The organism is Brevibacterium marinum (assembly GCF_011927955.1).
Lineage (GTDB): Bacteria > Actinomycetota > Actinomycetes > Actinomycetales > Brevibacteriaceae > Brevibacterium > Brevibacterium marinum.
In genome coordinates this window covers 691472-749142 of sequence record NZ_JAATJN010000001.1, presented here as the reverse complement: position 1 = coordinate 749142, position 57671 = coordinate 691472, and the positions used below count along the sequence as shown (strand labels likewise).

At 62.3% G+C, this 57671-nt stretch carries 48 protein-coding genes and 3 tRNA genes (2 of these 51 running past the window's edge); 28 read left to right on the top strand and 23 right to left on the bottom strand.

What is annotated here, in order from left to right:
• The 3 genes from BKA07_RS03260 to BKA07_RS03250 all read right to left on the bottom strand — a co-directional run.
• Nucleotides 1-355, bottom strand: partial view of an AMP-binding protein gene (locus BKA07_RS03260; RefSeq protein ID WP_167949631.1) — the beginning only. 1199 nt of this gene lie to the left of the window's left edge; 355 of the gene's 1554 nt are visible here — the first part of the coding sequence; it begins with the start codon at nt 353-355; its stop codon lies off the left edge, out of view.
• Nucleotides 356-398: 43 nt separating this feature from the next.
• Nucleotides 399-1532 (bottom strand): DUF5938 domain-containing protein, encoded by a 1134-nt coding sequence (locus tag BKA07_RS03255; protein ID WP_167949630.1) that lies wholly within the window; start codon nt 1530-1532, stop codon nt 399-401.
• A gap of 114 nt (nt 1533-1646) precedes the next feature.
• On the bottom strand, nt 1647-2438 hold the full coding sequence (locus BKA07_RS03250) for an SDR family NAD(P)-dependent oxidoreductase (protein ID WP_167949629.1): 792 nt from the start codon (nt 2436-2438) through the stop codon (nt 1647-1649).
• A 119-nt stretch (nt 2439-2557) separates the two neighbouring features.
• Here BKA07_RS03250 and BKA07_RS03245 point away from each other — a divergent pair, with 119 nt between their 5' ends.
• On the top strand, nt 2558-3208 hold the full coding sequence (locus BKA07_RS03245; protein WP_342448977.1) for a TetR/AcrR family transcriptional regulator: 651 nt from the start codon (nt 2558-2560) through the stop codon (nt 3206-3208).
• A 26-nt stretch (nt 3209-3234) separates the two neighbouring features.
• On the opposite strand, the gene BKA07_RS03240 is transcribed toward BKA07_RS03245, so the two are convergent.
• A complete protein-coding gene (locus BKA07_RS03240) occupies nt 3235-4533 on the bottom strand; it encodes a DUF445 domain-containing protein (protein ID WP_167949627.1) in 1299 nt (432 codons plus the stop codon).
• A 216-nt stretch (nt 4534-4749) separates the two neighbouring features.
• On the opposite strand from BKA07_RS03240, the gene BKA07_RS03235 reads away from it, so the two are divergent.
• The 5 genes from BKA07_RS03235 to BKA07_RS03215 all read left to right on the top strand — a co-directional run bounded on the left by BKA07_RS03235 (nt 4750) and on the right by BKA07_RS03215 (nt 8917).
• On the top strand, nt 4750-4968 hold the full coding sequence (locus tag BKA07_RS03235) for a hypervirulence associated TUDOR domain-containing protein (RefSeq protein ID WP_167949626.1): 219 nt from the start codon (nt 4750-4752) through the stop codon (nt 4966-4968).
• Nucleotides 4965-5537: a DUF488 domain-containing protein gene (locus BKA07_RS03230; protein ID WP_342448976.1), complete on the top strand. Its 573-nt coding sequence runs from the start codon at nt 4965-4967 to the stop codon at nt 5535-5537. The genes BKA07_RS03235 and BKA07_RS03230 overlap by 4 nt, the downstream gene beginning before the upstream one ends.
• 362 nt (nt 5538-5899) lie before the next feature.
• Nucleotides 5900-7135 (top strand): acetylornithine deacetylase, encoded by a 1236-nt coding sequence (gene argE / locus BKA07_RS03225; protein WP_167949624.1) that lies wholly within the window; start codon nt 5900-5902, stop codon nt 7133-7135.
• 1 nt (nt 7136) lies between these two features.
• The gene (locus tag BKA07_RS03220) at nt 7137-8438 is read left to right on the top strand and encodes an MFS transporter (RefSeq protein ID WP_167949623.1); all 1302 of its coding nucleotides are present in this window, start codon (nt 7137-7139) and stop codon (nt 8436-8438) included.
• A 38-nt stretch (nt 8439-8476) separates the two neighbouring features.
• A complete protein-coding gene (locus BKA07_RS03215; protein WP_167949622.1) occupies nt 8477-8917 on the top strand; it encodes a hypothetical protein in 441 nt (146 codons plus the stop codon).
• A 179-nt stretch (nt 8918-9096) separates the two neighbouring features.
• On the opposite strand, the gene rplI is transcribed toward BKA07_RS03215, so the two are convergent.
• From rplI to BKA07_RS03175, 8 genes are all read right to left on the bottom strand, one after another.
• Complete coding sequence (rplI, locus tag BKA07_RS03210; protein WP_167949621.1) at nt 9097-9555, bottom strand: 50S ribosomal protein L9; 459 nt, start codon at nt 9553-9555, stop codon at nt 9097-9099.
• Nucleotides 9556-9570: 15 nt separating this feature from the next.
• Nucleotides 9571-9810 carry a 30S ribosomal protein S18 gene (gene rpsR / locus BKA07_RS03205; RefSeq protein WP_009882767.1) on the bottom strand — a complete coding sequence of 80 codons (240 nt, stop codon included), beginning with the start codon at nt 9808-9810 and terminating at the stop codon, nt 9571-9573.
• Nucleotides 9811-9846: 36 nt separating this feature from the next.
• Entirely contained in the window at nt 9847-10470 is a 624-nt protein-coding gene (locus BKA07_RS03200) for a single-stranded DNA-binding protein (protein WP_167949620.1), read from the bottom strand.
• A 31-nt stretch (nt 10471-10501) separates the two neighbouring features.
• Entirely contained in the window at nt 10502-10792 is a 291-nt protein-coding gene (rpsF, locus tag BKA07_RS03195; RefSeq protein ID WP_167949619.1) for a 30S ribosomal protein S6, read from the bottom strand.
• A 137-nt stretch (nt 10793-10929) separates the two neighbouring features.
• A complete protein-coding gene (locus BKA07_RS03190) occupies nt 10930-12351 on the bottom strand; it encodes a hypothetical protein (protein ID WP_167949618.1) in 1422 nt (473 codons plus the stop codon).
• 36 nt (nt 12352-12387) lie between these two features.
• Nucleotides 12388-14697, bottom strand: coding sequence for a transglycosylase domain-containing protein (locus tag BKA07_RS03185; protein WP_209044065.1), 2310 nt, complete (start codon nt 14695-14697; stop codon nt 12388-12390).
• Nucleotides 14698-15206: 509 nt separating this feature from the next.
• Nucleotides 15207-16913: an AMP-binding protein gene (locus tag BKA07_RS03180; protein ID WP_167949617.1), complete on the bottom strand. Its 1707-nt coding sequence runs from the start codon at nt 16911-16913 to the stop codon at nt 15207-15209.
• 110 nt (nt 16914-17023) lie between these two features.
• Nucleotides 17024-18568 (bottom strand): CCA tRNA nucleotidyltransferase, encoded by a 1545-nt coding sequence (locus BKA07_RS03175; RefSeq protein WP_167949616.1) that lies wholly within the window; start codon nt 18566-18568, stop codon nt 17024-17026.
• A gap of 120 nt (nt 18569-18688) precedes the next feature.
• On the opposite strand from BKA07_RS03175, the gene BKA07_RS03170 reads away from it, so the two are divergent.
• The 7 genes from BKA07_RS03170 to BKA07_RS03140 all read left to right on the top strand — a co-directional run bounded on the left by BKA07_RS03170 (nt 18689) and on the right by BKA07_RS03140 (nt 28484).
• A complete protein-coding gene (locus tag BKA07_RS03170; RefSeq protein ID WP_245161819.1) occupies nt 18689-19177 on the top strand; it encodes an NUDIX domain-containing protein in 489 nt (162 codons plus the stop codon).
• Entirely contained in the window at nt 19174-21471 is a 2298-nt protein-coding gene (locus tag BKA07_RS03165; RefSeq protein WP_167949615.1) for a DUF6049 family protein, read from the top strand. Before BKA07_RS03170 ends, BKA07_RS03165 begins: the two co-directional genes overlap by 4 nt.
• A gap of 3 nt (nt 21472-21474) precedes the next feature.
• Entirely contained in the window at nt 21475-23088 is a 1614-nt protein-coding gene (murJ, locus tag BKA07_RS03160; protein WP_167949614.1) for a murein biosynthesis integral membrane protein MurJ, read from the top strand.
• Between the two features lie 24 nt (nt 23089-23112).
• Entirely contained in the window at nt 23113-25572 is a 2460-nt protein-coding gene (locus tag BKA07_RS03155) for a virulence factor MviN (RefSeq protein WP_167949613.1), read from the top strand.
• Between the two features lie 211 nt (nt 25573-25783).
• The gene (gene trxB, locus BKA07_RS03150) at nt 25784-26779 is read left to right on the top strand and encodes a thioredoxin-disulfide reductase (protein WP_167949612.1); all 996 of its coding nucleotides are present in this window, start codon (nt 25784-25786) and stop codon (nt 26777-26779) included.
• A 146-nt stretch (nt 26780-26925) separates the two neighbouring features.
• Nucleotides 26926-27243: a thioredoxin gene (gene trxA / locus BKA07_RS03145; protein ID WP_167949611.1), complete on the top strand. Its 318-nt coding sequence runs from the start codon at nt 26926-26928 to the stop codon at nt 27241-27243.
• A 53-nt stretch (nt 27244-27296) separates the two neighbouring features.
• Nucleotides 27297-28484, top strand: a complete 1188-nt coding sequence (locus BKA07_RS03140; RefSeq protein WP_245161818.1) for an N-acetylmuramoyl-L-alanine amidase — start codon at nt 27297-27299, stop codon at nt 28482-28484.
• A 3331-nt stretch (nt 28485-31815) separates the two neighbouring features.
• On the opposite strand, the gene BKA07_RS19695 is transcribed toward BKA07_RS03140, so the two are convergent.
• Complete coding sequence (locus BKA07_RS19695; protein WP_425339312.1) at nt 31816-32598, bottom strand: ParB/RepB/Spo0J family partition protein; 783 nt, start codon at nt 32596-32598, stop codon at nt 31816-31818.
• 448 nt (nt 32599-33046) lie between these two features.
• On the opposite strand from BKA07_RS19695, the gene BKA07_RS19690 reads away from it, so the two are divergent.
• Entirely contained in the window at nt 33047-33217 is a 171-nt protein-coding gene (locus BKA07_RS19690) for a hypothetical protein (protein ID WP_245161817.1), read from the top strand.
• Nucleotides 33218-33808: 591 nt separating this feature from the next.
• Here BKA07_RS19690 and BKA07_RS03130 read toward each other — a convergent pair.
• The 7 genes from BKA07_RS03130 to rpmH all read right to left on the bottom strand — a co-directional run bounded on the left by BKA07_RS03130 (nt 33809) and on the right by rpmH (nt 37924).
• Entirely contained in the window at nt 33809-34705 is an 897-nt protein-coding gene (locus tag BKA07_RS03130; protein WP_245161816.1) for a ParA family protein, read from the bottom strand.
• Nucleotides 34706-34771: 66 nt separating this feature from the next.
• The gene (gene rsmG / locus BKA07_RS03125; RefSeq protein WP_245161815.1) at nt 34772-35410 is read right to left on the bottom strand and encodes a 16S rRNA (guanine(527)-N(7))-methyltransferase RsmG; all 639 of its coding nucleotides are present in this window, start codon (nt 35408-35410) and stop codon (nt 34772-34774) included.
• Nucleotides 35403-35936 (bottom strand): Jag family protein, encoded by a 534-nt coding sequence (locus tag BKA07_RS03120; RefSeq protein WP_167949609.1) that lies wholly within the window; start codon nt 35934-35936, stop codon nt 35403-35405. Before BKA07_RS03120 ends, rsmG begins: the two co-directional genes overlap by 8 nt.
• Before the next feature lie 8 nt (nt 35937-35944).
• Complete coding sequence (gene yidC, locus BKA07_RS03115; protein WP_167949608.1) at nt 35945-36910, bottom strand: membrane protein insertase YidC; 966 nt, start codon at nt 36908-36910, stop codon at nt 35945-35947.
• 171 nt (nt 36911-37081) lie between these two features.
• Nucleotides 37082-37336 (bottom strand): membrane protein insertion efficiency factor YidD, encoded by a 255-nt coding sequence (gene yidD, locus BKA07_RS03110; protein ID WP_342449132.1) that lies wholly within the window; start codon nt 37334-37336, stop codon nt 37082-37084.
• 82 nt (nt 37337-37418) lie between these two features.
• Complete coding sequence (gene rnpA, locus BKA07_RS18980; protein ID WP_425339347.1) at nt 37419-37715, bottom strand: ribonuclease P protein component; 297 nt, start codon at nt 37713-37715, stop codon at nt 37419-37421.
• Between the two features lie 71 nt (nt 37716-37786).
• Entirely contained in the window at nt 37787-37924 is a 138-nt protein-coding gene (rpmH, locus tag BKA07_RS03100; protein WP_167949606.1) for a 50S ribosomal protein L34, read from the bottom strand.
• Nucleotides 37925-38339: 415 nt separating this feature from the next.
• On the opposite strand from rpmH, the gene dnaA reads away from it, so the two are divergent.
• The 12 genes from dnaA (at nt 38340) to BKA07_RS03040 (ending at nt 52165) form a co-directional block, all read left to right on the top strand.
• Nucleotides 38340-39974 carry a chromosomal replication initiator protein DnaA gene (dnaA, locus tag BKA07_RS03095; protein WP_167949605.1) on the top strand — a complete coding sequence of 545 codons (1635 nt, stop codon included), beginning with the start codon at nt 38340-38342 and terminating at the stop codon, nt 39972-39974.
• Between the two features lie 539 nt (nt 39975-40513).
• Entirely contained in the window at nt 40514-41653 is a 1140-nt protein-coding gene (gene dnaN / locus BKA07_RS03090) for a DNA polymerase III subunit beta (RefSeq protein WP_342448975.1), read from the top strand.
• Nucleotides 41654-42778: a DNA replication/repair protein RecF gene (gene recF / locus BKA07_RS03085; RefSeq protein WP_167949604.1), complete on the top strand. Its 1125-nt coding sequence runs from the start codon at nt 41654-41656 to the stop codon at nt 42776-42778.
• Complete coding sequence (locus BKA07_RS03080; RefSeq protein ID WP_167949603.1) at nt 42775-43287, top strand: DciA family protein; 513 nt, start codon at nt 42775-42777, stop codon at nt 43285-43287. Before recF ends, BKA07_RS03080 begins: the two co-directional genes overlap by 4 nt.
• Before the next feature lie 198 nt (nt 43288-43485).
• Complete coding sequence (gyrB, locus tag BKA07_RS03075) at nt 43486-45483, top strand: DNA topoisomerase (ATP-hydrolyzing) subunit B (protein WP_167949602.1); 1998 nt, start codon at nt 43486-43488, stop codon at nt 45481-45483.
• A gap of 108 nt (nt 45484-45591) precedes the next feature.
• Nucleotides 45592-48150 (top strand): DNA gyrase subunit A, encoded by a 2559-nt coding sequence (gyrA, locus tag BKA07_RS03070; RefSeq protein WP_167949601.1) that lies wholly within the window; start codon nt 45592-45594, stop codon nt 48148-48150.
• 59 nt (nt 48151-48209) lie between these two features.
• Nucleotides 48210-48995: a DUF3566 domain-containing protein gene (locus tag BKA07_RS19160; protein ID WP_245161814.1), complete on the top strand. Its 786-nt coding sequence runs from the start codon at nt 48210-48212 to the stop codon at nt 48993-48995.
• 262 nt (nt 48996-49257) lie between these two features.
• Nucleotides 49258-49331 (top strand) — tRNA-Ile (locus BKA07_RS03060).
• A gap of 149 nt (nt 49332-49480) precedes the next feature.
• Nucleotides 49481-49556 (top strand) — tRNA-Ala (locus BKA07_RS03055).
• A gap of 317 nt (nt 49557-49873) precedes the next feature.
• Complete coding sequence (locus BKA07_RS03050) at nt 49874-51322, top strand: DHA2 family efflux MFS transporter permease subunit (RefSeq protein WP_167952803.1); 1449 nt, start codon at nt 49874-49876, stop codon at nt 51320-51322.
• A gap of 304 nt (nt 51323-51626) precedes the next feature.
• Nucleotides 51627-51992 (top strand): hypothetical protein, encoded by a 366-nt coding sequence (locus tag BKA07_RS03045; RefSeq protein ID WP_167949600.1) that lies wholly within the window; start codon nt 51627-51629, stop codon nt 51990-51992.
• Nucleotides 51993-52092: 100 nt separating this feature from the next.
• Nucleotides 52093-52165: transfer RNA gene (locus tag BKA07_RS03040), tRNA-Ala, on the top strand.
• A gap of 150 nt (nt 52166-52315) precedes the next feature.
• On the opposite strand, the gene BKA07_RS03035 is transcribed toward BKA07_RS03040, so the two are convergent.
• From BKA07_RS03035 to BKA07_RS03025, 3 genes are all read right to left on the bottom strand, one after another.
• Nucleotides 52316-53689: an aldehyde dehydrogenase family protein gene (locus BKA07_RS03035; RefSeq protein WP_167949599.1), complete on the bottom strand. Its 1374-nt coding sequence runs from the start codon at nt 53687-53689 to the stop codon at nt 52316-52318.
• Between the two features lie 180 nt (nt 53690-53869).
• Entirely contained in the window at nt 53870-55309 is a 1440-nt protein-coding gene (locus tag BKA07_RS03030; RefSeq protein ID WP_167949598.1) for an aldehyde dehydrogenase family protein, read from the bottom strand.
• 80 nt (nt 55310-55389) lie between these two features.
• Complete coding sequence (locus tag BKA07_RS03025) at nt 55390-56967, bottom strand: GMC family oxidoreductase N-terminal domain-containing protein (RefSeq protein WP_167949597.1); 1578 nt, start codon at nt 56965-56967, stop codon at nt 55390-55392.
• A 123-nt stretch (nt 56968-57090) separates the two neighbouring features.
• On the opposite strand from BKA07_RS03025, the gene BKA07_RS03020 reads away from it, so the two are divergent.
• The gene (locus BKA07_RS03020) at nt 57091-57636 is read left to right on the top strand and encodes a GbsR/MarR family transcriptional regulator (RefSeq protein WP_167949596.1); all 546 of its coding nucleotides are present in this window, start codon (nt 57091-57093) and stop codon (nt 57634-57636) included.
• Nucleotides 57564-57671, top strand: the 5' portion of a protein-coding gene (locus tag BKA07_RS19880) for a DUF5808 domain-containing protein (protein WP_425339346.1). 72 nt of this gene lie beyond the right edge of the window; 108 of the gene's 180 nt are visible here — the first part of the coding sequence; the start codon lies at nt 57564-57566; its stop codon lies off the right edge, out of view. Before BKA07_RS03020 ends, BKA07_RS19880 begins: the two co-directional genes overlap by 73 nt.

Here is a 57671-nt window from a genome sequence, read left to right as displayed (position 1 = left end):
GATCGGCTCGGATTCGGTCGACCAGCTCCGTGTAGGCATTCGCGAAGATCACGACTTTGCAGTCTGAGAGCTCCAGCAGCTCACGGTTCTCCGAGGCCTCGTTGCGAGGATTGATCGGACACCACACGGCACCGATCCGGCTGATTCCGAAGACGCAGGTGAAAGCCGTCGGATCATTGCCGGAGATGATGGCGACCTTGTCCCCCGGCTGCACCCGCCGGGCGGCGAGCGCCGCTGCTATCTCGGCAGACAGCGACTGCACCTGTTCGTAGCTCAGGGTCGCCCCATCGGTGGTCAGGCATGGAGCCTTCGGGTCGATGGAAGCGCCCTTGTCAAGGAAGTCGGAGAGTCTCATCATCGTTCCTTCTCGTCAGTTCTCGGCAATCAGATCTTCATCCTCAGTTCTGGACCGTGAGCACCGGTTCGGCAACCAGCCCGAATTCCTTCAGCACACCGAGAAGTGCTTCGTGTCCGAGTGCCTGACAGCCTGAGGCGAATCCAACCCGCCGAGGTGCCTGCTGGATCAGGTGATAAGCGAAGTAGGCCTGCAGCAGTCCGGTCTGCTGATAGTTGCTGTTGCCGTGGATGACGCAATGTGCCCGCCCCAGGGGTCCACTGGCGTGGACCGAGTCGAGTGACTTGTTCACCAGCGGGTTCTCCCTGGGCGGCATCTCACTCATGACCTGAGCCGCAGTCTCGGTGAGTACCTTGTCGCGTTCTTCATCGGACATGTCCTTGGTCTGTTCGAGCGCATTGGCCACGATGACCGGAACTCCGCGCATCAGAGCCGTGTTGAACACGCCGCCCTGAGCCTTGACGTTGGCAACGCGCGGGTCGTTCTTGAACCAGACCGGGTGGCTGGTTCCGCCCCAGGGAAGGGACTGTGCCAATTCATGCTGGCCGGGAACGACGAGTGGGACCAGCCCCTCGTTCGGATCGAATTCGCTGTAGGCATTGCGGTCGAGGTAGTAGGCCTTCGAGGTCGCGGCGTTGACGAGGATCGTCTGCGTCGACGCGATCGTCGGGCTTCCGCCCCAGAACACGGCGATGTCCAGGGTGTCGAGCCCCGGCTTCTCGAGGCACAGATTGGCCGCGATCTCTCCGATCGTATACATCTGTGCCAAACCCGGTGAGAGCAGACGATTCTTGTCGGCGAACCGCTGACCGTACTGCTCCTGGCAGGTGATCAGCCAGTCCTGTTCGCCCGCGGTATCGGAATAGTGGGCGCCCGCGGCCAGGGCGGCTTCGACGACCGTGGGACCGTACTTGCTGAACGGACCGACGGTATTGATGACGACCTCGGCGCCGGAGAAGAGCTCCGTGAGTGCTCCGATCTCGTTGTCGACGGCCTTGACCTCATAGTCCGCAGTCTCGATTCCGGGAACATTGGTGTCCATCGACTCCTGCAGGCGCTGCTCATTTCGTCCGGCGGCGATGAATGGGACGCCGTACTGGCGCAGATACTCACAGACGATTCGTCCTGTGTAACCACTCGCCCCGTATACGACGACGGGCTTCTTCTGCTCGGGCATCATTGTCTCCTTTGAGTAAATGGTGGTCAGATATGTGGATCGTGTGCTGACGTGTGCTCTTGTTGGGATGTGGATGAGGGATCGAAGCGGTGGGACTGTCGTCTCGGGCGGACGTCACATACCCATGCCGCCATCGACCTGCAGGGCGGCTCCGTTGACGAATCGCGACTCATCGGAGGCCAGGAACATGAGTGCGTCTGTGATGTCCTTCTCTTCTCCCAGACGCCCCGAAGGGGTCAGATCGACGACCGCGGCAACGGCGGCTTCCGGGCTTTCGAACAATCCGAGTTCCGATACGTCGTTGGCCAGGCCCGCACCCATCGCGTTGGGCACCAGACCGGGGAAGATGCAATTGACCCGAACCCCGTATCCGAGCTTTCCGCTCTCCATAGCGGCGACTCGGGTCAATCGGTCGATCGCTGATTTCGTCGCGGAGTAGACCGAGATCCCGGGGAAGGCGATCGTGGCCGCGACCGATGCCACGTTGATGATCGTTCCTCCGCCTTCAGCGGCTCCGCCGGGCCGCATCGCCCGCAGACCGTGTTTGAGACCGAGGACCGTTCCGAGCACATTGACGTCGAGCATCTTCTTGGCATCAGCAGGGTCGATATCGGCGATCAGACTGGTGATCTCCAGACCGGCGTTGTTGATGACGATGTCCAACCCGCCCAGTGCACCGACCGTCGAGTCGATCGCCGCCTGCCACGAAGCATCGTCGGTCACATCCAGCTCGACGAAATGGTGGCCCTCGCCCAGCTCCGAAGCGACCTCGGCGCCGCGCTCCTGCAGATCAGCGATGGCGACCTTGGCTCCTGCAGCGGCGAGTGCATGGGCGTACGACTCGCCCAGACCCTGAGCTCCACCTGTGACCAACGCTCGACGCCCGGTCAGATCGTGTGTTGACATGTTCGGCTCCTTTGCCAGCGATTCATGGGTGAGATAAGCGTCACATTCATTCTTGACAAGTGTCAAGACCAACTGTCCAGACCATTGAACAAACAAAGCCCTGCGGATACCATCAAGTTGTGGCAACCACTCAGGCACAGCGCAATCCTGCCCGGAGCAGACGGGGAACGGGCAGTTACGACGAGCGTCGGATCAAGCTCGCAGAGTCCGCGTTGAAGACCCTCGGCGAGCTGGGTTATGCCCGAACGAGCCTGCGCGACATCGCCGCGAACTCCGAGTTCAGCCACGGCGTGGTCCATTACTACTTCCGCGACAAGACCGAACTCATCGTCTACTGCGTCCGGCACTACAAGACGCAGTGCATGCACCGTTACGATTCGGTGGTGGAGGCCTCCACCACGGCAGATGAGCTGCTCACCGGATTCGCGGACAAACTGGTGGAGACACTGATGGGAGAGCCGTCGATGCATCGCCTCTGGTACGACCTGCGCTCCCAGAGCATGTTCCAGGAGGAGCTGCGCGAGGATGTGTACGACATCGATCGTGGTCTCGAGGACATGATCTGGCGCGTCGTCTCCCGCTATGCGGACCTCAGTGACAGCCGCCCGATAGTCGAATCGCGTGCCGCCTATTCAATGTTCGACGGCATCTTCGAGGGCACTCTGCGCGATTTCCTCGCCGACCGCTCAGGTGCCGTCGACTGGATCAGAGCACAGGTGACGAATCTGCTCCCGGCGCTGTGCGCCCCCGTGGACTCGACCTCGAATTGATAGCCTGATACTTATGGCCGGGCCCGTCACCCGGGCAGCAGCACGATGATCGTGTGGATGACGAGGCCGACCAGAGCACCGATGACTGTTCCGTTGATGCGGATGTACTGCAGATCCCGGCCGACGTAGAGTTCGATCCTCTCGGCGGCTTCCTTCGCATCCCAGCGTTCGATCGTGTCGGAGATGACGCTGGCGATCTCGGGGCCGAAGCTCTCCGCAAGGTCTCCTGCGGTCCTCGCGATGCGATCATCGATCTTGGCGGCGAACTCCGAGTCGGTCTGGAGACGCTCGGCGAATTCCCCGATGAGTTCGGAGATGCGTCCGCGCACCTCGCCCTCGGGGTCGACGATCGCCTGGCGCAGGAGCTGCTTGAGGCTGCTCCAGATCTCGAGCACGGAGTCGACGACTCCCGGCTGGCTGAGCAGGTCGTTGAGGATGACCTCTGCCTTCTCCGACAACGGTGTGTCCGCGTTGAGGTCGTCGGAGAGGTCGACGAGCCAGGCGTCGAGGGCCTGACGCGCCTTGTGGTATTCGTTGTCGCGCACATCCGCGACCCAGCCGAGGACTTCTCGCTGCAGTCGGTTGGCCAGCTGTTCGTTGACGAAGTCGGGGACCCAGGAGGGTGACCGGTTGTGGACGATCTCATCGATGACCTGAGGATTGTCGCTCAACCATGAGTACGCCTCGGCGACGATGAGGTCGACGAGTTTGTGGTGGGCGCCGTCGAGGACGATCTGGCGCAGCAGCTGTGCCAGCACGGGTGTCTTCCGTGTCGCGACGAGACGCGGAATGATGACGTTCCGGGTCAGCGCGACCACGGAATCGTCATCGATGCGGGCGAGCACGTATTCGAGTCCACCTGCGGCACGGTCGACGACGAGGTCACGACTGGCCGACTTACCCAGCCACCGCCCGGCACGGTGGGACACCTCGGCGGATCGGATCTTCGTCGACACCGCCTCGGCGTGGAGGAAATTCGCGGCGACGAACGCGGACAGGCTCGCGCCCAGGGTGTCCTTTTTGCGCGGGATGATCGCGGTGTGCGGGATCGGCAGGCCCAGCGGGTGGCGGAAGAGCGCGGTGACGGCGAACCAGTCGGCGATCGCACCGATCATCGCGGCCTCCGAGGCGCGGGAGACGAAGCCCCAGATCCCGGTGTTGTCCGTGAAGATGTGCGTCGAGAGGAAGATGAGGGTGGCGAGGATGAGCAGCGACAGTGCCAGCGTCCGCATCTTGCGCAGACCCCGCGCCCGCTCCTGATCCTCCGGCGTCAGTTCGCTCGGACCGCCGAAGCGCGGCACGGATGGTGCTTTCTCGATCGACATCGTTCCCCCTTCGTCACCTGTCACCGACTTTAGCGAAGTCTTCGGTCCGGACAGGCATCGGCAGGCTGTGGTGAGGCTGCGAACCCGTATCGAGCGCAGATTCGTGGAGGGGTTCGGCCGTTGAGCCCTCCGTTGCTCGAAGGACTGCCCTGTCGCCGGAGTCTGCAACGTGCTTGTATGGGAAGGAGGAACATTCGACGATGCGAGGAGGATGACATGGCGGACAATTTCCGCGTCGGCGACCACGTCGGCTGGAATTCGGAGGCCGGCGAGGTCTCGGGCACGATCACGAAGGTCCACACCTCTGACTTCGAATACAAGGGCCACAATCGTCGCGCCTCGAAGGATGAGCCGCAGTACGAGATCAAGAGTGACAAGACCGATCACATCGCCGCACACAAGGGATCTGCGCTCCACCGGATCAGCACCCAGTGAGCGCTTCGCAGTTTTTCACCATCGGACATTCGAACCATTCCCTCGAGGAGTTCATGCACCTCCTGACCGACAATGCCGCCGAGGTGGTCGTGGACGTCCGCAAGCTTCCCGGATCCGATCGGAATCCCCAGTTCAATGCGGATGCTCTCGTCGACGACCTGGCCGAGTCGGGCATCGAGCTCCAGCGTCTCGAAGGGCTGACCGGCCGGCGCCCTGTGAACCATGACATCGACTTCGCGGTCAACGGGTGGTGGAAGAACCGCAGCTTCCACAACTATGCCGATCACACCCTGACCGGGGAGTTCCGCCAGGACTTCGGTCGATTGCTCGAGTGGGGAGCGAAGAAGCGCTGTGTCCTCATGTGCTCCGAGGCCGTGTGGTGGCGCTGCCACCGGCGCATCATCGCCGACAACCTGCTCGCCCGCGAGTTCCCGGTCACGCACATCATGGGCAGGAACCAGACCACTGCCGTCATGCTGAGCGCCGGTGCCGATGTCGCTCAGGACGGGAGCGTCACGTATCCGGCGGTTGTCTCGGACGGATCGACGGGTGCTTCGGAGGATCCGTAGGGGTTCATAGGGATTCGCAGGTAACAGAACGTCGATTTCGCGCGCTCAAACCGACATTCTGCTCCCTGCAACTCGGTGTGGTTCACGGATGCGCCGACCACTGGCCTCGCCCCTGCGGCTGAGAGCCCCTGCTGCTGGCCTCGCCCCTGCGGCTGAGAGTCCCTGCGGCTGAGAGCCCCTGCGGCTGGGAGCCCACAGTGTCGGGCACCGCCGGTCTCGAATGGCGAGAGCAGCTGATCGCACTGACATTTCGGGCGTAGTGTTTCGGGGTCTGGTCACCGCTGTCCCGCACGGAGGGGACCCGACCAGGTTTCCGCCGCAGGCTGACCGGACGGTTCATCCCCGTACAGTCAGGAGCAGCCGTGCCAGCACAACCGGCCGAGGCCACCATCGCCGAGATCAACGATCTCATCACCTTCGACACCACGAGCCGGGGCACGAATCTCCCGCTCATCGACCACGTCGAGGAACGCTTCACCGCTGTCGGCATTCGGCCCCGGCGCATACCCAACGCCGATGGCACCAAGGCGAACCTGCTGGCCACACTGCCTGCCGCCGACGGTTCGACCACAGGAGGAATCGTCCTTTCCGGGCACACCGACGTGGTGCCCGTCGACGGTCAGGACTGGTCGAGCGATCCCTTCGCCCCTCAGATCCGTGACGGCAAGCTCTACGCGCGCGGCAGCGCGGACATGAAGTCCTTCATCGGCGTCATCCTCGCCAAGCTGCCCGAACTCACAGCCGCAAATCTCACAGAGCCCATCCACCTGGCCTTCTCCTATGACGAGGAGATCGGCTGCGTCGGTGCCATCGACCTCGTCGACACCATCACCGAGGCGGGCCTGGCTCCCCGCGGGTGCATCGTCGGTGAGCCCTCGAGCATGCGCGCGATCCGCGGCCACAAGTCGATGAACGTCTTCCGCGTCGATTTCCACGGCATCGCAGCGCACTCCTCGCTGACCCCCGAGGGCGTGAACTCGATCGCCTACGCCGCCGAGTTCGTTGCCTTCGTCCATGCCGTCGCCGCCGAGTTCAGGGAGGAAGGCCCCTTCGACGAGAACTATGTCGTGCCCTTCACGACCGTCACGGCCAACACCATCTCCGGCGGCATCGCCGTCAACACGATTCCCGCCGAGGCGAGCGTGCAGTTCGAGTTCCGGTCCCTGGGCTCCGTCGACCAGAAGGCTCTCATCGCACGGTTCCGCGCCGAGGCCGACCGTCTTGGGATGCAGATGCGTTCCTTCAACGCCTCCGCGGGCGTCGACTTCACCGTCGAGGCCGCTGCTCCCGGATGCGAGACTCCGGCCGATGCCGACATCGTCTCCCTCGCCGCAGGGTGGGGCGCAGTCGCGACCGACGACAAGGTCACCTACGGCACCGAGGCGGGCCTGTTCACCAATGCGGGCATCCCCACCGTCGTCTGCGGGCCCGGAGACATCGCCCAGGCACACGCCCCCGATGAGTTCATCGAGCTCGAACAGATCGCGGCCTGCGAATCGTTCATCGACAACCTCATCACCGACCTCAGCGGGACAGCCGGAACACCCGCTGCACCGTCGGCGTCCACCACGACCTCCACCGCAGAAGACGGCATCTGACATGAGCTCCTCCACACCGAATTCGCCCCCACCACCCGTGATCGAGGCAACTCCGGAACGCCTGATCGCCGCGCGGAAGGCGGTCGTCTCCAGCTCGATCGGTGCAGCACTCGAGTGGTTCGACATCATCGTCTTCGCCTCGTTCGCGGTCGTGATCTCCGAGATCTTCTACCCCGAAGGCGACCCGGTCTTCTCGCTCATCCTCACCTTCGCCACCTTCGCGATCTCCTACCTGGTCCGACCCATCGGCGGCCTCGTCCTCGGCCGGTTCGCCGACCGGCACGGACGGAAGCCCGCACTGACGCTGACCCTGTTCCTCATGATGCTGGGCACCCTGCTCATGGCGACCGCACCCACCTATTCCCAGATCGGGATCTGGGGCTCGCTGATCATCCTCGCCTCCCGACTCCTGCAGGGATTCTCAGCGGGTGGAGAGTTCGGCACCGCTACCACCTTCCTCGTCGAGACGGCCCCGCACCGGAAGATGTACTACGCTTCCTGGCAGATCGCGAGCCAGGGAGCCTCGATGGCTCTCGCCTCGGCGTTCGGCTTCGCGCTCAACACCTACCTGACAGATGAGGCGCTCCACTCCTGGGGTTGGAGAGTCCCCTTCCTCATCGGGCTGCTCGTCGGGCCCGTGGGCCTCTACATCCGCTCGAAGCTCGACGAGACCGAGGAGTTCACTTCCCGTCCGCCCGCGAAGTCGCCTCTGCTCACGCTCTTCGCCCACCATTGGGGCCGCATCCTCGCAGCCTCGGCGTCGGTCGGCGTCGCCACGATCTCCGTGTACATGATCCTGTTCATGCCGACCTTCGCCACGTCCAATCTGGGCATCTCCCCGACGGCGGCCTACCTCGGCGGTGTTCTCGCAGGCCTCATCTGTCTCATCGGTTCCCCGCTGGTCGGCAGACTGGCAGACCGCTTCGGTCCGGTGCGGGTCATGACCTTTGCCGCGGTCGCCGCCCTGGTGCTCGCATGGCCGCTGTTCCAGCTCATCGTCACCCAGCGCAGCGTTGCCGCGTTCATCTTCGTCATCGCCGTCCTCGGCGTGATCATGGCGTTCTACTTCGCCCCGCTGCCGGGCATGCTCTCGACGCTGTTCCCCGCCGAGATCAGGGGCACGGGACTGTCGACAGCCTACAACCTCGGCGTCACGCTGCTCGGCGGCATCGCCCCGCTGGTGCTCACCTGGCTCCTCGACATCACCGGCTCACTCAACTCGCCGAGCGTCTACTACATGGCGATCGCCGTGCTCTCGCTCATCGGCCTCTTCTTCGTGCGTCGGCACTACGGGCAGCGCTGAGCAGCTCCGGACCGCGCCGTTATTGGTATCCTGAGGCCATGTACTGGCCGCTGACTCCACGGGAGAAGGAGGTCGCGCTGGCGCTGATCCGCCACGCTGGAACCTCGCCTGATGAGGAAGACCGTGCCAGGTTCACCGACCGGCAGGAGGAAGCCTGGGAGCCGCGGGCCCCGATCACGCCCCAACAGCGTCTGACGTGGGAGGCACACCTCGCCGAGGCGGTCGTGACCAATCCCTGCGACTGCGGACGCTGCCCGTCGATCGGGATGAAGCCGATGACTCGCGTCGATGATGTCGACAGAGACGACACCGGGGGAGTCGGCGACTACTCGAGCCGAATCATTCTCGACGCGACGGTCGAGGAGTGCATGCTGCTGCTCTTCATCGACGACGACAGCCCCAGCTACCTCGAATTGGCCCCGACGGATGTGGAACACGTGTACTCGGAGTTCCCGCCCCCGGAACGAATCCTGTTCTGAGGAAATCGCTCGGCACCGATCACGTTGCGGAACAGTAGACAGATTGCAACCCGTGTACTGTTCCGCAATCTGATGTGGTTCCCGGTTGCACAGCCCCCGCGCCACAAAACAGAAGCGCCGAGGTGACACTTCGAAAAGTGTCACCTCGGCGCTGTGTCACACAGAGCCGATCGAGTGGATCAGGCCTTGCCGACGACCTCGAACTTGGCGTTCGCGGTGATCTCGTCGTTGAGGCGCACAGTAGCGGTGTAGCTGCCGGGCGTCTTGACGTGAGCGGCCAGTGCAATCTGACGACGATCGAAGTCGTGTCCGGTTGCGGTGTGCAGCGCTTCGGCGACGAGTGTCGGGGTCACGGCGCCGAAGAGGCGACCGTTCTTACCAGCCTTGAGCTCGATGCGAGCACTGGTCGACTCCAGCTGAGTCTTCACCTGGACTGCCTCGTCGTGATCGGCGATCTGCTTGGCCTGACGAGCCTTGCGGAGAGCAAGGACGTGCTTCTCAGCACCGGCGGACCATGCGGATGCCCAGCCACGGGGCACGAGCAGGTTGCGTGCGTATCCGGCGCGAACCTCGACGATGTCGCCGGCGGCTCCCAGACCATCAACTTCCTGGTTCAGAATAACTTTGCGGTTAGGCATGTTCTCTCCCTCCGATCAGCGAGCGGTGCTCGAGTAGGGCAGAAGTGCCATCTCGCGGGCGTTCTTGACGGCCTTTGCGATGACGCGCTGTTCCTGCACGGTCACGCCGGTGACGCGACGGGCACGGATCTTGCCGCGGTCGGAAATGAACTTGCGGAGCGTAGCGGTGTCCTTGTAGTGGATCTTCGCCGCTTCGCCCTTCTTGAGCGGATTAGCCTTCTTCTTGATCGGCTTCCGGATCTCTGGCTTGGCCATGAGTATCTCCTGATTTACGAAATGTCTTGAACGTGTTTAGAACGGTGGTTCATCGGCGCCCGGGTTGCCCCAGCCGCCGTTGCCGCCCTGTGGACTCGATGATGCCCACGGGTCGTTCGCCGGTGCGTTGTTGCCCTGGCCGTAACCTCCCTGGCGCTGACCGCCCTGTGGGGGACCGCCCTGCTGCGGGTTGTTGCCCCAGCCGGAGGACTGCTGCTGGCCGAAACCACCCTGTTGGGGGCCTCCGCCCTGCTGTCCGCCGAAGTTACCGCCGCCGGAGAATCCGCCTCCGCTGCGTTCGTTCTTCGTCACCTGAGCGGTGGCGCGTCGCAGGCTGGGGCCGACTTCGTCGACGTCCAGTTCCATGACGGTGCGCTTCTCGCCCTCTTTGGTTTCGAAGGTCCGCGACTTGAGGCGGCCCTGTACGACGACCCGAGTACCGCGCTGCAAGGATTCGGCTACGTTCTCGCCCATGTCACGCCACACCGAGCAGCGAAGGAACAGGGTTTCCCCGTCCTTGAACTCATTGGTCTGACGGTCGAACATACGCGGCGTCGAAGCCACCGTGAAGTTCGCGACCGCAGCACCGTTGGGTGTGAAACGCAGTTCGGGATCGCTTGTCAGGTTCCCGACTACCGTGATGACTGTTTCGCCTGCCATAGAATGCTCCTTGAAACGAGGTGCTTGACGCTTACTTGGCGTCTGGGCGGAGGATCTTTGTGCGCAGGACGGACTCGTTGAGTCCGAGCTGGCGATCGAGTTCCTTGGTCGTTGCAGGCTCGGCGTGGAAATTAATCACGACGTAGTAGCCTTCGGACTTCTTCTGGATGTCGTAGGCGAAGCGCCTGCGTCCCCAGATGTCCACGTTGTCGACGGTTCCGTTCTCAGCCGGGACAACCTTGATCAGCTTGTCCACGGTGTCAGCCAACGTCCGCTCTTCGAGTTCGTTGTCAAGAATGAGCATGAGCTCGTAATGACGCATGTGTCACCCACCTCCTCTGGTCTTCGCGGCCATGGTCGTTCCATGGCAGGAGGGTATATGCATGTCGGTTCCGTCTCCCACGATTGTCGTGAAATGGGAACAGACCTACACAGTCTAGTTCAAGCGCACGTGCGGTGTCATGTCGAATTCCGGTGCCCTCGGCCACTGACCGTCGAGTCGGCAACGTCCGCATCGTCGCCCGAGCCGCCGTCGCCCTCGTCCGAACCGCCATCGCCCGAACCGCCGTCGTCCGAACCGCCGTCGTCCGTGGCGTCAACGTCGTGCCCTCGCCGAGGTGGTTCCACCGTGATCAGCCGCCCGCGGACCCGTCGTCGGTACAGATTCTCACCGGCGCAGATGACGACGGCGATCAGGGTGAGCAGTCGCAGGAGGGTCAGAAGCGCGACGAACACCGGGTCGAGGCCCTTGTCCGGCTCGATTCCGGCCACGTCGCCGAGTTGGATCGCGATGGCGAACGCGGTTTCGGCCAGGGCCCAGATGGCGAGCACCCACCAACGGCGCACGGCGAGGACGAGGAACGGCGGGACCCACAGGCTGTCCCAGGGCATCAGTCCCGGTGCCAGCAGCAGACAGCCGCCGATCAGCAGGCAGGACGCCACGGCGGGGTCGAGGCCGCTCCTGCGCACCATGTGCAGCGAGATCGTGACCGCAGCGATGACCCCGGCGCCGGCGATGATCCACACCGGAGCCCACACCTCGGCGGTTCCGAGGCGGGCCATGACGAGAATCGAGGCGAAGGAGCCGCCGTCGACGGCGTCGGAGAGCCAGTGCACGACCCGGTCGACGGCGCTGGTGTCGATGACGAGGATGATCGCCGAGGTGATTGTGGCGGCCGCGAGCATCATCCGCGGATCCGTGGGGCGCAGCCTCTGTGCCGGGTGCCGTCCGGCCAGACTGAGTGCGAGAAGGACCAGCAGGGCGAGCGGGTTGACGAAAATGGCGATGCCGAGGAGGACTCCGGCCAACCACGGGCGCGAGGCGATGGGCGGTGAACCGACGAAGAGCGCCATGGCCCAGACGCTCAGTGCCAGGGCCACCGGGTCGAGGGTCGAGCCCAAGGTGAAGAGGATGACGGGGGAGGCGAAGGCCGCGATCAGCCACGCGCGCTCCCTGGCGAGGACGAGCAGTGCGACGCCGAGAGCTGCGAAGGCGAGGACGTTGAGAACGAGGACGATCGCCATGAAGACCGACACCTCGTCGGTCATGAGCTTCAGCAGTTGGACGAAACGAGCGTCGATCGCGGACAGTCCCGCCACCCCGCCCTGCGAGCGTCCCAGTGCCTCTTCGGGGTTGGTATGACCGAGGAATGCCGTGGACAGCGGTCCTGCGCACATCCTCGCCGAGGCGGACGGCTGTTCATAGTCCGAGCTCAGGCAGGGGCCCTGCAGAGCGAGGGCGAGGAACGTCGTCAGGCCGAGGACTGCGGCGAAGATATAGGCCTGGCCGCGACGGAACTGTGCCCCCGCCGATGCGAGATGAATGCCCTCCGGACCGCCGAGCAGAGGCTCGGCGATCCGGGTGCTGGGCTTCGAAGGCATGACTAGAGGCTACCGGTTGACGGCCACTGAGCCGACTTATTCAGTGGGAAAGCTATTACCTTCGGAGTCTGATATTCCAATGCCGCCGTCATTGTCACTCCCGTCGGAGTCACTTCCCCTTTCACCGCCTCCAGTGTCGGAACCGTTGCCAGTGTCGGAGCCACCCGTTGATGAACCGGAGCCGCCACCGTCGCCGGAGTCTCCTCCGCCGCCGTCGCCGCCGTCATTCGAGCCGCTCTCATCGTCGTTCGAAGAACCATTGTCCTCTCGACCGTCGTTGGAACCATCGGAGTCCTTGGAATCCTTCGAGCCGTCGGCGTCCTTCTCGCTGTCCTTGTCCTTGCCGTTGTCTTCGTCGTCCGTCGGCTCTTCGGTCGGCTCGTCGTCCGGGGCCTCTTCCTCGGAGTCGTCGCCATCGCCGCCGTTGCTGCCGTTCTCGCCGTTGTTATCGTCCGGCGCCTCCGGCTCAGGTGGTGGTGCCGGCTCATTCGTGTTCTCGGGCTTCGGCTTGTCGGGAAGCTCACCGCGTTCGGGGAACTCTTCGACGTCGACGCCTTCCAGAGCGTCCTGCATGTATTCCGTCCACACTTGGATCGGGAAGGATCCACCGGTGACTTCACCACGTCCGCCATAGGAGCCGATGGACACCGACTTGCCATCGACCTCACGGTAGAGGACAACCGAGGTCGACAGGTTCGGAGTGTATCCGGAGAACCACGCCGCCTTGTTGCTGCTGGTGGTACCGGTCTTGCCGGCGGCAGGTCGGCCCAGCTGCTGCGCGTAGCTGCCGGAACCTCCGTCGATGACCTGGCTCAGAGCGTAAGAGGTCTCAGCGGCGACCGCTTTGTCGAACACGCGCGTACCCTTGGTGTCCGACTTGTAGATCTCCTTGTCGTCTTCGCCCTGCTTGACCGACTCGATGGCGTGGGCGTCGTGCTTGACGCCGTTGGAGGCGAAGGTCGAGTAGGCGTTCGCCATGTCAATGACCTTGACGCTGGGTGTGCCCAGCACATTCGACATGTTGGCGGTCAGCCCGATCGTGCAGTTGCGGGTGTCGCCCGTCTCCATCTGCTCGTCCGTGCAATTTCCGCTCAATCCGGCACGCTCCGCGACGTCGACAGTCTTATCGGGTCCGACCTGGATGTTGAGTGCAGCGTAGGCCGTGTTGATCGACGATTGGGTCGCCTTGAGCAAGGTCACCGGACCATAGCTGGAATTGCCGAAGTTGTGTGGAGTCCATGTGGTGCCATCGGCATTGAAGGTCGACGGGCTGCCCGGATACATGTCGGTCAGACGCACACCGTTCTCAAAGCCCGCCACGAGCGCGAAGGGCTTGAACGTCGAACCGGCCTGAGCGTGGCCCTGCGTCGAGACGTTGAATGCCTGGTCCAGGTAGTTCTCGCCGCCGTAGAAGGCCTCGATGCCACCTGACTTCGGATCCATCGACACCAAACCGGCCTGCAGACCCTCGGGCTGATCGGGCGGCAGATTCTCAATGGCCTTCTCGGCCTCCTTCATCCGATCCTCGTCGAAGGTGGTGACGATGTCGTAGCCTCCACGATCGAGCTGAGCCTCGTCGATGTCGAGTTTCCGCAGGGCCTCGCGGCGGACGTACTCCCACATGTAGCCCGTCTGGCCACTGAGGGACTCCTCCTTGTTCGGTTCCTTCACCTCGGGCATCTCGATCTTGTCGGCCTGCTCCTCGGTGATGAAGCCCTCATCTGCCATCGACTTCACGACATAGTTGAAACGGGACTCGTACGCCTCGGGGTTCTCTCCAGGGTCCGCTGAGCCCGGGCGCTGGATCATCGCGGCCAACAGTGCGGACTCGCTGACATTGAGATCCTTCGCCGACTTGTCGAAGTAGTTCTGGCTGGCGACCTCGACTCCGTACGACCTGCGACCGAGGTAGATCGTGTTGAGGTAGTCGGCGAGGATTTCGTCCTTGCTCTGCTGCTGGTCGATCTTGAGGGAGATGAACATCTCCTTGACCTTGCGATCCAGGGAGTGCTCATTGGTGAGGTAGAAGTTCTTCACATACTGCTGTGTGATCGTCGAACCGCCGCCGGCGTACTGGTTGGTGGCAACACCGACGACTGCGCGGGATAGTCCCTTGATCGAGATTCCGCGGTTCTCGTAGAACGAGGTGTCTTCGGCAGCGATCGCCGCCTTGCGCATCGGTTCGGAGATCTCTTCGATCGGCACAGACTCGCGATCTTGGACCTTGTACTGACCGATGGGAGTCTTGCCGTCGTTGTAGTAGATGGTCGACGTCTGACCCGTGGCCTCGATGTTGGGCTCAGGGATATCCGTGGCTGCATAACCGACAGTGAAAAGCACGCACATGGCGATGATGAGGCTGAGCCCACCAACGACCAACAACCGAATGCTGGGTAGAAAACGCGTCCATCCGCTCACACCTCTGCGGGGATAGTTGAGAATATTCTTCGTTTTCTTGCCTCTGGTTTTGGCTTGTCTTTGTCCGTTAGCCACCCAAGGTCCTCCAGGTCAGTTAGCCTGCCGCATTGCGTGGCGACGAGGTTCGATAAGGTCACACGTGGGTTTCAGTGTGGCACGCATTCTTTGGAACAGAGTGAAAATCCGCTGAATCCCGTAAGCTCCGACCCCGGACATTACTTATCAGGAAATCTGAGTAGCTTTACATATACGTGCTCACCAGGGATTTTACCTTCGGCCCGGCCGATTGGTCACATCCGGTGCCGAATTGCTCACATTCATTCAATTTTCACCTTCCGGACACCCGCCGGATCCGCTGCGGACACATGGCCGAGTCAGGGTCCCTCTGTGGCGTCGAGGCGACAGCGAGGCCCTGACTCGGCCATGAACGAGTGTGGTCATCCCTTGAGGTCGAAGTCCGTGTCCGCGTACTCCTTGCCTTCGACAGCCGGCTCGCCGCTGAAGGGGTGCAGCTGATCCTCGCGCGCACGGAGCTCGACGCGGCGGATCTTGCCGGAGATCGTCTTCGGCAGCTCGGAGAACTCGAGACGGCGGATGCGCTTGTAGGGCGCGAGGTGCTCACGGCAGTAGGCGAGGATGGCCCGCGCGGTGTCGGCGTCGGCCTCGAATCCGCTCGCGGGAACGACGTAGGCCTTGGGGACGGCGAGACGGACAGGGTCCGGCGAGGGGACCACAGCCGCCTCGGCGACGGCCTCATGCTCGATGAGGACGCTCTCGAGCTCGAACGGGGACAGGCGGTAGTCGCTGGCTTTGAACACGTCATCGGCGCGACCGACGTAGGTGATGTAGCCGTTCTCGTCCCGCTCGGCCACGTCACCGGTGTGATAGACGCCGTCCTTGAAGGCCTCGGCGGTCTTCTCCTCATTCGACCAGTAGCCGCTCGTCAGGCCCAGCGGTCGGGGATCGAGGCGGAGGCAGATCTCGCCCTCGCTGCCCTCTTCGCCGGTCGCCGGATCGATGAGGACCACGTCATAGCCGGGCAGCACCTTGCCCATGGACCCGTATTTGAGTTCCTGATCAGGGGAGTTGCCGACCTGCAGGGTGGTCTCGGTCTGGCCGTAGCCGTCGCGGATGAGGACGCCCCATTCCTGTTCGACCCGGTCGATGACCTCCGGATTGAGGGGCTCTCCGGCGCCGAGGGCGATCCTCGGCGGCGTTTTGAGGTGCTTCAGGTCTGCCTGGATGAGCATGCGCCACACGGTCGGCGGGGCGCAGAAGCTCGTCACACCCACCCGATCCATGGTCTCCATGAGCGCATTCGCGTCGAAGCGGGAGTAGTTGTAGAGGAAGACGCAGGATTCGGCGATCCAGGGGGTGAAGATGTTCGACCAGGCATGCTTGGCCCACCCGGGTGAGGCGACATTGAGGTGGACATCCCCCGGGGTCAGACCCATCCAATACATCGTGGACAGGTGACCGACGGGGTAGGACACGTGCGAGTGGGCGACCATCTTCGCCTTCGAGGTCGTGCCCGAGGTGAAGTAGAGGAGCAGCAGGTCATCGGCACGGGAGGAGCCCTGCGGGTCGAAGTCAATCTCCTCGTCGTCGGCATCGGCGTAGCCGTAGTCCTGCTGGCGGCCTGCCTCGGCACCGACGACGATGCGGATCACCTCGGCGTCGACCTCGTCGAACTTCGCGGCATCGTCGGGCCCGGCGATGACGAACTCGGCCTTTCCGCGCTCGACGCGATCGGTGAGGTCGATGGGGCCGAGCTGGGTGGTCGTGGGCAGGAGCACCGCACCGAGCTTGATGCCGGCCAGCATCGTCTCCCACAGCTCGACCTGGTTGTTGAGCATGACCATGACATGGTCCCCGCGCTTCACTCCGCAACGGCGGAGGAAGTTGGCCACCTGGTTGGACCGGCGGGAGAGTTCCGCATAGCTCCATTTGCCCTCGGTGCCGTCCTGCTCGACGATCCACAGTGCCGGGTTGTCGTTGCCCTCGGCGACCTTGTCGAACCAGTCGATGCCGAAGTTGAAGTGGTCGAAGCGCGGCCATTCGAAGCCCTCACTCGCCGCGGCAGCGTCGCTGCGCACCTCGATCAGCTTGTCTCTGGCTGCACGGAACTCGTCTGTCACAGTCATCATGGTCTCCTCACATCGTCGCCCGCGCCACACTGTGTGACGACAAGCACAAACCTACGCGAATAACGAAGCTATCAGTTGATGTGAGCAAGGCGACAGGCGGGGGCGCCTCAAGAGTCTTCGGCCGGCTCCGTCTCTGCAGAGCCTTTGTCCGCCGCCCCCGAATCAGACCCCGAATCGGCCGGACCGTTCTCCGCCCACCACTGACGCAGGACCTCTTCGGCACGCTCGGGACCCAGGGGACCTTTCTCCATCCGCTCGTCGAGCAGGTGCTTGTACGCCCTGCCCACCAGCGGTGAGGGCTCGATGCCGAGGATGGCCATGATCTGGCGACCGTCGAGATCGGGCCGGATCGCGTCCAGCTCCTCCTGTTCGCTGAGCTTCTCGATCCGCTGCTCCAGATCGTCATAGGCGAATGCGAGCCGATCGGCCTTCTTCCTGTTCCGCGTCGTCACATCTGCCCGAGTCAGGATGTGCAGGCGGGAGAGCAGCGGACCGGCATCGGTGACATAGCGGCGCACAGCCGAATCCGTCCACCCGGCATCGCCGTAGCCGTAGAAGCGCAGATGCAGCTCGACGAGGCGGCCGACGGCCTTGGTCGTGTCCTTGTCGAAGCGCAGCGCCTTCATCCGCTTCGCCGTCAGCTTCGCCCCGACGGCATCGTGGTGATAGAAGGTGACGGCACCACCGGGCAGGAACCGGCGGGTCGCCGGCTTGCCGACATCGTGCATGAGGGCCGCGAAGCGAACGGTGAAATCGGGCATGGTGAGACGGTTGGGGTCATCCGAGCTCATCTCGGCCTCCCGCGGCTTGGCCGCGTACCGCTCTTCGAGCGCAACGGCCTGACGCAGCACGGTCAGAGAATGCTGGTAGACGTCCTTGTGCCTGTGATGCTCATCGGTCTCCAACCGGAGCCCGGAAACCTCGGGCAGGACATGGTCGGCGACATCGGTGCGCACCAGCAGGTCGATGCCTGCGGCCGGATCGATGCCGGTCATGAGCTTGTACAGCTCGACCTGGATGCGTTCGGCGGAGATGATCGCGATGCGATCGGCCATGTCGCGCATCGCGGTCTCCACCTCGGCGACGGGATCGAGTCCCAGCTGAGACGTGAAACGAGCGGCCCGCATCATGCGCAGCGGATCGTCGGAGAACGAATCCGCGGGGCTGCCCGGGGTGCGGATGACACCCTCGACGAGGTCGGTGAAGCCGTGATGAGGATCGACGAAGGTCATCGACGGCAGACGGATCGCCATCGCCCCGATCGTGAAGTCACGTCGGATGAGATCAGCGTCGAGGTCCGTGCCGAAACTCACCGCAGGTTTGCGGGAATCGGGATCGTAGGCCTCGGCCCGGTAGGTGGTGATCTCGATCTGCACACCGGCCTTGATCGCGCCGATCGTACCGAACTCTCGTCCGATGTCCCAGTGTGTATCCACCCAATCCGAGATGAGGCCGAGGATGTCGTCGGGGTGCGCATCCGTGGTGAAGTCGAGATCGGGCATCGGCCGGCCCAGCAGCGCATCGCGGACGGACCCGCCGACGAGCGCGAGCTCGAATCCGGCCGCGGCGAAGCGCTGACCCAGCGGCCCGAGGATGTTCTCGAGCTCATCGAGCTTGTCGTACAGACGGGTGTGCGCAGTCTTCGGGTCCACCGAGCTCCTTCGTGTTCTACCGTGTGCGTTCCGTGCGGAGACGACTCATCTACAGCCGAGTCCAGCCTACCGGGAGCGCGTCCGACGACACTTCCAAGAATCGCCTACTAAGGTAGGAGAATGACCACACCGATGCCCAAGCCGGGACCCAGGGCGTCCCGTCGCACCACGGTTGAGGAGATTTCCGCCGGGGGCATCGTAGTCGACTTCACACGCCCGGAGCTGACCGTGGCCGTGATCGCCCGGATCAATCGTGCGGGACGCATCGAATGGTGCCTGCCCAAGGGTCATCTCGAAGGAATCGAGACCCCCGCCGAGGCGGCTCGACGTGAGGTGGAGGAGGAGACCGGGATCCGCGGACAGATCATCTGCCCGCTGGGCACCGTCGACTACTGGTTCACGGTGACCGGAATCCGAATCCACAAACTCGTCCATCACTTCCTGCTGCGTGCGCGCTCCGGCACCCTGACCGTGGATAATGATCCTGACCAGGAAGCGATCGACGCCGCGTGGATTCCCTTCGAGGATCTGCGCTCCCGCCTCTCCTTCGCCAATGAACGTCGCATCGTTGCCGCCGCCCGCCCGATGGTTGCCCGATTGGAGCAGTGAAACCCATCAGTCATATGCGTTTCCTCCTCGCCCTGCTGAGCACAGTCCTTCTGCTCGCAGGGTCAGTTTTCGCATTCCCGCTCCTGGACTCCACGCCCGCGGCCGCGTCGGACTCCGATGTATCGATCACCCTCGACGAGGTGACGCCCTGGGTCGACGGGGACGGCACGCTCAAGGTCCGAGGCGTGATCACGAATTCCTCGGATCAGTCGATCTCCGATCCGGATCTGCGGCTCGCGATGTCCTCACAGAAGCTCAACACCGAACCCCGCATCGACGACTGGAAGACGGACCAGTCCCAGAACCGCCGCATCGCGGACCTCGACGAGAACGGCCCCGAGGCCCGCAAGGAGGCGAAGGAGACAACGGAGGAGGAACCCGATCCGATGACGTCGGTGGACACCTCCTTCGACGATGAGATCGCGGCGGGTTCCTCCGCCGAATTCACGTTCTCCGTCCCCGCGGACCGACTCGGGCTGAAGAAGTCATCACCGGTGTCCAACTGGGGACCGCGCGGACTGAGCGTGCAATTGGCCGACTCAACGGGGCTGCGCGCCTCCGGGGTCGGATTCTCCACCTGGTATCCGAGCCCGAAGTTCGACAAGACGAAGATCAGCATGCTCGCGCCGGTGACGCTGCCGGGCCGCACCACCGACGGAATCATCGACCCGGACGAGCTCGAGAAGGCGATCGGCGAAGAAGGTGCGCTGTCCGCGATCATGAACGTCCTCGACACGCCCGGAGTCGGCATAGCCCTCGATCCGCGGATCATCGCCTCGTTCGAATCCGCTGTGGCCGGGCCTCCTTCCGAGGATGACGGCTCCGATTCCGAGGACAGTGCAGAACCCACCCCGACAGACACCGAGACCACGCCTTCGGGACCCGATGCTCAGGACACCGACCCGGGTGCGAATTCCGAGGAGGGCGGTGCCGACGACCAGAACACCACAGAGACCGACGCCGAAGAAGCCCAGCGCAAACGCCTCGACGCCTGGTATAACGACTTCCTCGACAAAGCGAGGTCGCACACCGTCATCGCTCTGCCCTTCGGCGACCCCGATCAGTCTTCCCTGATGAGCGGAGGGCTGAAGAGTCTGAACACCTTCGCACTGAAGCAGCGGAAGTTGGTCAAGGACGTCCTGCCGGAGGCCAGGACCGACGTCGCCTGGCCGATCTCCGGCACCGCCCAGCGCGATCAGCTCGACGACTTCGCCGATGCGGGCGACTCGACTGTGATCCTCAACGATGATCAGCAGCCTTCGCTGACCGGCATCCGCGATGACGCACACTCGAAGACGCGCATCACCTCCGATGCACAGTCATCGCTGGACACCCTGGTCACGGATACTTCGCTGACCAGTCAGAGCGCGAAGATCACCGAATCCGAACATCCGGCCTCGGGGATTTCGGAACTGGTGGCCACGACCGCCGCGATCCAAGCCGAGGCCCCCTACCGCACACGGCACCTGCTGCTGCCCATGCCGCGGTCGGCCGCCTCGGCGAACTGGGAGAAGACGGTCGGTGCCATCGCGGACTCGCCCTGGATCGATCCGTCCGGCGTCGATGAACTCCTCGACTCCGATGTCGTGCCTCGCGGCCTGCTGCGACAGGGAACGGACGCGCGCAACATCGGTGCGAAGGCCGTGCAGAGCCTTGCGGAGACCCGCAAGACGCAGAAGACATTCAACAGAGTGTTCTCCGACCCGGACGCGGCGAACGCGAGGATGGACCGAGAGCTGCTCAGCTGCACCTCGGCGGCCTGGACTCTGGGCGGCAATGCCAAGCGCTGCGCCGACGATGCCCGGGCTGCGAGTGAGAAGACGATGGACAGCCTCTACCTCGAGAAGGGATCCTCGGTGCTGCTGGTCACCGGGGAGGAGACGACGATCCCGGTCACGATCGTCAACGACACATCCGCCGATGCGACGATGAAGATCCGAATGAAGCCGAAGACTCCGCAGCTGCGGGCCGATCCCACGGAGACCGTCGTCGTCCCCTCCGAGGAGACGATGCGCGTCGACGTTCCCGTCGAGGGCCTGGCCAATGCCGATGTGCCGACGACGATCGAAATGGTCACAGCCGATGAGGTCGTCCTGTCCAAGGACGAATCCCTGCTGGTCAGGGTCCGGGCCGACTGGGAGAACATCGGAACGGCCGTCGTCGGATTGGCTCTGGCGTCCGTGTTCGTGATCGGCTTGATCAAGACGATCTCACGAGGACGCAGGAAGATCCCAGAACAGCAGCTGGCCGATGCGATGGCCCGCGCGAAGAATGACGATTCGGAAACGAGGTAGGACTTGTCCAGTCTCTCTTCATTGGCCAAATCCTCGGCCATCATGTCCGCGGGGACACTGACCTCGCGGATATTGGGCTTGGCCAAGGCCTCGCTGCTGGCGACGGCGCTCGGGGTCACCGCCGTTCAGGCCGATGCCTTCGACGTCGCCAACAAGGTGCCCAACACCCTGTACATGCTGCTGGCCGGCGGCGTCGTCAACGCCGTCCTCGTCCCGCAGCTCGTGCGTGCGACGAAACGCAGGGACGGGGGGCAGGACTACACCAACCGACTGCTCACCCTGTCGTTCATGATCTTGGCGGCGGTGAGCATCGTCGCCACCCTGGCAGCTCCTCTGCTCGTCTGGCTCTACTCATCGGGATGGGGCCCGGACCAGATGGCGCTGGCCACGGCCTTCGCCTTCTGGTGCCTGCCGCAGCTGTTCTTCTACGGCCTCTACACGCTCCTAGGCCAGGTGCTCAACGCCAATTCCTCCTTCGGTCCCTATATGTGGGCGCCGGTGCTCAACAACATCGTCGCCATCGCCGGTCTCCTCGCCTTCATCCTGGTCTTCGGCTCGAACGATGCCACTCCGCATGGGCTGAGCACCTGGACGCCGGATATGATCGCCCTCATAGCAGGATCGGCCACGCTGGGTGTCGTAGCCCAGGCGCTCATCCTGATCTGGCCGTTGAAGCGCATCGGCTTCAAATACCGGCCGACCTTCGGCTTCCGCGGCGTCGGGCTCGGCACCGCCGGCAAGGTGGCGTTCTGGACCTTCGCTGCCATGATCATCGGGCAGCTGGGGTTCCTCGTCATCTCCCGTGTCGCCGCCGGTGCCTCGGTCCCCGGCGGGGGCAATGCCGCGAACGCGGCCTATTCGTACGGCTATCTCGTCTTCATGCTCCCGCACTCGCTCATCGCGGTGTCCCTGGCCACGGCGCTCTTCACCTCGCTGAGCAAGAAGGCCGCCAACAACGACACCGAGGCGGTCGTCGGCGACTTCTCCATGGGCGTGCGCATGGTCGGACTCGTCAACTCCTTTGCCGTGGCGGCCCTCATCGTGCTCGCCTCCCCGGTGGCGATGATCATTGCCGGCGACGGTCGCGAACAGGCCATGGCCGTGGGACTCGTGATCATCACCATGGTGTTCGGCCTCATTCCCTTCAGCGCGAACTACCTGGCACAGAGGGTCTTCTACGCCTATGAGGATGCGAAGACTCCGTTCCTCATCCAGCTTCCCCAGGTGATCTTCCAGTCTCTGGCGGTGCTTTCGGCCTCGATCTTCCCGAGTTCCGTCACCGTGGCCATCATCGGTCTGGCGATGAGCTTGGGATATCTGTTCGCCATGATCCTGTCCTTCTCGCTCCTGTCGAAGCGCCTGGGCGGAATCGACGTGCGCGAGATCCTGGGCGCTCACGTGAAGTTCTTGGTAGCAGCTTTGCTTGCTGGTTTGGCGGGTTACGGGCTGCTCGTCTTCTTCCCCGACTTCGCACTGTCGGGGCGGTGGCAGGCGTTCGTCTCCACAGCGGGCGTCGGCACGCTCATGCTCATTGTCTTCCTGGGAGCATGTTATTTGCTGAAAGTCCGAGAGTTGCATTCGATTATTGGCATCGTTGCTGGAAAACTAAGAAAATAGCCTGTGCATTGAAGCCCTCTGGAGGTGGTCGCCCTGATCGATATCGAACCCGGCATGGTTGTTGCCGGTCGTTACGTCGTATCAACGGTCGACCGCCGGTGGCTCGAGGACAACCCCCAGGCGGGCGCCGTGTGCACGGCCCTCGACGCCATCCTCGACGAACCCGTCCTCATCCACGTCGCCGATGCCGATGGATCCACGGACGTGCTCGAGGCAGCGCGACGGGTCTCCATCCTCGGCGATCATCGTATTGCCCCCACTCTCGACGTCGGTCATTCGAACGGACTCGACTATGTCGTGTCCAAACGCATCGCCGTCACCGCGTTGGGCGAGATCCTGCCGAAGTCGCCCCTGCCCATCGATGCCGCCTGCGCCCTCATCGGCGAGATCGGGACGGTCCTCGTCACCGCTGCCCGACGCGGCCTGTTCCACATGTTCCTGCGCCCGAACACGGTGGGGATCACGACCAAGGGCACCGTGCTGGTCTCCGGCATCGGCATCGATGCCGCTCTCGCCCTCGGCACAGGAGTGATCCAGCCTGAGGACTACACGCCGACACAGGCATCTCGAGAGGATGCGCTCGGACTCATCCGGCTCTTCTATGCCGCCATCACCGGCTATTGGCCCGCTGAAGAGGCATCCAACGGAATACCCGCAGCGGGCCGTGAGAACTCCCGCATCGCGAGAGCGAAGTCCCTCAACCCCGAGATCTCCAATGAACTCGATGATTTCGTCAGCGGCATCCTCACCGGATCCGATCCGGGTCCGGGGTCTGTCGCCGAGGTGCTGGGCTTCCTGGACGAGTGGGATGCCGAACTGCTGCGTTACGTCAACCGGACCCCGGTGCCCGACAACGACAGTGTCTTCAACCATTCCCCGCACAGCTTCGACGAGGCGACGAGCCTGCCCACGCCTCGATCCACCTCGATCGGGGGAACTGGGTCAACCACTGCCAGCGATGACCAGGTCAAGGCCGCTCTGGTCCGCATCGGCATCACACGTCCGGGAACTCGCGGTCTTGCCGCCGGCGTCGGCGGCAAGATGACCGGACAGTACGCGGATCGCATGCAGATGCGCGAGGCGTCGAGCTTCCCGATCGGCAAGGAGCAGCTCGACAATGCCGCCCAGGACTGGGAGGAATGGGAGCCTGAGCAGACCTATTCGGAGTACTCCGCGTATGCCGAACACGAGTACGACGAGAATCTCACTTCACCGATCATGGACCGCGACGCCCAGGAATCGGATCCGGACACGCAGTCCCTCGACTTCGTCACCGACGACGGTGATGAGGAACCCGAGGATGAGAACGACACACGAGTCATCATGGACGACGAGGACGACGGGTCGTGGTTCCTCGGCGGAATGTTCGAGACCAGTGAGCAGCAGCGCGAACATCAGCTGCGCGAGTACGAGCGAGAGCGCCGCATCGCCCAGGCCAAGGAAGACGAAGCTCGGCGCCGCATCGCCGCCCTCGAGGAAGCCTCGTCGGCGAAACGGCAGGAGGCGAATGCCGCTGCGCCTCCCAAGCAGGTTCGCAGGCTCTCGCCACAGCCGGTCGATGAACCTGACTCGGATTCGACCCGTACCACCGCACCCGTTCCCGCTGTCTCTGCCGATCAGGGCTCCGACGATGCCGCGGGTGCGACGGCCGCCGCGGCGGGGGCCGCCGGCGTCGCGGGCGCGAGCGCAGCGGCCGGCACAGCTGCAGGCTCCGGGTCGAAGGGATCGTCGGGCAAGAAGCAGGCTGTCGCCGGAGGTAAGTCTGCAGGGGATGGTACAGGCCGTTCGACGGCAGGCTCATCCGCCGTTGCAGCCGGCGGCTCTGTCGGCAGCGGTTCCGGGGGCGGTTCCGGCAACGGTGGGGGCGGAGACGATGATGCCTCGAATTCGCGAAAGCCCTTCGCCTGGCTTGTGCTCGCCCTGGTCGTCATCGCCGCAATCGTGATCTCGATCGCCGTATTCAACTTCACTTCCGACGACACCGAGCCCGAAACCGCCCCCGAGACCCCGACTCCGACCGAGACAGAGGAACCGACGGAGACGAAGTCCGAGGAACCCACGCCGGATCCGCCGAAGATCGACACGGTCACGGCCTTGGATCCCGAAGGGGATGACGAGGAGAACAACGACACGGCCGAAGACGTCAAGCCCAAGACCGAGGGATCGTGGCGGACCGATCGCTACAACTCGGCCGAATTCGGCAACCTGAAGTCCGGTGTCGGACTGCTGTTCGAGTTCGAAGACAAGACCACGATCAAAGAGGTCAAGGTGAAATCGTCGAATTCGGGGGGCTCTTTCGAAATCCTGGAGGGCTCCGACCCCGAAGACGCCGAAAAGGTGGGCGAGGGGAAGTTCGACTCCGATGACGTCACCGTCAAACTCGACGATGATGTCGAAACCGACGAACTGATCCTGTGGGTGACCGAACTTCCCCAGGACGGGGGTGGCCACCGGGCCATCATCAACACCGTCGACTTCAAGTAGCGACACCGCCTCGCCGTGTCCGGACGCAAGTCGCTCAACGCCCGGAAGGGGTCGGTGTCATCACGGTCCACTCAGCCCGTTTCGTCCCGCGGCTCTTCCCAACACGTGCGGAATAGTCGCCACCGTCGTACGGTTACACGTACGATAGGCAATCCGCGCCGCCACCGTGCGGGCGTCAAGAACACAGCGAACAGAAGCAGGGAATTTTCACATGACTGATACACAATTGGTGATCATCGGGTCGGGACCGGCCGGGTACACCGCAGCCGTCTACGCGGCTCGCGCGAATCTGTCGCCCGTGGTCATTGCAGGTTCTGTCACCGCCGGTGGAGAGCTCATGAACACCACCGACGTGGAGAACTATCCCGGTTTCCCTGCCGGTGTCCAGGGCCCCGAGCTCATGGAGAGCATGCGTGAGCAGGCTGAGAGATTCGGCGCCGAGGTGATCTACGACGATGTCTCCACCCTCGAGCTCGAGCCCGGTGCGCATCAGATCGAAACGGCGCTCGGCGCGAGATACACAGCAAAGGCCGTCATCCTCGCGACCGGCTCGGCATACCGCGAGCTGGATCTTCCCAATGAGAAGAAACTGTCCGGACACGGGGTCAGCTGGTGCGCCACCTGTGACGGGTTCTTCTTCCGCAACCAGCACATCGCCGTCGTGGGGGGTGGCGACTCCGCACTCGAAGAGGCGACCTTCCTCACGCGGTTCGCGTCCAAGGTCACGCTGATCCATCGCCGTCAGGAACTGCGAGCCTCACAGGCCATGCAGGATCGGGCAGCCGCCGATGAAAAGCTCGAATACGTCCTCGACAGTGAGGTAACCGAAATCCACGGCGAAGATTCCCTCACTGGACTGACGGTGCGCAACACGGTCACCGGGGACACTTCCGAGCTTCCGGTCACAGGACTCTTCGTGGCTATCGGCTCCGACCCGCGCACCAGCCTGTTCAGCGATCAGCTCTCACTGCGCCCCGATGGTTATCTCGGCGTCGAGGGACGAACCTCCAAGACCGCCATCGAAGGCGTGTTCGCAGCCGGCGACGTCATCGACTCCGTCTATCGGCAGGCGATCACCGCGGCCGGTACCGGGTGCTCGGCCGCTCTCGACGCCGAGCACTACCTCGCCGATCTCGAGACCGCCCAGAAGCAGGCCGAGGCGGTTACGGCCGAACCTGCTCGGGCTGCGGCAGCTGTCGCTTCCTGAGCAGCTCACTCCTCAATCGTCTCCTGGGACGACGGGGCCGGTGTCGCTCGGCCGCGTCGCGTGCAGATCGGCGAAAGTCACCAGGGGAATGAATCCCTCACCGAGGCTGTTCCCATTGGAGAACATCACTGAAAGAAAGGTTGCTCATGTCGACAGAAGTCACTGATGCCACGTTCGAAGACACCGTATTGAAGTCAGACAAGCCAGTACTCGTCGATTTCTGGGCTCCCTGGTGTGGCCCGTGCCGAATGGTCAGCCCGATCGTCGACCAGATCGGCGAAGAGAACACCGACAAGCTCGACGTCGTCAAGCTCAATACCGACGACAACCTCGAAACAGCGAGCAAATACGGAATCACTTCGATTCCGGCGCTCTACGTCTTCAAGGACGGCGAAGTCGCCAAGACCATCATCGGAGCCCGGCCCAAGCCGGCCCTCGAGGATGAGCTCTCCGACTTCATCTGAGCAAGTTCCAAGGCGCCTGTTGTAGGATCAACAGGCGCCTTCGGTCTATCCTCATGGCAGACAGGAACATTTCTCAGGACTTCGCTCGGCAGATTGGCAACGCATTGACGAACAACCCACACCCGCAGTATTCACGCGGGGACAGCTCTGAGGTGTTGCCGAACATCAAATCTCAGATGGCTCGCCTGGGTTTGAACGTCGGACACTCCGAATCCGACGTGTTCGATCGTGATTTCGAACTAGCTGTCCGTCAGTTCCAACAGATCCGAGGGATCCTCTGCGATGGAGTAATGGGCTCAGAGACATTCTCAGAACTCGAACGCGCAAGATATCAGCTCGGCGATCGAGTGCTCCGCTACGACCCCGTAAGAGTCCTTACAGGCGATGACGTCCTCAGACTGCAGCGCACGCTCGCCGGGCTCGGCTTCTATCCGGGACGGATGGACGCCGAATACTCTGCGCTGACGGAAGGCGCCGTCAAAGAGCTTCAGATGAGCCTCGGCACGAAGGTTGACGGTGTAGCCGGGCCGCAAACGCTGCGCGGGCTCGATGCCATCGACCGAAAACAAGACACGGGGAACCTTTTCGCACTGGAGGAGAGGGCGCGGGTCGCCGCTTCAGGAACTTCCCTCGCTGGACGCACCTTCGTCATCGAGGCCGCAACTACAGTTGTAGATTTCGAAACGCTCCCCATGACGGCTGAACAGGCGGAGACCGAGCGACGCCTCACCACAGATATTGCAACCCGCCTTGCCGGGCGTCTCGAGGTAGTGGGTGCCGGTGCCATCATTCTGAGCGGTGACGCCGTTGAAGTGAATAAGGCGGATCAGCTCGGAGCGTCCGCGGTCATCACTGTCACTGCGGACATCAATAAGTCCAGAGACGCGAATGGCATCGCGACCTTCTACTTCGGACACGAGACCCACTCCGATATCAACTCACCCACGGGAGCACGCCTGGCCGAATTGATCCAGAGTGAGCTTGCCGCACGGACAGGCATGAAGGATTGCAGGAGCCATGCACGCACGTGGTCCTCGCTGAAGCGCCTGCGGACGCCGAAAGTGCATGTCGTTGCCGGGTATCTCACCAACGTTGTCGACCTCGACAACCTCGAGGACTCAAATGTTCGTGACGCAATCGCGGACGGAATCGCAGCCGGTCTGCAACGTCTGTATGTCCGCGAGGACTCAGATCCCGAGACGGGGACATTGAGTCTCGATGAGATCAAAGCGTATAACTGACATACGCTCAACGCTGTTTCACGTGGAACTCTCGCATTCTGATTGTTCTTTGGTGGGCGTTCCACGTGAATCGGTTCGGCAATTGCCTCTCTACTCCGGGTAGCTCGACCGACGGCGCACAACACCGCGAACGCTCTTGGCATTGGTTTGCGTGAATGAACAAAGTCAGTGCCCGTACCCGTCCCCGTAGCTACGAAAATATGCCCCATTGGACAGACGGTGAGACATTTGCAGCGTCCGGGATAATCGATTCCAATCCTCGAGGGGAAAGCCAACCGAACGAATTGAATTCGGCAACGTCGACTACCGGCTGGGCTCAAACGGGGACCGTTCAAACGGAGGAGCGACATTTTCACCCGGACGGCATTTCTACTGCCGATCTACTGTCGCGACAGATCCACTAGCTGCATTTCGCACACATTGACCATGCAATCCAGCGCCTTCAAGCTAGAGCGCTCCTTCTGTTTCACATGAAACCCATCCAGAGTTCCTTCCCCTGACTCTCGGTCCGCCGAGACCCGAACTCGACACCAGGGATGAACGGGAAGACTGCGCGGACACGGACACACAACCCAAGTGGCCCCCGACTCCAAAGACACACCGGGCTAACATGCGCTGTGATTTCGTCGAAGCCAAGGATCGAACAAACAAGGGACCGCAACCTGAATCGGTGTTCCACGTGAAACGGAGGTCCGTGGCCCCTGAGCATGAGAATCTCCACCGGCTCTTGTTCTCCCCACACAACAGAATAGTGTCGGTTCACTGGTGGATCGCCGATTTCCCAATCCACGACATGGTCATACAAGATCCAGTCCGCACACCTACATCGTTACCCACAACGAGCGTTTGCGTTGGCCTCCTGAAGTTCAATACTACCGACAGGTCGTCCTCCGCCGTTCGACGTGAAACCGAGTATCGTCGAAATCACCAAAAAGAACTGCAAATATCGGCGCCAACTTCACCGCGACTCGCCAGGCATGCGTCCCAGCAGACGATTCACTCCCCTCGGGAACGCCCAAGTTATCCACCAACGGTGGGAAAGGGAACGAGATACCGAGTGCAGAACCCGGCAAGCTTAGCTACACTGCTCATACTATAGCCATCGATCGAATCAGGAATCCCTGTTCGGCGGAACCCGACGGTCCTGCACATCCTGCACATCCTGCACATCCTGCACCGCCGCACACTCCAGCCCGCGCTTACCGAAGGAACCTTCCAGGTTTGAAACTGTGTAAACGCCGTTCCACATGAAACCCGAGCTGGTAAGCGACGCGAAATGCACCCTGGGTCAAAGGAAATGGGCAAATACACTAGGAGCCCTCCGCTGCGGATTCCAGGCCTCACCACGCTAACCAGCTGAACCTTCTTGTTCAACTCAGGCGACCAAGGAGTGATTCTTAAGAGACAAACTCCCCAAGTTGAAGGTAGCCAACCAGGACGAGCGAGTCATTCTCGCGGGTTGAAGATTCGTTCCGCGATCGAGGTGGTTTGGAACTTACATGAACGGCCATCTTTGGCGCTGGCCATGCGCCACTGATCTAACGGTTTCGGACACACCAACGCCAGCAATCGGTGGAAGGTGGAGTGGATATCAGCGGCTGTTTCATGTGAAACTTACAGGCATATCGGCGACCAACCCACACAACACAATCCGGAACCTTCCGCCACCGTATACAGCAGCGTGCAACTGTGACGTCCAGTTATCACTCTCCACCACACGATGATCACTCAAAGAGGCAGACCATGCATGGGGCGGCGGCACCGTGTAATGGGGATCGGTTAGGAGCGAATAGTTCTATTGCCGGCAATCGCTGGGTTCGATGGTACCCCGTTCCACGTGAAACGATTCCAACAAACGGACGTCATTGATCCGATGCTCATGGACCTGACGTACGTACAGGATTCAAAGAGACCCCAGCTTATAGATTCATCAACTCCGTGTCTCCATCATGATCAATCCCTTCATTCTCTCGTATGGAGTTTACCAACGGCATGCCTACTTCGAATTTCACGTGTAACCTGAGCAAACATCAGCATCGTCAAATACACCTGAGCTTCTTCATAACGGTGGCCGACGAAACTGCAAACTCAAATACTGAATAGGCGATCCAAACAGTGCAATACCAATGTTCCACGTGAAACCGGTCGGAGGACACCTCGCTGAACGCGCAATACATCCACACTCACAGCAAAGTATGACCATTGCCGGAAGGGTTTCTCCATGTACAAGCGATCGACCGAATTCTGAACCGCGGACGGCCACCTTTGCACTTCGACTACAACGACTCGTCGGTCATGTAGATCCAGCCCCGTAGCCTCGCCTGGATTCTTCAAGCAAACTGAATCCAGACAGACCGGGGGAAACGAGGACACCGTCCTGATGCTCTGCGTTTTCCGTCCCGTTGAATCCGATCAGACCAACTGTCGATTGCGCCACCGAGCCAGACAAGACTGTCTCATGTGAAACGTCACTGACGTACGACGGCCTATTGGAATGCAACGAGCTAGATCTCGGTGTCTGCTTAGGTAGAAATCAGTGGTCGAAATAACCGATTCCCGAAATAGGGTCGGTCCGCATTTGCCACGGGTTTCACGTAAAACACCCAATCTCCCGCGCGAAGAATCGGCAGTAGCGACAGGCGAACGGGGTGCCTAATAGGTCTCAACAGTGCAGCGAATCCTTAGCGAAGACCATTGACCAGACGCTAGATCGCACAGAACTTCGTCAAGAACAAAGCCAAAGTCCGCGTTGGGACCTTACCGCGCTCACCCTCTTCAGTCTGGCATACCTTCGACAGGGCAGGGTGACCAGAGCTTCGACAGGCGATGTCGGCCCACTCGAGGGTTCCGCCGTTCCACGTGAAACGATAGCGGTCCGTCCAATGGATGAGCCAACACAGACCTGACACGGTGCAATCCGCGTGAAGTGGAAGCCGACCTACGGGACCGACCTCGAACCAGAATCGCGACACACATGCAAAACAAAAGTGTGAGGCGACATAATCGCCGACATCACGCGGGCAGATGTCTACAGCGCCAATAGTCTGTACCCCAGCAAGAAATGTCTCGGCGCTCACGCCACAGTCCTAAAATGGGAAGAGAAGGGCATCTCCTGCAGCCCCACGGCAAAGGTCACGTGAGTGTTTCACGTGGAACGCTTATGCGACCGAGCACAACACGTGGCCACCTGGCTACGTGTCCAATACAGACCGTTACTACTGTTCCGACACCAGCAAGAATGCAGAAACACCATAGGTGAACCAAAAGAGGCGGTTTCGAAAGATCGGAACCTTCCAAAACCGCCTCGGCTTACCTGGCTGAAGTCCGAGACCTACTCGGCAGCTGCCTCCACTCCGAGAAGATCAAGAATACGATCCAGGTCATCCTGATTGGCGAATTCGACGCTCAGTTTTCCCTTCTTCTTACCGACCGTGATGTTGACCTTGGTATCCAACCGATCTCCAAGACGTTCGGCGACCGCGATGAATTGAGGGTCAACCTGAGGCGTTGCACGTGGAACATTCATCGAGTCGCCGCGGTTCAGCAGGACTACGGCCTCCTCCGACGCACGAACCGACAACCCCTCGGCAACGATCCTCTGAGCGAGGATTTCCATATGTTCCGGTTCCCTCAGTCCCAAGATTGCGCGAGCATGACCAGCGGAGATCACGCCTGCCGCAACGCGACGCTGTACCAAAGGCGGCAGACGCAGCAGGCGCAGCGTGTTCGAAATCTGGGGGCGCGAGCGGCCGATGCGGTCTGAGAGCTCTTCCTGCGTGCAGCCGAAGTCTTCGAGTAACTGCCCGTACGCGGCGGCTTCCTCCAGTGGGTTCAGTTCCGCACGATGCAGATTCTCAAGTAGGGCGTCACGCAGCAGATCCGTGTCATCGACATAACGGATGATGGCAGGAATGGTCTCCAGCCCGGCATCCTTCGTCGCCCGGAGTCGACGCTCACCCATGATGAGTTCAAAGCGTTCCGGTTGGCTCGGCTTCTGCCGCACGACGACAGGCTGAAGTACGCCGATCTCTCGGATACTGTGGACAAGTTCGCTCAGCTGATCTTCATCGAAGGATGTCCGGGGCTGGCGCGGGTTCGCATCAACCAGGTCCACCCTGATTTCGCCGAACTCAGTATCCGGAATCGAATCGACGCCGGGCTCTACCTGATCGTCGTCAGCGGCCGTGGACGAGTCGCGGGAGCCATCGCCTTCGCTCCAGGTTTCACTGACACTGGCCTGGTCGGACCGCCCGGAAACTTCAGTTGTAGTATCGTCGGTGGACGACTGCGTTGACTCGCGTGCTTCGTCGAACCTTTCGTGGCCTGACCTGTAGACGCCGGGATGAGTTTCAAAGACGTCATCACCGACTGTAGAGTCTCTACCGCCCGGTTCGGAACCTGGGGAACCACTTCCAGCCGGACGCTCAGAAGAACGAGGATGTGCTTCTGTGGAATCAGCCGATTCCGCATTCCGGTCACCCGATGTTGACGTCTGCGAAGCATTGACCCCGCCGTCATCGACCGCATCGTGTTGCGATTGCGTTGTGGATTCGGCCTTGGCTGTGGAAAACTCTCCAACCGTGCCCGACGCCTTCGCCGCCGGTGCAGCTTGGGTCTGGGTAACATCTTTCGACTTCGAGGAGCTCGTCTCCGAAACGGTGGATCTGGCCGGGGCGGTCTTCGAAGAGTTGGACTTCGCCGCGGTGGACTTCGTCGGCGCAGTCTCCGACTGAGTTGTCTGCTGAGACGTCGATTTGGGTGACGTCTCCGAGTCGGATGATTTGGATCCGGCAGCCTTGGCTGCCGAAGCGTTCGAGGTGCGTGTCTTGGAGGCCGAAGTCTTGGCGGATCCCGACGAGGTCTTTCCCGACGAGGTCTCTCCCGACGCGGAATTCGCCGATCCTGACTTCTTCGTCGACCCGCCCTTCGTCGCCTGGGTCTTCGTCGACCCGGCCTTCGTCCCCTGGTTCTTGGTCGCCTCCGACTTAGTTGACCCGGACTTCCCTGCCTGGGTCTTCGTTGACCCAGTCCTCGCAGCTGCGGCGGACTTCGTCGGCGCAGTCTCCGACGAGGTGTCTGTATCCTTCACTCTCTTGGTCGTCGACGAGCCGGAATCAGCGCTTTTCGGTTTACGACGTCGGGACGACTGCATAGAGGCTGCAGGATCGTTACGAGCCGCGCGCGGTGCCTTCGCCCCCTCGTCGGATTCCTTGCCCTCTTCTGCCTCGCCTCCTGAGAAGAACACGTCGACCGGTCGGTCGTCGGACGCCCCATCCGGGATCAAGGCACCCAGCCCCCTACCTAAACCACGCTTCCTGCTGCGTTCAGCCACGATTTACTCCTCGTATAGCGATTTCTTCGGCAGCTTCTCGATAGGACAAGGCGCCACTGGAATGGGGATCATAGGATATGACGGTCTGACCGTAGCTGGGAGCCTCCGAGATCCGCACGGAGCGCGGGATCGAACTCGACAGAACCTGTTCGGGGAAATGCGTCCGAACATCATCGGCAACTTGTGAGCTGAGATTCGTCCGCCCATCATACATCGTAAGCAGAATCGTCGAGATCGCCAGCTCAGGGTTGAGATGTTTCTGGATGAGCTGGATGTTCTTCAACAGCTGACTCAGCCCCTCGAGCGCATAGTATTCGCACTGAATGGGAATGAGGACCTCTCGAGCGGCGACGAAGGCGTTGACTGTCAGAAGTCCGAGGCTGGGCGGACAGTCGACGATGACATAATCCACCCGATTGCCCGCGGCAGCCTGCTCATCGAGGTAATGACCGAGGGAACGTTGGAGACGCTGCTCACGAGCAACGAGCGAGACCAGTTCGATCTCAGCGCCGGCGAGATCGATGGTTGCAGGTACGCATGTGAGGGTCTCGAAATCAGGGCATTGCGCCACAGACTCACGCATCGGAACATCATCGATGATCACGTCGTAGATGCTGGTGACGTCGGAGTAGTGGTCGATGCCCAAAGCAGTACTCGCATTGCCCTGAGGATCGATGTCGATGAGCAGCACGTTGAGATTCTGATTGGCCAATGCCGCGGCGATATTCACTGCCGTGGTCGTCTTGCCGACGCCGCCCTTCTGGTTGGCGATGGTGAAGACACGGGTGGAGTCCGGTTTCGGAAAACTCGCCTGGGACAGACGATCGGCGCGACGATTGTCGCGCGCGATTGCAGCACCTATGGGAGACGACTCGTCCATGATCGGCATTCGGCGCACTCCATCATCCATTGGTTTCACAAAGCTATTCTCAGCCTAGACCAAATCTACTTCGTACTATTTCTTGACCATCTCGACAACACGGCTCGGGACGTCAAGGATTCCACCGTCGACGATGTGGATCTTCGGCTGAGTGAGTCGATATCGTTTGAGAAGCTTCTTCGTCTTCGCCAGCTCGGCCTCAACCGAGGCACCCTTCAGCGCGAGGATCCTCCCCTCGGGGCCCATCACCTCGTGAGTCCATTCGATCAGCGTTGTCATTGCCTTGACCGCTCGGGCGGTGACGACGGTGAACATCTCCTCATCGACGAGTTCCTCGACCCGAGCCCGGACGATGCGCACATTGTCCAGCCCCAAGTCGTCGACGACCATACTCAGCCACTCGACACGGCGTTCCATCGGTTCGATGAGCACCACCTGTGTCTCGGGCCGGAGCAGGGCGATGGGGATTCCCGGTAGGCCGGCACCGCTGCCCACGTCGCCGACGACGTCGCTGTCTGAGATGAATTCGGCGACGACCGCGCAGTTGAGGATGTGTCTGGTCCACAGTCTGTCGACCTCACGTGGTCCGATCAGTCCCCATTCGATTCCGGTTGTGGCCAGATGCTCTGTATAACGGGCAGCCGCCGGATAAGCGGCACCGAAGTAGTCTTCGGTCCGGGCGGGAGGAATTTCGAGAGCAGTCAGGTCAGTCATCAACAGGACGGACGAGCACATGGCGCCCGTCACCCTCACCTTCGGACTCCGAAACCAGTCCGGCCCGAGCGACCTGATCGTGAATGATCTTGCGCTCAAAGCTGTTCATGGGATTGAAGGCGAACTCATCTCCGGACTCTTTGACGCCATCGATGGCCTTCTGTGCCTTTTTGATGAGTTCGTCACGCCGGTTGTTGCGGAAGCCGTCGATGTCGAGCATCAGCCATGACCGCTGTCCCGTGCTGGTCTGGACGGCCAGCCGGCTCAGCTCCTGCAGTGCTCCGAGAGTTTTGCCGTCTCTGCCCACGAGGGTGCGGAGGTTGGACTGCTCGCCGTCCTCGCAGACGATCGACAGTTGAGCACGACCGTCTCCGACATCGATGTCGATATCACCGTCGATGTCAGCGATGTCCATGAGTTCTTCGAGGTAGTCCGCCGCGATGTCGCCTTCCTCTTCGAGGAGTTCGGCGCGAGTCGGCTTCGCGGTCTTCTCTTCCACGTTCTCGTCAACGTTGTCTTCAGTCATGTTCTTCCTCAGCGCTTCTTGTTCTTCTTGCGGTTCTTACTCACCGGCTGCTGTCTCTGACCCTGACCGGTGGGCTTCGCATCCTGTTCGCCGGCGGCGTCGCTGCCGCCCTTGATCTCGGGCTGCTGCACGGTTTTGCCCTTGCGAGCCCTGCGCTCGAGCATCTCCTTCTCCGCCTTGGAGCCGGGAGCCGGCATGTTCCGGATGACCGTGTGCTGCTGCGCCATGGTCCAGGTGTTCGAGACCAACCAGTAGATGAGGACGCCGAGTGGGAAGTAGATGCCGCCGATGCCGAAGACGAGAGGCATGACGTAGAGCAGCATCTTCTGCGACTGCATCATCGGATTCGCTGCGGCGGTCTCCGTCATGTTCTTCGCCATCATCTGCTTCTGCGTGATGAACATGGTCGAGGCCATGATGATGATGAGAACACCGGTGAGCAGCTTCACACTTATACCGGGATCCTGGAACGTCGCCGACAGCGAGATCCCGAAGACACTGGAATTCTCAGCCTGGATCGCAAGATCCTGAGTGAATCCGCCGATCGCGTCAATGGAGCCGGATGCCACCTTGGGCATGTTGTGGATAACGCGGAAGAGAGAGAAGAAGATGGGCATCTGCACGAGGAGCGGCAGACACGAGGCCCAAGGGCTCGTCTTGTTGTCGCGGAACAGATTCATCTGCTCTTCGGCCATGGCCTGACGCGAGTACTGGTCCTTCTTGCCCTTGTATTTGGCCTGCAGTCGTTGGATCTGAGGCTGCAGCAGCTGCATCTTCCGCTGAGACTTGATCTGGTAGACGAACAGAGGGATCAGCAATGCACGAATGACGACAGTCAGTCCGGCAATCGACAGCGCCCAGGTCCAGCCGTTGTCCGCTGGAAGTCCGATTGCGGTAAAGATCTCGTGGAAGATCGCGAGGATCCAAGCAACTACCCACTGCAGCGGGTAGAGCAGCTTGTCCATCCAGTCCATTCAGTTCTCCTCGTTACAACGATTCTTCACGATCGTTCATTTTGCCATTGTTCGCAGGTCTTCGCGACACAGAACCCTCGGTCCTGCCTCAGTGCACGTGTGAGGCTCAAGCCGCCAGCTGTTCGCGACCTCAACCGGGCAGCGCAACCGCCGCACGGACGTCGTCAATTGTCAGTGGCCCTCATCGGTGTGCATCGATTCGGAGCGGGCCTGGCGCGCTGAACCGGGAACATGGTCCACCCCGCCGTGGGAGAAGGGATTGCATCGCAGTATCCGCCAACCAGTTAACACCATTCCCTTGAGAACTCCGTGAATCTCGAAGGCTTCCAGGCCGTACATCGAGCAGCTGGGATAATATCGGCAGACCTGTCCGTACATCGGGGACACCACCACTCGATAGGCTCTGATCAACCAGACGAATGGCATCCGCGGCCCGATGCGCATCACCCACCAGAGCGTGGGCCGGAATCCTGTCGGCCGGCGCGGCACCTCCGAAGGATGCTTCAGATCATGTTCGGCGTCCACGGCTCTCTAGCTTCTTCCGAGCTTTGTCCATCAGCAACGTGACCTCGGACTCGAGCTCCGTGAAGTCTGCCCCTGCCGCATGTGGCAGCGCTCGAACCACGAACAGGGTGCCGGGCTCCAAACTGTCCAACCTGACTCGCATGATCTCTCGGAGACGACGCTTCACCCGATTCCGTCGAACAGCATTTCCAACGGCTTTGGATACGATGAAACCCACGCGCGCGGCGTGGGAATCATCATTGTCTATGAGACTGTGCGCCATCAGATGGCCCGAGCGCACGCGGACACCAGCCTTGAAGACTCTTCTGAAATCTTCGCCGCTGCGGATCCGGTGAGCCGCGGTGATCACACTTATGCCGAAACTTCGGCACGTCCCTTACGACGACGTGCGGCCAGGATCGAACGGCCCGCACGGGTGCGCATGCGCAGACGGAAACCGTGCTTCTTGGCACGCTTGCGGTTGCTGGGCTGGAAAGTACGCTTACTCACTTCATGTCTCCGATTTCTAGGTTGCGGGCGAACACCGATGCGTTCTCACAAAAAACGGCGGTGAGAGTCTCGACCGCCGAGCACTCCTGTGCGTAAGAGCCAAAAGATAGTCAAGATAATCGGATGAAGCCCGGTACACAGGACACTCCATCTTAGCCAAGGTCGAAGAAGCCGGTCAAACCCGAGGCGAATGTTTCACGTCACCGTGGCGCCCTATTCGCCGAAGTTCATTCTCCCGACGTCTGCGGTCGTCCACAAGTAACAAGCGTGTAGTTATCCACATGGTTATCCACCAGTGTGGAGGAATACTGGGATGACTCGTCAGTTCTCCACAAACTGTGGAAAACTATGTGGAAGTCATACACAGGTGTGGACCATGCCAAGAAGCAACTACGAAAACGGAGGAAGAGTGACGGTGTCGAATTCCAAGAATGAGCTCATCAGCCAATGGCGGACGGTGGTCTCGACCCTGGATCAGGACCCCGGTCTGACCGCCCATCAGAAGGGCTTCCTCTCACTCGCCGTTCCCAAGGCCCTCGTCGACAACGCACTGGTCCTTCTCGCTGTCCGCGATGAGCACACGCGCAGAACCATCGAGACCCGGCTCCTCGGTCCGCTGACGAGAGAGTTCTCCCACGTCCTCGGCTTCGAGGTGACCTTCGGATTCGTGGTCGATCCCGAACTCGACGTACCGATCAGGTTCGAAGATCTCATCGGGGAACCCACACCGGGCTCACCGATCGAGATCGATCCGGAGACCTCCACCTCGGCGATGGGATCCACGGGGTCACCGGCCCATGCACCGTCACAGGCCGCGTCCGCTCAGCCTCGGATCCCCGCCCCCTACGACCGCGCACCTCATCCGCAGCCGCAGTCGCCCCGGTACGAGGATTCCGGGCCGGCACCCGGCAACGGGGCACCTGGGGAAAGAACGACGCGAGAGATGAAGATCGCCGAGGCGACCGCCGCCCAGTCCACTCCACCGGTCGAGGTTCCCGGCGTCGCCCAGCTCAACCCGAAGTACACCTTCGACACCTTCGTCATCGGTGCGTCCAACCGCTTCGCCCATGCTGCGGCGTTCGCCGTGGCCGAGGCCCCGGCCAAGGCCTACAACCCCCTGTTCATCTACGGCGATTCGGGACTGGGCAAGACGCACCTCCTGCACGCAATCGGCTACTACGCGACCCAGCTGTTCCCCGAGATCCGCGTGAAATACGTCTCGAGCGAAGAGTTCGTCAACGACTTCATCAACACGATCGGCTCGTCGAAGACCTCGAACTCCCTGCGACCGGCGTTCCAACGTCGCTACCGCGAGGTCGACATCCTGATGATCGACGACATCCAGTTCCTGCAGGGCAAGGACGCGACCGTCGAAGAGTTCTTCCACACCTTCAATGCCCTGCACAATGAGGTCAAACAGGTCGTCATCACCTCCGACCAGCCGCCGAAGATGCTCAAGGGCTTCGAGGAGCGGCTTCGCTCACGCTTCGAATGGGGCCTCCTGACAGACGTGCAGCCCCCGGACATGGAGACGCGCTTCGCGATTCTGCGCCGCAAGGCGGCCGGAGAACATCTCGATGTTCCCAATGACGTCCTCGAATACATCGCCTCGCGGATCTCCTCGAACATCCGCGAACTCGAGGGCGCTCTCATTCGTGTGACCGCCTTCGCCAACCTCAACGATCAGCAGGTCGACGTCAGTCTGGCCGAGACCGTCCTCAAGGACTTCATCACCCAGGACGACACCCCAGCCATCTCCGCCGCCGACATCATGGGTCAGACCGCTGCCTACTTCAGCCTCACCCTCGATGATCTGTGTGGGACCTCCCGTTCTCGGACCCTGACCACGGCACGGCAGATCGCCATGTATCTGTGCCGCGAACTCACGGAGCTGTCGCTGCCGAAGATCGGTCAGGCCTTCGGCGGCCGCGATCACACGACCGTGATGCATGCGAACAAGAAGATTCGAACTCAGATGGCTGAACGCCGCGCGGTCTACACTCAGGTCACCGAATTAACAAACCGCATTAAACAGCAACATCGCCTATAGAACACGGTATACACATATGTGGATAACCATGGGGACAAACCACGTATCCTGGGGATAGAATGGTGGATAACTCCACGGCCTGAGTGGACGGATGTGAACTACATGGATGTGCTTACCCAAGCGCCCACCGAAGCATGCGTGGAGGTACACAGGGCATCCACACCCATGTGGAGCGCACGAACCTTGACTACTCGGGCGTAGCCGCTGGTTATCCACAATCTCCACAGGTGCTGATACTTCTACTCATTGAATTCAAGTAATAAGAGGGTGACCGCCACCGACTGCATCGGCGGGGTGGGGAACTTCTCGAGCTCATGCTCGAGGCCCGCACACGGCACGATCTGAAATTCGAACACAGCGTCACGGTCGATTCTCGAATGCGAGATCATGGCGGTCTCGGTCTGCCCGGGTCCGCTGTGATGAGGTTGTCGGCTGCCCCATGCCGGGATGCTCAGATTTCCGATAGGCTGTGTAAAGTTTTCCCAGCAACGCCCAGCCAGTGACTTGAGTACGTCGGGTGGCCACCCCGAAGGAGTAAAGTGAACGCCGAAGCATCTCCCCTGAAGTTCAAAGTCAACCGCGACGTCCTCGCCGATGCGGTGACATGGGCTACCAAGACTCTCCCCAGTCGCCCCTCCGCACCGGTCCTGACTGGAATCCTCATCACCGCCGAAACCGGTGGGACCGTCCGCCTCGCTGTCTTCGACTACGAAGTCTCATCCCGAGTCGAGATCGACGCCGAGGTGGTCACGGCCGGTACCGTCCTCGTCTCCGGCCGTCTCCTCGCCGACATCTCGAAGGCTCTGCCCAACCAGGAAGTGACACTGGAGCAGGTCGATTCGAAGGTCGACGTCACCTGCGGCTCGTCCCGGTTCTCGCTGATGACGATGCCCGTGGGCGAATACCCGGCACTGCCTCAGATTCCCGATGCCTCCGGCACCGTCTCCGCCGGAGAGTTCCAGAACTCGGTGTCCCAGGTCACGATCGCAACGTCGAAGGATGACACACTGCCGATCCTGACCAGCGTGCGCGTCGAGATCGAAGGCGAGAAGGTCACACTCCTCGCCACTGACCGCTACCGCCTCGCCGTCCGTGAGTTCACGTGGAATCCCGGTCGTCCGGACGTCTCCGCCGTGGCACTGCTGCGGGGGCGCACACTCTCGGACGTGTCCAAGTCCCTCGGCGGTGACGTCACAATCGGGCTGAGCAACGACGCGGGCAAGGACCTCATCTCCTTCACCTCGGCGGGACGAGTCACGACATCGCTGCTCGTCGAAGGCGAATACCCCAAGGTCCGATCACTCTTCCCTGACTCGGTGCCGATCCACGCCATCGTCGAGACGGGTGTGCTCAGGGAAGCGGTTCGCCGCGTCTCCCTGGTCGCCGAGCGCAACACTCCGCTGCGATTCGAAGTCAGCGACGGAATGCTCACCCTCTATGCCGGAACCGGCGACGACGCTCAGGCCTCCGAAGCCGTCGAGGCGGTGCTGCAGGGCGAGCCGATCACCGTCGGGTTCAACCCCCACTACATCGCCGAGGGCCTCGCAGCTGTCGAGAGCCCCTACGTGAACTTCTCGTTCACCCAGCCGATGAAGCCCGTCATCATCTCAGGACAGAAGGATCTGGAATCATCGGCCGACGAGTCGTATCGATACCTGCTCATGCCCACCCGCATCTGAATGTGGATATCGAGACTCTCACTGCGTAACTACCGGTCCTATCCCGAACTCGACCTCGAGTTCGAGCCCGGAGTCACCACATTCGTGGCCGACAACGGCACAGGCAAGACCAATATCGTCGAAGCCATCGGGTATCTGGCGCACCAGCGGTCCCACCGAGTGGCCTTCGATGCACCGCTGGTGCACGAGGCCGCACAGTCGGCAACCGCCTCCGCTCTGGTCAATCGCGATCAGCGCCATGCCACGGTGGAAGTCACGATCCAAGCGAAGGGCGCCAACCGGGCACGGGTCAACCGATCGCCGGTGAAGTTGAAGGAGATCCTCGGACTCGTCTCCTGCGTGGTCTTCGCACCCGAGGACCTCAGTCTGGTCCGTGGCGAGCCGGCCGAGCGCCGCTCCTGGATCGACACCCTCGTCGTGTCCCGCAATCCCCGCTATTCCTCGGTGATCGCGGACTTCGAACGTGCTCTCAAACAGCGCAACGCACTGCTCAAGCGTCTGCGCGAAGACCGTGACCCCGGCTTGGAAGCAACCCTGGACATCTGGAACATGGCCTATGCCGACGCGGCCTCGGAGCTGGTCTTCGGTCGCCGGCGCATCCTCGCCGACATCGTCGAACCCCTGCAGGACAACTTCGCCTTCATCGCCGCCGACGCCCGGCTGGAGCGACAGGGAGTCAGGGCTCGCTATGATTCGCGCATCGACTATTCGCAGGCCGAATCCCCCGCCGAATGCCGGGAACTGCTGCTGGCCGCGCTCGAGCGCCGGCGCACGACGGAGATCGAGCGCGGGCTGACCCTGCACGGTCCCGGTCGCGACGATCTGGCGCTGACGATCGGCGACCACCCTGCGAAGGGCTATGCCTCCCACGGGGAGACCTGGTCCCTGGCTCTGGCGATGCAGCTGGCCGGCTGGGATCTGCTCAGCTCCGATGCCGGGTCGACCGCCGAACAGCCGATCCTCGTCCTCGACGATGTCTTCGCCGAACTCGACACCGGACGTCGCAGCCGACTGGCCTCACGGATCACCGAGGCCGAACAGGTCTTCATCACTGCCGCCGTCGACGGCGACCTGCCGGAGGGACTCGAAGGTCGCCGGATCGGTCAGGACCGGCTGGTGCCATGAGCGGCATCGAGAAGGACGTCTCGACTCCGGTGGCGGCACTCGAAGCCCTCGACCGGGTGCGACGGATGGAGGCGACCGAGGCGAAGTTCGTCCGGAGCCGCCGCCGGTCACGGCTGCGCGGTGAAGCCGTGTACTCCTCGGCGGGCAAGGACAAGCGCGATCCGGCAGCGATCTCGTCGGCACTGGGAAAGCTGATCTCTGCCCGAGGCTGGTCGTCGTCGATCGACATCGGCAAGGTCCTCGGCCGGTGGCCCGATCTGGTCGGCGAACAGGTGGCGTTGCACTGCAGACCCGTCGACTTCTCCCCGCCTCTGCTGATCATCGCCGCCGACTCGACGACCTGGGCGACTCAGCTGCGCGTCCTCAAGCCCACGATCCTCAGGGCCCTGGAAGCCGGCCTCGGCTCCCAGACGATCACGGAGATCGAGATCCGCGGGCCACAGGGCCGCAGTTTCAAGAGGGGCAGGCGCAGCGTGACCGGTCGCGGACCGCGCGATACCTTCGGCTGATATCGGGAGTCGTCTTCGAGACAGATCCGAAGAACGTTAGAGGGCCTTAAACGGCGATAGCCGGTCCCTTTCGTGCCCGGGGGTACATCTGAGGCTTAAAAATTCCGCAAATGCACCATAGTGTGCCGCTTACGGGCATTTCTGGTCGCAGCGCGGTAGAATGGGTAGCTGTTAGCGCCCACCCCCACAAGGAGTCATATGACGACCGAGGATCTACCCCATTACGATGCCGGGGACATTACGGTACTCGAGGGTCTCGAAGCAGTTCGCAAACGACCCGGCATGTACATCGGTTCGACCTCGGAACGTGGTCTCCACCACCTGGTTCAGGAGATCGTCGACAACTCCGTCGACGAGGCGATGGCCGGGTACTGCGACCACATCGAGGTGACGATCCTCGCCGACGGCGGTGTGAGAGTCGTCGACGACGGGCGCGGCATGCCTGTGGCGATGCACCCCACCGAAGGCAAGCCCACCGTCGAGGTGATCCTGACCATCCTGCACGCCGGCGGCAAGTTCGGCGGAGGCGGCTATGCCGTGGCCGGCGGCCTGCACGGTGTGGGTTCGACAGTGGTCAACGCGCTGTCCGAACGCCTGGAGGTCGAGGTCCGGCGTGACGGCTACGTCTGGAGCATGGACTTCGAGAAGGGCGTGCCCACCGGCGAGCTCCGCCGCGGCGAAGAGACCTCGGAGACCGGAACGATGGTCACCTTCTGGCCGGACTCCACGATCTTCGAGACCACCGACTTCTCCTATGAGTACCTGCGTGCTCGCTTCCAGCAGATGGCCTTCCTCAACAAGGGCATGAAGATCAGCCTGACCGACGAGCGCCACGCACAGGTCGACGACGACAACGTCCAGATCGACGAGGACGACGAAGCCGAGACCAAACCACGTGAGGCCACCTACCACTACGAGCACGGTCTCCTCGACTACGTGCAGTACCTGAACTCGACGAAGAAGGCCGACCTCGTCCATCCGGACGTCATCGTCTTCGAAGCCGAAGAGGGAGTGGAGACGCTCTCGCTCGAGATCGCCATGCAGTGGACGACCTCCTTCAGCGAATCGGTCCACACCTACGCCAACGTCATCAACACCCACGAGGGCGGTACACACGAAGAGGGATTCCGCACGGCGCTGACCTCGCTGATCAACAACTACGCCCGCGAACAGAAGCTGCTGCGGGAGAAGGACGCCAACCTCACCGGCGATGACGTCCGCGAGGGGCTGACAGCGGTCATCTCGGTCAAGCTCGGCGATCCGCAGTTCGAGGGACAGACGAAGACGAAGCTGGGCAACTCCGAGGTCAAGGGCTTCGTCCAGCGCGTCGTCCGCGATGAGCTCGGACACTGGTTGGAGTCGAATCCGGCTCAGGCCAAGGACGTCGTCCGCAAGGCACTGCAGGCCTCGCAGGCGAGGATGGCCGCACGCAAGGCCCGCGAAGCCACCCGCCGCAAGGGACTCCTCGAATCCTCGGGTATGCCCGGCAAGCTCAAGGACTGCCAGACCAAGGACCCGACGATCTCCGAAGTCTTCATCGTCGAGGGTGATTCCGCAGGCGGCTCCGCGACCCAGGGCCGCAACCCGCACACTCAGGCGATCCTGCCCCTGCGCGGCAAGATCCTCAATGTGGAGAAGGCGCGACTCGACCGGGCTCTCGGCAACAACGAGGTCCAGGCCATGATCACCGCCTTCGGCACCGGCATCGGCGAGGAGTTCGAACTCGAGAAGCTGCGCTACCACAAGATCGTGCTCATGGCCGACGCGGACGTCGATGGTCAGCACATCACGACTCTGCTGCTCACGCTGATCTTCCGGTACATGAAGCCTCTGATCGAACACGGGTACGTGTTCTTGGCGACTCCGCCCCTGTACCGGATCAAGTGGTCGAATTCGGCTCACCAGTTCGCCTACACCGACAACGAACGCGACGGACTGCTCGAAACCGGACGGGCCGCGGGCAAGCGTCTGCCCAAGGACCTGGCGATTCAGCGCTACAAGGGTCTGGGCGAGATGAACTATTCGGAGCTGTGGGAGACCACGATGGATCCCGACCACAGACTGCTCAAACAGGTCTCGCTCGACGACGCGATCATGGCCGACGAGATCTTCACGGTCCTCATGGGCGACGATGTGGATTCGCGTCGGCGCTTCATCCAGGAGAATGCGAAAGACGTTCGCTTCCTCGACATCTGATCCCCGCCGTCGGTTCCCGGTCGCTGCCGGGATCCGACGGGAACACAGACTCTCATGAACTCACTCACCGCCGTCCTGCGCGATTAAGACACAAGGGAAGAGCCCACATTGGCTGACGAAAACGATATCGGAACAGAACTCAACCGTGTCGAACAGGTTGATCTCAATCTCGAGATGCAGAGGTCGTACCTCGATTACGCGATGAGCGTGATCGTCGGCCGTGCCCTGCCCGACGTCCGTGACGGACTCAAGCCCGTGCATCGGCGCGTGCTGTACGCGATGTTCGACGGCGGCTACCGGCCGGACCGCAACTTCTCCAAGTGCTCACGCGTCGTCGGAGACGTCATGGGCCAGTACCACCCGCACGGCGACACGGCGATCTACGATGCGATGGTCCGCCTCGTGCAGCCGTGGACGATGCGCTACCCGTTGGTCGCAGGACAGGGCAATTTCGGCTCGCCCGGTGACGACGGCGCAGCCGCACCCCGTTACACCGAGTGCAAGATGGCGCCCCTGGCCATGGAGATGGTCAGGGACATCGAAGAGGGCACCGTCGACTTCCAGGACAACTACGACGGTCGCAACCAGGAACCCGTGGTTCTGCCCTCACGGATTCCGAACCTGCTGGTCAACGGCTCCTCCGGTATCGCCGTGGGTATGGCGACGAACATCCCGCCGCACAACCTCACTGAGGTTGCCGCCGGGGCACAGTGGCTGCTGTCCCACCCCGAAGCGAGCAAGGAGGAGGCCCTCGAAGCACTGCTCGGCATCATCAAGGGCCCGGACTTCCCGATGGGGGCGACGGTCCTGGGACGCAAGGGCATCGAGGACACCTACCGCACCGGGCGCGGTTCGATCACCCAGCGCGCCGTCGTCGAGGTCGAGGAGATCCAGGGACGCACCTGCCTGGTCGTCACCGAGCTGCCCTACATGGTCAACCCCGACACCCTGGCCGCGAAGATCGCCTCCTACGTCAAGGACGGAAAGGTCGCCGGCATCGCCGACCTCCGCGACGAGTCCTCGGGGCGCACCGGTCAGCGGCTGGTCATCGTGCTCAAGCGCGATGCTGTGGCCAAGGTCGTGCTCAACAACCTCTACAAGCACACCTCGCTGCAGGAGAACTTCTCCGCGAACATGCTCGCTCTGGTCGACAGCGTCCCGCGCACGCTGAGCATCGACTCCTTCCTGCGCCTGTGGGTCAAGCACCAGATCGAAGTCATCGTCCGCCGGACCGAGTTCCGTCTGCGCAAGGCCGAAGAGCGTGCTCACATCCTGCGAGGCTATCTCAAGGCTCTCGACGCCCTCGACGAGGTCATCGCTCTGATCCGCCGCTCACCGTCCTCCGACGAGGCGCGCACGGGCCTGATGGACCTCCTCGAGGTCGATGAGATCCAGGCCAATGCCATTCTGGACCTGCAGCTGCGACGTCTGGCCGCCCTCGAGCGTCTCAAGATCCAGGAAGAGGCCGAGAAGATCGAGGAGCAGATCGCCGAGTACAAATACATCCTTGCGACTCCCTCCCGTCAGCGCGAGATCGTCTCGGAGGAGCTCGACGAGGTCGTCGAACGCTACGGTGATGACCGGCGGACGAGGATCCTGGCCGGATTCGACGGAGACGTGTCGATGGAGGACCTGATCCCGGAGGAGGAGGTCGTCGTCACCATCACCCGCGGCGGGTATGCCAAGCGGACCCAGAACCACCTGTACCGGGCTCAGCACCGCGGCGGCAAGGGCATCAAGGGAGCAGCACTGCGCGGCGACGATGTCGTCGATCAGTTCTTCGTCACCTCCACCCACAACTGGCTGCTGTTCTTCACGAACACGGGCCGCGTCTACCGTGCCAAGGCCTACGAACTGCCTGAGGGCTCACGTGATGCCAAGGGTCAGCACGTCGCGAACCTCCTCGCGCTGCAGCCGGACGAGACGATCGCCAAGGTGCTTTCGATCCGCGACTACGAGGAAGCCGACTTCCTCATCCTGGCCACGAAGTCCGGTGTGGTGAAGAAGACCCGTCTGAGCGAGTACGACTCCAACCGCACCGGCGGCGTCATCGCGATCAACCTTCGTGAGTACAAGGGGCAACCGGACGAGCTGATGTCGGCGCGGATCGTCAGCGCCGATGACCATCTGCTCATGATCTCCCGCAAGGGGATGTCGATCCGCTTCGCGGCCGATGACGATTCGATCCGTCCCCTGGGCCGAGTCACCGGCGGTGTCACCGGCATGAAGTTCAAGGGCGATGACGAGCTGCTGACGATGGACGTCATCCAGCCGGACACGTTCGTCTTCGTCGTCACCGAAGCCGGCTATGCCAAGCGGACTCCGGTCGACGAGTACCGGCTCCAGGGCCGTGGCGGACTCGGAATCCGGGTTGCCAAGATCACCGAACAGCGCGGAGACTTGGTTGGCGGGCTCATCGTCGACGAAGGGGAAGAAGTCCTCGTCGTCATGGAGCGCGGTAAGATCGTGCGCTCGAACATCGATGAAGTTCCGGCGAAGGGACGCAACACGATGGGTGTGGTGTTCGCAAAACCGGGCAGGAATGACCGTATCATCGCAGTAACGCGTGGACCCGAGACCGTGGTCGAAGAGTTGGACGAAGAAGCTGAGGAACACGAGGGTGAGGACGCAGAGCCTCAGTCCGGCAGCGAGGATGTGGAAGAGTGAGCGACAACAAACAGCCAGGCTCAGGCAAGATCATACGCACGTCCAGTGGATCCACCCGCTTGACGGCAGGATCGGAGAAGAACGGGGACAAGTCCGATTCGTCCGAGTCCGGTGATTCGGCGGGTTCGGGCTCGACAGGCTCGACCGGTTCGGGCAGTTCGGGCAGTTCGAACAAGGCCCCGGACAAAACCCGGGTCGTCACTCCTCCGGCGCCCAAAGTCTCGCCGAAGCCGAATCGTGCTCCTTCGGCGGAACAGCCCGGGGGCGGTTCGGCAGCGGCCGGACAGTCCTCTTCGGGGTCTGCGTCCTCAGGCTCGGCGCCCTCGGCTCAGGCCGCCGGATCGCAGGGTTCGTCGTCCGGAAGCGGTCCGACCACCTCGGCGACGGGATCCGCCGGCAACACCGTTCGCGCCAGTTCCGGCAGCGTGAAAATGGGCGTCAAGAACATGGTCGACAGCGGCAAGGGCAATAAGAAGAAGAAAGGCCCGCGTACGGTCCGTCTGACCGTCTCAGCGGTCGACCCGTGGTCGGTCATGAAGATGTCGTTCCTCATGTCCGTGGCCATCGGCATTGCCACTATCGTGGCGTTCATCGTCCTCTGGCTCGTCCTTCAGGCCACGGGCGTCATGGGCGGCCTGGAAGCGACGATGACGGAACTCGCGGGAGCCGAGTCGGCTGAGAAGATCATCGGCATCTTCGGATTCGGTCGGGTCGTTGCGGCCGGCTTCATCATCGCGGTCATCAACATCGTCCTGATGACGGCATTGTCGACCTTGGCGGCGTTCATCTACAACATCGGATCCCTCATCGCCGGCGGCTTCCACCTGACGCTGACCGACGACTGACACCGACGGCTGCGGATCCCCGACGACTGCGGAACTTCGACGACTGAGAGCGGATTCGAGCTCGTTCCGGTGATGTGACGACGGCGGTTCCGAAGCCCTGCACAGTGGTTGCGAATCCCTACACATGGGCTCGGCACCGCCGTCGGAGGGTTGATAAACTGATCGCAGCCGATGGCGGAGCCGTGTGAGGCGAGTCACCGTCAGCGGATTTGTGTTGGCATGACCCGTTGGGTATCGTTTTACCTCGGGTTCACCCTGAAAAGGGCCTATAGCTCAGGCGGTTAGAGCGCTTCGCTGATAACGAAGAGGTCCCTGGTTCAAGTCCAGGTAGGCCCACATCCTTTCGAGGAGGATCATGAAGAAATGGATTCTCAGCGGTCTCACTCTGGTGGGGCTGGGAGTGTTCTTCCGGTGGCGGCACAACAATCAGAGTGCCCAGGCCGAGTGGTCCGAACACACCGACTCGGTGTGAGGGGATTCCCTTTGGGGGTATGGCGCAATTGGTAGCGCATCTGCTTTGCAAGCAGAGGGTTAGGGGTTCGAGTCCCCTTACCTCCACCAGATGACGAAAGGCTTCGGACCGGCTCGGTTCGGAGCCTTTATCCTGGGACATCGAGCTGTCCGCGGATGTGCTCTCGTTCGGTGGCCGAGAGTTTTCTGTCTCGTCCGCGGAATAAGTTTGCGCCTGTCATCGTTGTCGAGTGTGTCCGTGTGTCTCCCCCGACGATTCCGGACGCGCCCACGCCCCGCGGGGCGGGCGGCTGAAGCCGATTGTTCGGCCATTGATCACATCACCTGATCGGAGTTCTCCCTTGTCCAGCGACACCTCGCCCCCACGCCCGAACGATTCGCAGGCAGACACCATCGATCCCGCGGGCATGAAGGTGATCTGGCTGCTCCTGGTAGCCGCCTTCGTCGCCATCCTCAACGAAACGACGATGGCCATCGCCATCCCGGACCTCAACGCGACATTGGGGATCCCACCTGAGCTCGGTCAATGGCTGACCAGTGCGTTCATGCTGACCATGGCCGTTGTCATCCCCACGACCGGCTTCATCCTGCAGCGATTCACCACCCGTCAGGTCTTCCTGGCCGCGATGATCCTCTTCTCCTCGGGCACGCTGATCTGTCTCGTGGCGCCCGGATTCGCGCTGCTGCTCGTCGGTCGCGTGGTCCAGGCCGCAGGCACCGGCATCATGATGCCCCTGCTCATGACGACGATGATGAACGTCGTCCCCCCGCACTCCCGCGGCAGAATGATGGGCCGGATCGGTCTCGTCATCTCGCTCGCCCCTGCGATCGGACCGACGATGTCGGGCATCGTGCTCGACTCACTGGGCTGGCGCTGGCTCTTCGCCATCGTCCTGCCCATTGCGCTCATCGCCCTCGGTCTCGGCGCGAAGTGGATGACCAACCTCGGCGAGAGCACCCATGCTCCGATCGACATGGTCTCCATCGTCCTCTCCGTCTTCGCCTTCGGTGGAATCGTCTTCGGTCTCAGCCAGTTCGGCGGGGGCCACGGAGGCGACACGGGCGGAGGGTCGACGACCGGCCTGGCCTGGACCGCGATTGCTGTGGGAATGGTGTTCCTCGCCGTGTTCCTCTGGCGCCAGCTGATGCTGCAGAGGGAGGATCGCGCGCTGCTCGACCTCCGAGTCTTCTCGACGAAGAACTATGTCATCGCCGTCATCATCATGGCCATCGTGTCGCTGGCGATGTTCGGAACCTTGTCCCTGCTGCCTCTCTACCTGCAGAACGTCGCCGGGCTCAACGCTACCCAGTCGGGTCTCGTCCTCCTGCCCGGCTCCATTCTCATGGGCGTCTTGGCGCCCCTGATGGGCCGCATCTACGACTCCCGGGGCCCGCGGACACTGCTGATCCCGGGATCGATCATGATCGCAGGATCGCTGTTCGCCTACTCGCTGGTCTCCATCGGCACGACCACCTGGGTGCTCGTCGTCATCCAGACAGTGATGTCCCTGGGCCTGGCCGCATCGTTCACTCCCCTGTTCTCGGCTTCCCTGGGATCGCTCAGGGCGAAGCTGTACTCCCACGGGTCAGCGGCGCTGAACACCATGCAGCAGGTGGCGGGCGCGGCCGGAACCGCGCTGCTCATCTCCATCTACTCCTCCGCCCTGCACACCGGTCAGGCGGCAGGACGCTCCGCAGCGGAGGCCGGTTCGCCCGGAGCGCAGAGTGCCTTCCTGCTGGCCGCGGTCATCGCCTTGGTTCCCGTGGTGCTGTCCTTCCTGATCAAGAAGCCCGAGGATCAGGAAGAGGCCCCCGCCGAGGTGGTCGACCTGGTTCCGGAGTCACCCGCCGAGTGACCTGAGTGCCAGCGCAGCGGCTGCGATGGGGCAGAGGATTGCCGGCGAGCATGCAATTCGCGATCCCCCTGGAGAGCTGCTTTCGCACGACAAGTTCGTACTTTCGGGTGATGACTGTGCCCTCACCGAGGTGCGCACAATGAGGTCATCGAACCAAGGCGAACAGAGTGGGACAACGAGCGTGGAACAGAAGCTCAGTCGATCCGGCACGGGGCGATCCGGCGGTTTCTCGTCGACAGAGACGAATCGGTGTACTGGCACTGTTGGCTGCGCTGGTCGCTGGACTCGTCGAAATGTGGCTCAGTTGTGGCCGCTGGATGACCTCGGCGCCGACAGTGGGGCGATTGTCGTGCGACTGACCATCTACGGGGCCGTGGCCGTGCTGATCGTGAAGTTCGCTCGGGGATACGATTGGGCTCGAATAGTCCTGCTCGTCGGACTCGGGATCATCGGTATGGCCTCCTTGATCATCGAACCTGTGTTGTGGCTCTTCGACCAACCCGATTACGGCCCGTTCTTCGCCGCGATGGACGTCGCCGGAGGAGTGATTCTCGTCAGCAGACTCGCTCATATCGCTGCTGTGGTCGTCGGTGTGTCTGCAATGCTCAAGGTGCATGCCCGCTCGGACGGAAGTGGAGTTCGGCCGCAGATTGAAGAGGCAGGTGGGTGAGAAGTGACACGTCCGAACCTGATTGATCTGTGAATTATCCGGTCACTGTTTGACTGATTGGGAGATCCGTACGATCACGGGTAATATCGGTCTGTACTCTGGGGGTATGGCGCAATTGGTAGCGCATCTGCTTTGCAAGCAGAGGGTTAGGGGTTCGAGTCCCCTTACCTCCACTCGAGACGCTATTGAGACAGCACTCGTAGAGAAGGTCCCGCCGGCAGCGATATGGAGGCAGCCGGCGGGACCTTCGTCTATTCGGTTATTGGACGTCATCCACTTCGCGAGCCACCGGGACGCGGTCGACTCGGTGGGCGCGACGTTCCTCAGGCGTGGACGCGGATGAGGTGCTCGTTCGTGAACGCCTGGAATGCCCACTGTGCGTTCTCGCGGCCATAGCCCGAGCGGTTGATGCCGCCGAACGGGTATTCCGGTCCCGATTCCATGTGAGAGTTGATCAGGGTCATGCCGGCGTTGATCTCGGCGCCGAAGCGCTCACCCTTTTCGAGGTCATCGGTCCACACGGAGCTCATGAGCCCGTATTCGGTGTCATTGGCCAGGCGCAGCGCATCCTCTTCGTCCTTGGCCCGGTAGACCATGACGGCCGGACCGAAGAGCTCGTTGCAGCCGAGGTCGGACTTCGGGTCGATGTCGGAGATGACGGCAGGCGACATGAACCAGCCCGGACGATCGAGCTTCTTGCCACCGGTGTGCAGCGTGGCACCATCCGATACGGCCTTGTCGATCATCGCCACGATGTCATCGCGAGCACCCTCGGACGAGACCGGGCCCATGCCGACATCGGGGTCGTCGAAGGTCGAGACCTTCGTCGCCTCGGCGGCCTTGACGGCTTCGGCGAGGAACTCGTCGTAGAGATCATCGACGACGATCATGCGCTTCGGCGAGGTGCAGACCTGCCCGGCATTCGCCAGGCGCAGGCCGACGAGCTTCTTGGCCAGCGCCGGCACGTCCTTGGAGTCGAGGACCACGGCGGGATCGTTGCCGCCGAGTTCGAGGACGGCGCGCTTGTAGTACTTCGCGGCGATGGCCGCCACGGAGGCGCCCGCACCCTCGGAGCCGGTGAGCGAGAAGCCCTTGACACGGAAGTCTTTGAGGATCTCCTCGGCGTGCGAGCTGTCGAGGTAGATGTTCTGGTACACGCCACTCGGCAGACCCGCCTCGGTGAGGAGATCCGCGAAGTACTGTGAGGACTTCGGGCAGATCGAGGCCTGCTTCATGATGATCGCGTTGCCGACCATGAGGTTGGGCAGCACGAAACGGGCGATCTGGTTGTAGGGGAAGTTCCACGGCATGATGCCCAGCAGCACGCCCAGCGGCTGATGGCGGACATAGCTGCTGGCCGCACCTGCGGCGGCGAGATGCGTGGGGGCCAGATGGGTGGCGGCATTGTCGGCCATCCAGCGGGCCGTGCGAGCGACCTTGTCCACCTCGCCGAGGCCCTGCTTCTTGACCTTGCCCATCTCACGGCCGATGATGTCGGTCATCTCATCGGCATTGGCATCGACGAGGTCGGCGAACTTCCGCAGAATCGCGCCGCGCTCATGCAGCGGCGTCTGCTTCCACGCAAGGTGGCCGTCGTGGGCGCGATCAATGTAACCGGGGATCTCTTCCTTGGGAACGGAGGCGAACTCCTCTTCGACCTGGCCGGTGTTGGCATTGGTCACTGCGAACTTGCTCATAGCACGTCCTTTCGCGCATAAAATCGAGTTGCGGGGTTAACAAGAACAATGACGTGCGAATTCCGCCAGGGCAAGTCGGTCTCAAACTCGCGTAGGTCCGGCGGGTCCGCCGGGTCCAGCGGCGGTGGAGGTCCGGCGGGTCCGCCGGCGGCCGAAGACCGGCTCCGGCGCCTGTGAGGCTCAGGAACTCGCTGCTGCGGTGTGAACCGTCGAAGGACGGGTCGCAGCGTCGTAGGACGCCGTTGCTCCGGTGGCACCCATTCCGCTTGCGCGAGCCGGCTCATAGGTTGCCGCACCTCCGCCTCCCTGCCACTGGTTGACCCAGATGACCCCGGCGGGAATGGTCTTGGCCGCCTCGAGATGCTCGGTCGTGTGGGAGTAGACGGTGAGGGCCAGGCCGAACGCCGATCGGGATGCCCGCCGAACTCCTTCCGCGAATGAGGACACGACAGCCACCGGCGCGACCGGGCCGAAGGTCTCCTCGGTCATGAGCGGCATCGAATCCTCGACGCCGGTGATGACCGTCGCAGGGTAGAAGTATCCCGTGCCGTCGGGGATCCGACCGCCTGTGCGCACGGTGGCGCCCCGCGAAACCGCATCAGTCACCTGCGAATGGACGATGTCTCGCTGTCTGCCGTCGACCAGAGGACCCATCATGGCACCCGACTTGAGCCCGTCGTCGTAGGCGTAGGCTTCGCTTGCTCTGACCAGCTCCTCGACGAACTCTTCGGCGATGGCTTCGTGGACGTAGATGCGCTCCATCGAGGTGCAGATCTGACCGGTGTTGACGAACGATCCGAATGCCACCGCCTCGGCGGTCGACCGGACATCGACATCGTCATCGACGATGACGGGATCCTTGCCGCCGAGCTCCAGCACCGCACGGTGCAGCGACCTGCCCGCGGCGGCACCGACCTTCCGGCCGGCAGCCACCGATCCGGTGAAGTGGACCAGATCGATGTCGTCGTGGGCGACCAGGGGCTCACCGGCGTGGACGTCACCGAGGACGAGGTTGAGCACCCCGGCGGGAAGATCGAGCAGCTCGAACAGCCTCACCGTCGACAGCGGGGAGCGCTCGGAGGGTTTGACGACCACGGTGTTCCCGGACGCCAGCACGGGTCCCAGAGCCGCCAGAACCATGGTGACGGGGAAGTTCCACGGCGTGACGACGGCGGCCACTCCCACCGGGTGCCGGATGACCTGAGTCCGTCCACCGCCGGGGTCGTCGGTGGAGGTCTCGAAGGAATAGCTCAGGCCCTCCTGCGCCGAGGCTCTCAGGCCGGCGACTCCGGCTGCGATGAACCTGCGTCCGATGTCGACCGGCTTGCCCATCTCCCGGCATTCGAGCTCTGCCAGTTCGTCCGTGTGCTCTTCGATCCGATCGGCCCAGCGCAGAATCCGTGCCACGCGGTCCTCGACGCTCAGTGCGCTCCATTCGGCTTGGGCCCGCAGCGCGGCCGCGACGGCCCTGTCGACATCGGCACCGCTTCCCCGGGGGAATCGGGCGATGGTCTCCTGCGTCGCGGGGTTGACCACAGGCAGCAGGGTGTCGTCGAAAGAGCCGGTCCAGGCGCCGTCGATGAAGTTCTGCAGAGTTCTCGTATCGGTCTCATCGGTCATTGTGTTCGTGTCTCCAATGGGTGGCAGGGGTTGGTAGGTGTCGGGAACGGGCGTCAGGGGGTGGTGGGTGTCGGGATCTGTCAGTGGATGCGGTCGGCCAGGAGTTCACCGACCATGATGGATGCCAGGTTCGTGTTCGCACGAGGCGCCGAGGGGAAGATCGATGCGTCGACGACGTGGAGGCGCTCGAACCCGTGCACCCGGCAGTCGGAATCGACGACCGAGTGCGGATCGTCGGCGCTGCCCATGCGGCAGGTGCTGGTTCCGTGCTGCGCATCGGCGACGGTGGCGAGCAGGTGGGCATCCAATGCGTCATCGTCGTCGAGGGCCGAGAAGAGCTCCTCGTTGCAGTCCCTCACGGGCCCGCCGAGGATGGCCTGCGTGGCGTCCTGGTCGAGCAGCCCGACGAGGCTTCTGACGCCGTGACGCAGGCGGGCGCGATCACCGGGATCCGAGAGCATCCGCTCCGCCACGACGGGCTGCTCGCCCGGATCCGGCGAGGCCAGGGTGACCGTGCCGCGCGATTCCGACCGATTGAGCCAGACGCCGTAGGCACCGAATTCCGCTCCTGTGTTCGCCGTCGCCATGGAGATCACGCTCTGGTTCATCGACACGAACATCAGATCGTCGTCCCGTTCCCCCTCGTTCCCCTCCTCCGGCGCGCTCGACCAGCGCACGCACACATTCGTATGGCGATCGTCGGGTGAGGTGAGCCCGGCCGAGTCCTTGAGCGGAAGGGTGATCGTGACCATCGCATGATCCTGCAGGCCCTGTCCCACCGGGAGATCGGCGAGGACGTCGATGCCCAGGGACTCGAGTTGTTGCGCAGGGCCGATGCCGGATCGCAGGAGGATCGTCGGTGAGTGGATGACCCCGGCGCTGAGGACGGTCGTATCCGCATACCGCCTCTCCATGTCTCCTCCGCTGAGGAGGCTGACACCGACGGCACGTGTGCCCTCGAAGAGGACACGGTCGACGACCGCCTCGCCGAGGATGGTGAGGGTGGGCAGCTCACGTGCGCCTTCGAGATAGGCATCGTTGACGCTGACTCGGCGGGAGTCACGGGAATTGATGGGGTAGGGCGAGACACCCGTGGCTCGCGGGGCATTGACGTCGGGGGCCCAGGGGTGGCCTGAGGCCAGGGCGGACTCGGCCAGGGCCGAGTCGACCGCTCCCCACCGATCGCGCGGAGTGCGGAAGATGGGCGTGGGCCCGGTGTTGCCGTGATAGTCGGCGTCGCCGAATTCCTCGTCGTTCTCCAGCTTGGCGAAATAGGGAAGGACGTCCGCCGCCGACCAGCCCTCGCATCCGGCGCTCGACCAGTCAGCGAAATCGGCGAGCGGAGGGCGGATCGCGATCTGACCATTGATCGACGAGCTGCCTCCCACGCCCTTCCCCCGCCAGTACGGTGCTTCGGGCTGCACGTCTGTGCGGGTTGCATTGAGATCCGTCCACACCATGCCCTCTGTGGCATCGGGATCCATGAGAGGAACCGCTGGGTTCGGCGATCGCCATGCCTCGTGCATCTCCGCCGACCGATAGTCGCGACCGGCCTCGACGAGGAGAACGCGTTTGCCCTTCTGTGCCGAGCGGACGGCGAACGCGGCACCTGCTGAACCGGCACCGACAACGATGATGTCCCAGATTTCTTCTTTCACGTCACATCTTCCTTGAGAACGAGTAGTTTGGGAGGCAGTGGCGGTCGATTCCGCACTGCCACTACAATGACGCACATCACAACATTCAGTCAATAGTGAATGTTCAGTTCAGAGTGAATTGTCATGAAAGGGACCGACTTGGCAGCGATCGCGGACACGGGCAACACGGACGTCGAAGCGTCACTGGTCGAGAGCTTCGGGCGCCGGATCGGCGATGCCATGAACTGGCCTCCGATGGCCGGCCGCGCGGCAGGTGTTCTCATGCTCAGCGATGCTCCGCTGAGCATGGCGGCACTGCAGGAGGCGCTCGACGCCAGCAAGGGCTCGGTCTCCGAGACGACGCGGCTGCTCATCGACAACGGCGTGATCGAACGATTCAAGGAGCCGGGACAGCGACAGTTCGTCTATCGGTGGAGATCAGACGCATGGATCGGCTGCCTTGACCACCAATTCCGCGCCACGGTTCAGCTGCTGGACTTCGCGGAGTCGGTGCAGGACGAAGGGCGAACGCTGCCAGATGTCCAGCGCCGACGGATCGAGCAGATGGAAGAGTACTACCGGTTCATGACCGATCGGCTCCGGGGACTTCTCGACGAATACTCCGAATCCGTGCATTCGGGCGAGGGCTCGGACTCCTCTACTTCTGTCCCCGGGATCCGGCGTTCCTGATACCGAAGCGGTTCGGCATCGGGTGGACGCTCAAC

Excerpts from the sequence above, each read along its gene's own strand:
- BKA07_RS03255 (WP_167949630.1), bottom strand. The coding sequence starts at position 1,532 with ATGCCCGAGCAGAAGAAGCCCGTCGTCGTATACGGGGCGAGTGGTTAC.
- BKA07_RS03250 (WP_167949629.1), bottom strand. The coding sequence starts at position 2,438 with ATGTCAACACACGATCTGACCGGGCGTCGAGCGTTGGTCACAGGTGGA.
- BKA07_RS03240 (WP_167949627.1), bottom strand. The coding sequence starts at position 4,533 with ATGTCGATCGAGAAAGCACCATCCGTGCCGCGCTTCGGCGGTCCGAGC.
- BKA07_RS03235 (WP_167949626.1), top strand. The coding sequence starts at position 4,750 with ATGGCGGACAATTTCCGCGTCGGCGACCACGTCGGCTGGAATTCGGAG.
- BKA07_RS03220 (WP_167949623.1), top strand. The coding sequence starts at position 7,137 with ATGAGCTCCTCCACACCGAATTCGCCCCCACCACCCGTGATCGAGGCA.
- BKA07_RS03215 (WP_167949622.1), top strand. The coding sequence starts at position 8,477 with ATGTACTGGCCGCTGACTCCACGGGAGAAGGAGGTCGCGCTGGCGCTG.
- rplI (WP_167949621.1), bottom strand. The coding sequence starts at position 9,555 with ATGCCTAACCGCAAAGTTATTCTGAACCAGGAAGTTGATGGTCTGGGA.
- rpsR (WP_009882767.1), bottom strand. The coding sequence starts at position 9,810 with ATGGCCAAGCCAGAGATCCGGAAGCCGATCAAGAAGAAGGCTAATCCG.
- BKA07_RS03200 (WP_167949620.1), bottom strand. The coding sequence starts at position 10,470 with ATGGCAGGCGAAACAGTCATCACGGTAGTCGGGAACCTGACAAGCGAT.
- rpsF (WP_167949619.1), bottom strand. The coding sequence starts at position 10,792 with ATGCGTCATTACGAGCTCATGCTCATTCTTGACAACGAACTCGAAGAG.
- BKA07_RS03190 (WP_167949618.1), bottom strand. The coding sequence starts at position 12,351 with ATGCCTTCGAAGCCCAGCACCCGGATCGCCGAGCCTCTGCTCGGCGGT.
- BKA07_RS03185 (WP_209044065.1), bottom strand. The coding sequence starts at position 14,697 with ATGTGCGTGCTTTTCACTGTCGGTTATGCAGCCACGGATATCCCTGAG.
- BKA07_RS03180 (WP_167949617.1), bottom strand. The coding sequence starts at position 16,913 with ATGACTGTGACAGACGAGTTCCGTGCAGCCAGAGACAAGCTGATCGAG.
- BKA07_RS03170 (WP_245161819.1), top strand. The coding sequence starts at position 18,689 with ATGACCACACCGATGCCCAAGCCGGGACCCAGGGCGTCCCGTCGCACC.
- trxB (WP_167949612.1), top strand. The coding sequence starts at position 25,784 with ATGACTGATACACAATTGGTGATCATCGGGTCGGGACCGGCCGGGTAC.
- trxA (WP_167949611.1), top strand. The coding sequence starts at position 26,926 with ATGTCGACAGAAGTCACTGATGCCACGTTCGAAGACACCGTATTGAAG.
- BKA07_RS03140 (WP_245161818.1), top strand. The coding sequence starts at position 27,297 with ATGGCAGACAGGAACATTTCTCAGGACTTCGCTCGGCAGATTGGCAAC.
- BKA07_RS03130 (WP_245161816.1), bottom strand. The coding sequence starts at position 34,705 with ATGCCGATCATGGACGAGTCGTCTCCCATAGGTGCTGCAATCGCGCGC.
- rsmG (WP_245161815.1), bottom strand. The coding sequence starts at position 35,410 with ATGACTGACCTGACTGCTCTCGAAATTCCTCCCGCCCGGACCGAAGAC.
- BKA07_RS03120 (WP_167949609.1), bottom strand. The coding sequence starts at position 35,936 with ATGACTGAAGACAACGTTGACGAGAACGTGGAAGAGAAGACCGCGAAG.
- yidC (WP_167949608.1), bottom strand. The coding sequence starts at position 36,910 with ATGGACTGGATGGACAAGCTGCTCTACCCGCTGCAGTGGGTAGTTGCT.
- yidD (WP_342449132.1), bottom strand. The coding sequence starts at position 37,336 with ATGCCATTCGTCTGGTTGATCAGAGCCTATCGAGTGGTGGTGTCCCCG.
- recF (WP_167949604.1), top strand. The coding sequence starts at position 41,654 with ATGTGGATATCGAGACTCTCACTGCGTAACTACCGGTCCTATCCCGAA.
- BKA07_RS03080 (WP_167949603.1), top strand. The coding sequence starts at position 42,775 with ATGAGCGGCATCGAGAAGGACGTCTCGACTCCGGTGGCGGCACTCGAA.
- gyrB (WP_167949602.1), top strand. The coding sequence starts at position 43,486 with ATGACGACCGAGGATCTACCCCATTACGATGCCGGGGACATTACGGTA.
- BKA07_RS03050 (WP_167952803.1), top strand. The coding sequence starts at position 49,874 with ATGAAGGTGATCTGGCTGCTCCTGGTAGCCGCCTTCGTCGCCATCCTC.
- BKA07_RS03035 (WP_167949599.1), bottom strand. The coding sequence starts at position 53,689 with ATGAGCAAGTTCGCAGTGACCAATGCCAACACCGGCCAGGTCGAAGAG.
- BKA07_RS03030 (WP_167949598.1), bottom strand. The coding sequence starts at position 55,309 with ATGACCGATGAGACCGATACGAGAACTCTGCAGAACTTCATCGACGGC.
- BKA07_RS03020 (WP_167949596.1), top strand. The coding sequence starts at position 57,091 with ATGAAAGGGACCGACTTGGCAGCGATCGCGGACACGGGCAACACGGAC.